The 55,933-nt window shown below is 66.5% G+C and carries 58 protein-coding genes (2 of these 58 only partly in view); 32 read left to right on the top strand and 26 right to left on the bottom strand.

The window, feature by feature from the left end:
* The 6 genes from K9B35_RS10620 to K9B35_RS10595 all read left to right on the top strand — a co-directional run.
* Positions 1-1,833, top strand: partial view of a TonB-dependent receptor gene (locus K9B35_RS10620; protein ID WP_224921815.1) — the 3' portion only. The gene continues 912 nt to the left of window position 1, outside the view; the window shows 1,833 of its 2,745 coding nt (coding positions 913-2,745); its start codon lies beyond the left edge, outside the window; its stop codon occupies positions 1,831-1,833.
* Between the two features lie 125 nt (positions 1,834-1,958).
* Positions 1,959-2,993, top strand: a complete 1,035-nt coding sequence (locus K9B35_RS10615; RefSeq protein ID WP_224921814.1) for a phosphatidylinositol-specific phospholipase C1-like protein — start codon at positions 1,959-1,961, stop codon at positions 2,991-2,993.
* Positions 2,994-3,017: 24 nt separating this feature from the next.
* Positions 3,018-4,424, top strand: coding sequence for an alkaline phosphatase (gene phoA / locus K9B35_RS10610; protein ID WP_224921813.1), 1,407 nt, complete (start codon positions 3,018-3,020; stop codon positions 4,422-4,424).
* Positions 4,425-4,577: 153 nt separating this feature from the next.
* On the top strand, positions 4,578-5,684 hold the full coding sequence (locus K9B35_RS10605; protein WP_224921812.1) for a phospholipase A: 1,107 nt from the start codon (positions 4,578-4,580) through the stop codon (positions 5,682-5,684).
* Between the two features lie 20 nt (positions 5,685-5,704).
* The gene (locus K9B35_RS10600; RefSeq protein ID WP_224921811.1) at positions 5,705-6,250 is read left to right on the top strand and encodes a peroxiredoxin; all 546 of its coding nucleotides are present in this window, start codon (positions 5,705-5,707) and stop codon (positions 6,248-6,250) included.
* A 113-nt stretch (positions 6,251-6,363) separates the two neighbouring features.
* Positions 6,364-7,389 (top strand): GGDEF domain-containing protein, encoded by a 1,026-nt coding sequence (locus K9B35_RS10595; RefSeq protein ID WP_224921810.1) that lies wholly within the window; start codon positions 6,364-6,366, stop codon positions 7,387-7,389.
* A gap of 427 nt (positions 7,390-7,816) precedes the next feature.
* Here the strand turns inward: K9B35_RS10595 and K9B35_RS10590 are convergent, their stop codons facing one another.
* On the bottom strand, positions 7,817-8,296 hold the full coding sequence (locus K9B35_RS10590; RefSeq protein ID WP_224921809.1) for a DUF421 domain-containing protein: 480 nt from the start codon (positions 8,294-8,296) through the stop codon (positions 7,817-7,819).
* A complete protein-coding gene (locus K9B35_RS10585; protein WP_224921808.1) occupies positions 8,296-8,826 on the bottom strand; it encodes a hypothetical protein in 531 nt (176 codons plus the stop codon). The genes K9B35_RS10590 and K9B35_RS10585 overlap by 1 nt, the downstream gene beginning before the upstream one ends.
* A 97-nt stretch (positions 8,827-8,923) precedes the next feature.
* Here K9B35_RS10585 and K9B35_RS10580 point away from each other — a divergent pair, with 97 nt between their 5' ends.
* From K9B35_RS10580 to K9B35_RS10570, 3 genes are read left to right on the top strand one after another with little or no spacing between them, the layout of a single operon-like run.
* Complete coding sequence (locus tag K9B35_RS10580; protein ID WP_224921807.1) at positions 8,924-9,775, top strand: SDR family oxidoreductase; 852 nt, start codon at positions 8,924-8,926, stop codon at positions 9,773-9,775.
* 49 nt (positions 9,776-9,824) lie between these two features.
* Positions 9,825-10,826 carry a threonine aldolase family protein gene (locus K9B35_RS10575; protein ID WP_224921806.1) on the top strand — a complete coding sequence of 334 codons (1,002 nt, stop codon included), beginning with the start codon at positions 9,825-9,827 and terminating at the stop codon, positions 10,824-10,826.
* On the top strand, positions 10,823-11,752 hold the full coding sequence (locus K9B35_RS10570) for a DMT family transporter (RefSeq protein ID WP_224921805.1): 930 nt from the start codon (positions 10,823-10,825) through the stop codon (positions 11,750-11,752). Before K9B35_RS10575 ends, K9B35_RS10570 begins: the two co-directional genes overlap by 4 nt.
* On the opposite strand, the gene K9B35_RS10565 is transcribed toward K9B35_RS10570, so the two are convergent.
* Positions 11,662-12,486 carry an NAD(P)-dependent oxidoreductase gene (locus K9B35_RS10565; protein ID WP_224921804.1) on the bottom strand — a complete coding sequence of 275 codons (825 nt, stop codon included), beginning with the start codon at positions 12,484-12,486 and terminating at the stop codon, positions 11,662-11,664. The two genes, K9B35_RS10570 and K9B35_RS10565, sit on opposite strands and share 91 nt — an antisense overlap.
* Positions 12,487-12,510: 24 nt before the next feature.
* Positions 12,511-14,175 carry a M28 family metallopeptidase gene (locus K9B35_RS10560; RefSeq protein ID WP_224921803.1) on the bottom strand — a complete coding sequence of 555 codons (1,665 nt, stop codon included), beginning with the start codon at positions 14,173-14,175 and terminating at the stop codon, positions 12,511-12,513.
* Positions 14,176-14,304: 129 nt separating this feature from the next.
* Between K9B35_RS10560 and pepN the strand changes: the two genes are divergently transcribed.
* On the top strand, positions 14,305-16,917 hold the full coding sequence (gene pepN / locus K9B35_RS10555; protein ID WP_224921802.1) for an aminopeptidase N: 2,613 nt from the start codon (positions 14,305-14,307) through the stop codon (positions 16,915-16,917).
* A gap of 129 nt (positions 16,918-17,046) precedes the next feature.
* On the opposite strand, the gene K9B35_RS10550 is transcribed toward pepN, so the two are convergent.
* Entirely contained in the window at positions 17,047-18,669 is a 1,623-nt protein-coding gene (locus tag K9B35_RS10550) for an alkaline phosphatase D family protein (protein WP_224921801.1), read from the bottom strand.
* A 110-nt stretch (positions 18,670-18,779) separates the two neighbouring features.
* Between K9B35_RS10550 and K9B35_RS10545 the strand changes: the two genes are divergently transcribed.
* Both K9B35_RS10545 and K9B35_RS10540 read left to right on the top strand, forming a co-directional pair.
* Entirely contained in the window at positions 18,780-20,435 is a 1,656-nt protein-coding gene (locus tag K9B35_RS10545; RefSeq protein WP_224921800.1) for a dipeptidyl-peptidase 3 family protein, read from the top strand.
* An 87-nt stretch (positions 20,436-20,522) separates the two neighbouring features.
* Complete coding sequence (locus K9B35_RS10540) at positions 20,523-22,067, top strand: ArnT family glycosyltransferase (RefSeq protein ID WP_224921799.1); 1,545 nt, start codon at positions 20,523-20,525, stop codon at positions 22,065-22,067.
* Here K9B35_RS10540 and K9B35_RS10535 read toward each other — a convergent pair.
* From K9B35_RS10535 to K9B35_RS10525, 3 genes are read right to left on the bottom strand one after another with little or no spacing between them, the layout of a single operon-like run.
* Positions 22,057-23,238 carry a glycosyltransferase gene (locus tag K9B35_RS10535; protein ID WP_224921798.1) on the bottom strand — a complete coding sequence of 394 codons (1,182 nt, stop codon included), beginning with the start codon at positions 23,236-23,238 and terminating at the stop codon, positions 22,057-22,059. The two genes, K9B35_RS10540 and K9B35_RS10535, sit on opposite strands and share 11 nt — an antisense overlap.
* Positions 23,239-23,244: 6 nt before the next feature.
* Positions 23,245-23,781 (bottom strand): DUF2141 domain-containing protein, encoded by a 537-nt coding sequence (locus tag K9B35_RS10530; protein ID WP_224921797.1) that lies wholly within the window; start codon positions 23,779-23,781, stop codon positions 23,245-23,247.
* Positions 23,778-24,707 (bottom strand): hypothetical protein, encoded by a 930-nt coding sequence (locus K9B35_RS10525; protein ID WP_224921796.1) that lies wholly within the window; start codon positions 24,705-24,707, stop codon positions 23,778-23,780. Before K9B35_RS10525 ends, K9B35_RS10530 begins: the two co-directional genes overlap by 4 nt.
* 241 nt (positions 24,708-24,948) lie before the next feature.
* On the opposite strand from K9B35_RS10525, the gene K9B35_RS10520 reads away from it, so the two are divergent.
* A complete protein-coding gene (locus K9B35_RS10520; protein ID WP_318245968.1) occupies positions 24,949-25,968 on the top strand; it encodes a glycosyltransferase in 1,020 nt (339 codons plus the stop codon).
* Between the two features lie 109 nt (positions 25,969-26,077).
* Here K9B35_RS10520 and K9B35_RS10515 read toward each other — a convergent pair whose 3' ends face one another.
* Genes K9B35_RS10515 through pyrE form a run of 8 tightly spaced genes read right to left on the bottom strand, consistent with a single transcriptional unit; the run spans position 26,078 to position 33,539 of the window.
* On the bottom strand, positions 26,078-28,117 hold the full coding sequence (locus K9B35_RS10515) for a TonB-dependent receptor (protein ID WP_224921794.1): 2,040 nt from the start codon (positions 28,115-28,117) through the stop codon (positions 26,078-26,080).
* Positions 28,114-28,758, bottom strand: a complete 645-nt coding sequence (maiA, locus tag K9B35_RS10510; RefSeq protein ID WP_224922232.1) for a maleylacetoacetate isomerase — start codon at positions 28,756-28,758, stop codon at positions 28,114-28,116. The genes K9B35_RS10515 and maiA overlap by 4 nt, the downstream gene beginning before the upstream one ends.
* Positions 28,749-29,855, bottom strand: coding sequence for an AI-2E family transporter (locus K9B35_RS10505; protein ID WP_224921793.1), 1,107 nt, complete (start codon positions 29,853-29,855; stop codon positions 28,749-28,751). The genes maiA and K9B35_RS10505 overlap by 10 nt, the downstream gene beginning before the upstream one ends.
* Positions 29,856-29,858: 3 nt before the next feature.
* On the bottom strand, positions 29,859-30,707 hold the full coding sequence (lepB, locus tag K9B35_RS10500; protein ID WP_224921792.1) for a signal peptidase I: 849 nt from the start codon (positions 30,705-30,707) through the stop codon (positions 29,859-29,861).
* A gap of 10 nt (positions 30,708-30,717) precedes the next feature.
* Entirely contained in the window at positions 30,718-31,128 is a 411-nt protein-coding gene (acpS, locus tag K9B35_RS10495) for a holo-ACP synthase (protein ID WP_224921791.1), read from the bottom strand.
* A gap of 28 nt (positions 31,129-31,156) precedes the next feature.
* Positions 31,157-31,885 (bottom strand): pyridoxine 5'-phosphate synthase, encoded by a 729-nt coding sequence (locus K9B35_RS10490; RefSeq protein ID WP_224921790.1) that lies wholly within the window; start codon positions 31,883-31,885, stop codon positions 31,157-31,159.
* Positions 31,882-32,958, bottom strand: a complete 1,077-nt coding sequence (locus K9B35_RS10485) for a serine hydrolase domain-containing protein (protein ID WP_224921789.1) — start codon at positions 32,956-32,958, stop codon at positions 31,882-31,884. The genes K9B35_RS10490 and K9B35_RS10485 overlap by 4 nt, the downstream gene beginning before the upstream one ends.
* Positions 32,955-33,539: an orotate phosphoribosyltransferase gene (pyrE, locus tag K9B35_RS10480; RefSeq protein WP_224921788.1), complete on the bottom strand. Its 585-nt coding sequence runs from the start codon at positions 33,537-33,539 to the stop codon at positions 32,955-32,957. Before pyrE ends, K9B35_RS10485 begins: the two co-directional genes overlap by 4 nt.
* Positions 33,540-33,750: 211 nt before the next feature.
* On the opposite strand from pyrE, the gene coxB reads away from it, so the two are divergent.
* From coxB to K9B35_RS10415, 13 genes are all read left to right on the top strand, one after another.
* Positions 33,751-34,899, top strand: a complete 1,149-nt coding sequence (gene coxB, locus K9B35_RS10475; protein ID WP_224922231.1) for a cytochrome c oxidase subunit II — start codon at positions 33,751-33,753, stop codon at positions 34,897-34,899.
* Between the two features lie 3 nt (positions 34,900-34,902).
* Positions 34,903-36,579 (top strand): cytochrome c oxidase subunit I, encoded by a 1,677-nt coding sequence (gene ctaD / locus K9B35_RS10470; protein WP_224921787.1) that lies wholly within the window; start codon positions 34,903-34,905, stop codon positions 36,577-36,579.
* Positions 36,580-36,680: 101 nt separating this feature from the next.
* Positions 36,681-37,319, top strand: coding sequence for a hypothetical protein (locus K9B35_RS10465; RefSeq protein ID WP_224921786.1), 639 nt, complete (start codon positions 36,681-36,683; stop codon positions 37,317-37,319).
* Between the two features lie 50 nt (positions 37,320-37,369).
* Positions 37,370-38,272 (top strand): heme o synthase, encoded by a 903-nt coding sequence (locus tag K9B35_RS10460; RefSeq protein WP_224921785.1) that lies wholly within the window; start codon positions 37,370-37,372, stop codon positions 38,270-38,272.
* The gene (locus K9B35_RS10455) at positions 38,269-38,415 is read left to right on the top strand and encodes a hypothetical protein (protein ID WP_224921784.1); all 147 of its coding nucleotides are present in this window, start codon (positions 38,269-38,271) and stop codon (positions 38,413-38,415) included. Before K9B35_RS10460 ends, K9B35_RS10455 begins: the two co-directional genes overlap by 4 nt.
* The gene (locus K9B35_RS10450; RefSeq protein WP_224921783.1) at positions 38,412-38,963 is read left to right on the top strand and encodes a cytochrome c oxidase assembly protein; all 552 of its coding nucleotides are present in this window, start codon (positions 38,412-38,414) and stop codon (positions 38,961-38,963) included. The genes K9B35_RS10455 and K9B35_RS10450 overlap by 4 nt, the downstream gene beginning before the upstream one ends.
* 41 nt (positions 38,964-39,004) lie before the next feature.
* A complete protein-coding gene (locus K9B35_RS10445; protein ID WP_224921782.1) occupies positions 39,005-39,910 on the top strand; it encodes a cytochrome c oxidase subunit 3 in 906 nt (301 codons plus the stop codon).
* Positions 39,911-39,912: 2 nt separating this feature from the next.
* Complete coding sequence (locus tag K9B35_RS10440) at positions 39,913-40,287, top strand: DUF983 domain-containing protein (protein WP_224921781.1); 375 nt, start codon at positions 39,913-39,915, stop codon at positions 40,285-40,287.
* A 47-nt stretch (positions 40,288-40,334) separates the two neighbouring features.
* Positions 40,335-40,904 (top strand): SURF1 family protein, encoded by a 570-nt coding sequence (locus tag K9B35_RS10435; RefSeq protein ID WP_224922230.1) that lies wholly within the window; start codon positions 40,335-40,337, stop codon positions 40,902-40,904.
* A 1-nt stretch (position 40,905) separates the two neighbouring features.
* Positions 40,906-41,508: an NIF family HAD-type phosphatase gene (locus K9B35_RS10430; protein ID WP_224921780.1), complete on the top strand. Its 603-nt coding sequence runs from the start codon at positions 40,906-40,908 to the stop codon at positions 41,506-41,508.
* Positions 41,509-41,551: 43 nt separating this feature from the next.
* Positions 41,552-42,955: a threonine synthase gene (gene thrC / locus K9B35_RS10425; RefSeq protein WP_224921779.1), complete on the top strand. Its 1,404-nt coding sequence runs from the start codon at positions 41,552-41,554 to the stop codon at positions 42,953-42,955.
* A gap of 79 nt (positions 42,956-43,034) precedes the next feature.
* Positions 43,035-43,904: a class I SAM-dependent methyltransferase gene (locus K9B35_RS10420; protein WP_224921778.1), complete on the top strand. Its 870-nt coding sequence runs from the start codon at positions 43,035-43,037 to the stop codon at positions 43,902-43,904.
* Between the two features lie 9 nt (positions 43,905-43,913).
* A complete protein-coding gene (locus tag K9B35_RS10415; RefSeq protein WP_224921777.1) occupies positions 43,914-44,177 on the top strand; it encodes a hypothetical protein in 264 nt (87 codons plus the stop codon).
* Positions 44,178-44,212: 35 nt separating this feature from the next.
* Here K9B35_RS10415 and K9B35_RS10410 read toward each other — a convergent pair whose 3' ends face one another.
* The 3 genes from K9B35_RS10410 to K9B35_RS10400 all read right to left on the bottom strand — a co-directional run bounded on the left by K9B35_RS10410 (position 44,213) and on the right by K9B35_RS10400 (position 45,979).
* Positions 44,213-44,857: a heme exporter protein CcmB gene (locus K9B35_RS10410; protein WP_224921776.1), complete on the bottom strand. Its 645-nt coding sequence runs from the start codon at positions 44,855-44,857 to the stop codon at positions 44,213-44,215.
* Between the two features lie 130 nt (positions 44,858-44,987).
* Positions 44,988-45,572, bottom strand: a complete 585-nt coding sequence (gene ccmA / locus K9B35_RS10405; protein WP_224921775.1) for a heme ABC exporter ATP-binding protein CcmA — start codon at positions 45,570-45,572, stop codon at positions 44,988-44,990.
* Positions 45,569-45,979 (bottom strand): metallopeptidase family protein, encoded by a 411-nt coding sequence (locus K9B35_RS10400; RefSeq protein WP_224921774.1) that lies wholly within the window; start codon positions 45,977-45,979, stop codon positions 45,569-45,571. Before K9B35_RS10400 ends, ccmA begins: the two co-directional genes overlap by 4 nt.
* A gap of 39 nt (positions 45,980-46,018) precedes the next feature.
* On the opposite strand from K9B35_RS10400, the gene K9B35_RS10395 reads away from it, so the two are divergent.
* Positions 46,019-46,309 carry a 4a-hydroxytetrahydrobiopterin dehydratase gene (locus tag K9B35_RS10395; RefSeq protein WP_066660334.1) on the top strand — a complete coding sequence of 97 codons (291 nt, stop codon included), beginning with the start codon at positions 46,019-46,021 and terminating at the stop codon, positions 46,307-46,309.
* Here the strand turns inward: K9B35_RS10395 and K9B35_RS10390 are convergent.
* On the bottom strand, positions 46,306-47,832 hold the full coding sequence (locus K9B35_RS10390) for an ABC transporter permease/substrate-binding protein (RefSeq protein WP_224921773.1): 1,527 nt from the start codon (positions 47,830-47,832) through the stop codon (positions 46,306-46,308). The two genes, K9B35_RS10395 and K9B35_RS10390, sit on opposite strands and share 4 nt — an antisense overlap.
* Positions 47,829-48,596, bottom strand: coding sequence for an ATP-binding cassette domain-containing protein (locus K9B35_RS10385; protein ID WP_224921772.1), 768 nt, complete (start codon positions 48,594-48,596; stop codon positions 47,829-47,831). The genes K9B35_RS10390 and K9B35_RS10385 overlap by 4 nt, the downstream gene beginning before the upstream one ends.
* Positions 48,597-48,607: 11 nt before the next feature.
* Here K9B35_RS10385 and K9B35_RS10380 point away from each other — a divergent pair, with 11 nt between their 5' ends.
* Positions 48,608-49,426 carry an SDR family oxidoreductase gene (locus K9B35_RS10380; protein ID WP_224921771.1) on the top strand — a complete coding sequence of 273 codons (819 nt, stop codon included), beginning with the start codon at positions 48,608-48,610 and terminating at the stop codon, positions 49,424-49,426.
* Complete coding sequence (locus K9B35_RS10375; RefSeq protein ID WP_224921770.1) at positions 49,423-50,004, top strand: hypothetical protein; 582 nt, start codon at positions 49,423-49,425, stop codon at positions 50,002-50,004. Before K9B35_RS10380 ends, K9B35_RS10375 begins: the two co-directional genes overlap by 4 nt.
* On the opposite strand, the gene K9B35_RS10370 is transcribed toward K9B35_RS10375, so the two are convergent.
* From K9B35_RS10370 to K9B35_RS10355, 4 genes are all read right to left on the bottom strand, one after another.
* Positions 50,001-50,555 (bottom strand): hypothetical protein, encoded by a 555-nt coding sequence (locus K9B35_RS10370; RefSeq protein WP_224921769.1) that lies wholly within the window; start codon positions 50,553-50,555, stop codon positions 50,001-50,003. The two genes, K9B35_RS10375 and K9B35_RS10370, sit on opposite strands and share 4 nt — an antisense overlap.
* Positions 50,556-50,626: 71 nt before the next feature.
* Positions 50,627-51,247 carry a class I SAM-dependent methyltransferase gene (locus tag K9B35_RS10365; protein ID WP_224921768.1) on the bottom strand — a complete coding sequence of 207 codons (621 nt, stop codon included), beginning with the start codon at positions 51,245-51,247 and terminating at the stop codon, positions 50,627-50,629.
* A 26-nt stretch (positions 51,248-51,273) separates the two neighbouring features.
* Positions 51,274-52,509: a DUF3419 family protein gene (locus K9B35_RS10360; RefSeq protein ID WP_224921767.1), complete on the bottom strand. Its 1,236-nt coding sequence runs from the start codon at positions 52,507-52,509 to the stop codon at positions 51,274-51,276.
* 97 nt (positions 52,510-52,606) lie between these two features.
* A complete protein-coding gene (locus K9B35_RS10355) occupies positions 52,607-53,056 on the bottom strand; it encodes a hypothetical protein (protein ID WP_412103469.1) in 450 nt (149 codons plus the stop codon).
* A gap of 112 nt (positions 53,057-53,168) precedes the next feature.
* Here K9B35_RS10355 and rpiB point away from each other — a divergent pair, with 112 nt between their 5' ends.
* Positions 53,169-53,606 (top strand): ribose 5-phosphate isomerase B, encoded by a 438-nt coding sequence (gene rpiB / locus K9B35_RS10350; RefSeq protein ID WP_224921765.1) that lies wholly within the window; start codon positions 53,169-53,171, stop codon positions 53,604-53,606.
* Here rpiB and K9B35_RS10345 read toward each other — a convergent pair.
* The gene (locus tag K9B35_RS10345) at positions 53,603-54,073 is read right to left on the bottom strand and encodes a DUF3429 domain-containing protein (RefSeq protein WP_224921764.1); all 471 of its coding nucleotides are present in this window, start codon (positions 54,071-54,073) and stop codon (positions 53,603-53,605) included. The genes rpiB and K9B35_RS10345 overlap by 4 nt on opposite strands.
* Positions 54,074-54,207: 134 nt before the next feature.
* Between K9B35_RS10345 and glyA the strand changes: the two genes are divergently transcribed.
* Together glyA and nrdR are read left to right on the top strand one after the other, a co-directional pair.
* Positions 54,208-55,521 (top strand): serine hydroxymethyltransferase, encoded by a 1,314-nt coding sequence (gene glyA / locus K9B35_RS10340; RefSeq protein WP_224921763.1) that lies wholly within the window; start codon positions 54,208-54,210, stop codon positions 55,519-55,521.
* A 112-nt stretch (positions 55,522-55,633) separates the two neighbouring features.
* Positions 55,634-55,933: the 5' portion of a transcriptional regulator NrdR gene (nrdR, locus tag K9B35_RS10335; RefSeq protein WP_224921762.1), read on the top strand. Its footprint extends 162 nt past the window's final position; 300 of the gene's 462 nt are visible here — the first part of the coding sequence; the start codon lies at positions 55,634-55,636; its stop codon lies beyond the right edge, outside the window.

The following is a 55,933-nucleotide window of genomic DNA, read 5'->3' as shown; positions in this document are numbered from 1 at the left end:
AGCCTCGCGCTCGACGCGTTCATCGGCTCCTACGACACGGTCGAGGACGAATATGACGCTGCGGGCTATTCGGCGTCGAGCAATTCGACGCTCGAAACGATCCATGCGTTCGACGCCACCACGCTCAGCGACAGCGGCATCGTCGTGCTGCGCGACGTGTCCTACACCAACACCCAGCATGAGTTCCTGAGCAAGGAATATCTCACCGAGACCGATTACCGCCAGTTCGGCGGCGAGATGAACTGGGAAGCCGGGAACTGGAAGATCACCGCGCTCGGCGGCTATTCGGGGGCCACGCGGACGCTCGATTACGCCAACCTCAAACATGTCGCCTACGCGCCGTCTCGCACGCGCTTTACCGAGACCGGCGGCGAGACGATCCCCAGCGCCAATCCCAACACGATCGACATGTATAACGCGCCCACGCGCTACCTGTTCGAGGCGTATGAAACGACCCGCGAAGAGGTCAAGGACGACAAATATGCCGCTCAGCTCGATGTGAGCTACGGCTTTGACGACCTGTTCATCAAGCGCATCAATGTCGGCGGTCGCTACACGAACAAGACCAATCAGCGTCAATATGGCGAGGAGAAGATCCAGGGCCCGACGCGCGGCAGCACCGCCTATGTCAACGTCCGCCGCCTTGGCGACAGCCCGCTGACCAACGTCATCGATCTGGTCGGCGGCAGCGAATATCAGGCGCGGAACCTCAGCTGGTCGCAGGTTTCCAACGACTATGCGCGCAGCTTCTTCCGCCCGGACGGGTTCGTCACGCCGTTCGCCAATGCGAACTACGCCAAGGTGAAGGAAGCGACGTTCGCTGGCTATGCGATGGTCGATCTTGAATTCGAGCTTGGTGTGCCGGTGTTCGTCAACCTCGGCGGCCGCTATCTGCGCACCGACATCCATTCGGAAGGGTTCCATCAGATCCAGAATCCGAACGGAACGACCGGCCTGACTTCGGCACCGGTGGCGAGCGAGGGGAGCTATGAGAAGTTCCTGCCGTCGTTCAACATCCATGCCGAACTGACCGACAGCCTGATCCTGCGCGCCGCCGCATCGCAAACGCTGATCCGCCCGGCGCTTGGCGATCTCGCCTATAAGCGCACCGCCAGCTACAATAATTTCCGCTTCACCGACGGCAACCCCGGCCTCAAGCCGACCTATGCCGATCAGTGGGAAGTGGGCGTCGAGAAGTATCTCGGCGGTGGCGGCATCCTGTCGGCGTCCTACTTCTGGAAGAAGATCAAGGGCGTGGTGCAGAACCAGCTGACCGGCGAGGTCAAGGGCGTGACCGTCTACAACGCCAATGGCACGGTCAACGGCATCTATGACTTCGACGTCTACCAGCCGGTCAATGCCGAGGGTTCGTACAAGGTCAGCGGATTTGAGCTGAACGCGGTCGTTCCGTTCGGCATGTTCGCCGACTGGGCCGATGGCTTCGGAGTCAACGCCAACGCGACCTTCCTCGACAGCTCGCTGACCGGCCAGTCGTCGCTTGGCATCCCGACCGCACCGATCGGCCTGGCCGACAAGAGCTACAATGCGACCGTCTTCTACGACAAGGGGCCGCTCTCGGTCCGCGTCTCGTACAACCGCAAGGGCGCCTATGTGGAGCGGATCGAGCGGAACATGTATCCGGTCTATCGCGACGCCTATGGCCAGTTCGACGTCGCCGCCAGCTATCAGCTGACGCGCAACTTCCGCGTCGAGCTTCAGGGCATCAACATCGGCAATGCCAAGACTACCGGCTACACGATGGATCCGTCCTTCCCGACCACCTATGAGTTTTCGGGCAGCCGGATCAGCCTGGGCGTGCGCGCCCAGTTCTGATCGCTATTGGGCCCCGTCGCTTCGGCGGCGGGGCCGCCTTGGCGCAAGACTGTCATATTCCACTGATAGCGCGCGGACTGGCGGCCTTTTCGGCACGCCGGTCCGCCTGCTTTCCGGAGTCCGCCATGTTCTGGCTGTTCGCCCTGCCGATGATCGTCGCGACCGAAGTGCCGCTTCGCATGAACGACCTGACGATGGTCGGCACGCACAACAGCTACAAGCTGGCGATGCCGGCCGAGCGGATGGCGCAAGTGCGTGCGGTCGATCCGGCGAGCGCCGATGCGCTCGACTATGCCCATCGCCCGATCCTGGAGCAGCTGAACGCGGGTGCGCGCCAGCTTGAGCTGGACATCTGGTACGATCCGCGCGGTGGCCTCTATGCCGACGGGTCGGACGATCCGGCGATGCAGCAGCCGGGGTTCAAGGTTCAGCATATGGCCGGGTTCGACAATCGCTCGAACTGTCTTACGCTGGTCGCCTGCCTGACGATCATTCGGAACTGGTCGGACGCCAATTCGGGTCATGTGCCGATCCTGCTGATGTTCAATACCAACGACAATGGCCGGTTCGTGAAGGGCGAGCCTTACAGCGAAACCGCCTATGACGCGCTTGATGCCGAAGTGCGCTCGGTGCTGTCGCCCGACAAGCTGATCGTGCCGGATGATGTGCAGGGCGATCATCCGACGCTGCGCGATGCGGTGCTGGCGAATAACTGGCCGACGCTTGCCGCGTCGCGCGGCAAGTTCATGTTCGCGCTCGACGAAGGTCCGGCCAAGGTCGCGCTCTATCGCGGCGCGCGCCGCTCGCTCGAAGGGCGGGTGTTCTTCGTCAATACCGACGAGCAATCGCCCGCAGCCGCCTATCTGACGCTCAACGATCCCATCGGGCAGGCCGATCGCATCGCCGCCGCGGTGAAGGCGAACTTCATCGTGCGCACCCGCGCGGATGTCGCCACCCGCGAAGCGCGCACCAACGATACCCGCCCGCGTGACGCTGCCCTGCGCAGCGGGGCGCAGTACATCTCGACCGACTATCTCTGGCCCGACCCCCGCTTTGCCGGCGACTATCGCGTGGCCCTGCCCGATCGCGCCGTCGCATTGTGCAACCCAGTGCGCCGACCACTGGGGTGCCGCACGATTACCGAACCTGCTAACCGCTGACCGACAGTACCGGAGCTTCAATCGATGATCTCACGCCTTGCCCTTGTCGCCCTGCTCGCCCTCACCGCGCCGACCGCGCTGGCGCAGGACGCTGCACCCGTTCCGGCACAGGGCGCGCAGGCAGATGCGCGCGCGCCAGGTGGCGCGCGCCGCGTGGAGGAAGACAGGAGCGACGCCTATCGCAAGCTTCTCGCCAAGGGTGAGGTGCGCAACGTTATCCTGCTGATCGGCGATGGCATGGGCGATTCCGAAATCACCATCGCGCGCAACTATGCGCAAGGGGCAGGGGGCTATTTCAAGGGCATCGACGCGCTGCCCTTTACCGGCCAGATGACCCATTATTCGCTCGACCGTGAAACGGGGAAACCCAACTACGTCGCCGACAGCGCCGCGACCGCGACTGCCTGGGCGTCGGGCGTCAAAAGCTATAACGGCGCAATCGGCGTCGACATCCACGGCAAGCCGCACCGCACGCTGATCCAGATTGCCAAGGCTGCCGGACTCGCCACCGGCAATGTCTCGACCGCCGAAATTCAGGACGCGACCCCCGCGGCGTTGGTGGCGCATGTTACCCAGCGCAAATGCTATGGGCCGGAAGCGACCAGCAAGACCTGCCCGACCAATGCGCTTGAAAATGGCGGGCTGGGATCGATCACCGAACAGCTGCTCGACACGCGGCCCGACCTGATCCTGGGCGGCGGCGCGGCGAGCTTTGCCGAGAGTGCCAAGGCAGGGCCGTACGCCGGGCGCACGCTGATGGATCAGGCACAGGCACGCGGCTTCCACATCGTGCGCGATGCTGCGGAGCTCGACGCAGTGACGCAGGCCGATACCCGCCAGCCGCTGATCGGCGTGTTCGCGCCGGGCAACATGCCGGTGCGCTGGATCGGCCCGCGCGCGAGCGCTCGTGGCAATATCGACAAGCCCGCTATCACCTGCCAGCCCAACCCCCAGCGGACCGCCGAATTTCCGACACTCGCGGCGATGACGCGCAAGGCGATCGGGTTACTCAAGGGCAACCGCAAGGGCTTTTTCCTCCAGGTCGAGGGCGCGTCGATCGACAAGCAGGATCATGCCGCCAATCCGTGCGGCCAGATCGGCGAGACGGTCGATCTTGACGAGGCGGTCCAGGCCGCGCTGGAATTCGCGCGCGCCGATGGCAACACGCTGGTGATCGTCACCGCCGATCATGCCCACACCAGCCTGATCGTCGGCAACGGCACCCGCGCGCCCGGCCTGACCGCTGCGCTCAACACCCGCGAAGGCGGCGTGATGACGGTGCATTACGGGACGGCGGAGGAAGGGTCGCAGGGCCACACCGGAGGCCAGCTGCGCGTCGCCGCCTATGGCCCGCGCGCGGTGAATGTCAGCGGCCTGCTCGACCAGACCGACCTCCATTATATCATCCGCGACGCCCTCGGGCTGGACTGACTCGTTCGGTCCCAAAGATCGTTCCGGAGCGAATGATCCGGTTGCGGATCGTCGCCGGTTGCATGGGTGTCATCAAAATCGCCAGGCGCGATGTGAGGGCAGAGTCGGGAATTCCGACTCGCAAACGTCATCGTGCGCTGGCATCCCGAAACCATGCGAAGCCTGATCCTTGTCGCCGCCGCCACGCTGGCGCTTCCCGCTGCGGCGCAGGTCCGCGCCGTGCCGACCCAGCCCGACTCGGAAGCTGGCGCGCTACGCGGGGTCGAAGTGATCCTGATCAATGAGGGTTCCACTGCAGTCGCCGCAGAAGGTCCGCGCACGATCGAGGTGACCGCCGCCGACGGGACGCGCCTGATCCTCGAGCGCCTGCCTGCTCCCGCTGCGACGATTCAGCCGGGGAGCTTTGCCAAGGCGCGCTACGTCCCGACAGGCTATGCCGCGCGCCCCGCGTACAAGCCGCTGCCCGGAGCGCCGCTGCCCGAGGGCGTGGGAACAGCGTGGACTGGCGACTCACCCGCCACCGCGCCGCGCACCCCCGATACGGGCGAGCGCGAAACACCGACCGCATCCGGCACCGCATCGGGCTTCCTCGACCGCTTCACCCCGCACGAGCCAGTCTATGGCGCATTTGGCCTGGGCGACTCGGGCGGCAAGCTACAGGTCAGCTTCGCGTTCCAGCCAATCGGCGGGGAGGGCGCGTTCAGCCATTTGCGCTTTGCCTATACCCAGACGATGTTCTGGCGGCTCGACCTGCCGTCCGGCCCGTTCACCCACACCACCTATTCGCCTGAAGTTTATGTCGAGCGCGCGATCGATCCGAGCGCGACGATCGGCATCGGCTGGCGGCATGATTCGAATGGTGAGGGGGAGGCGACCTCGATCGATTCGAACCGCATCTTCATGCGCGCGACCAAGGCATTCGACCTTGGCGACGGCTGGCGCGCGGAGGTGACGCCGCAGGCGTGGGTCTATGTCGGCAAGCAGGGGGTCGCGCCCGATCTCGACCGCTATTGGGGCAATGGCTCACTCGGCCTCGCACTGGTCAAGCCCGACAGCCTCAAGCTAGCGGTCACGCTGCGCGGCAGTCCCGACAGCGGGCGCGGCGCGGCCGAGTTGTTCGCATCCTACCCACTCGCGCGGATCGACGACGATCTCGGCTTCTATCTCTTCGCCCAAGGCTTTACAGGCTATGGCGAAGCACTCGACGATCATCGCCGCCGCGATACCCATGCGCGGATCGGGATCGCCCTGACCCGCTAAACGATGCCGAGGAGAGACCCATGCGCCTGAAACTCGCTCTTGCCGCCCTGATACTGCCGCTGACCATGCCGGCCACCGCCGCGCTTGCGCCGGGGGCCAAGGCACCCAATTTCACGGCAAAGGGTGCGATCGCCGGGCGCGACTTCACCGTGAACCTCGCCACTCAGCTCAAGAAGGGGCCGGTCGTGCTCTATTTCTTCCCGGCGGCCTTCACCCCCGGGTGCAGCGCCGAGGCGGCGGCATTCGCTGCGGCGGTCGATGATTTCAAGGCGGCGGGCGCGACGGTGATCGGCATGTCGGCGGACCCGGTGGACAAGCTGCGCGATTTTTCGGCGAAGGATTGCGCCGGCAAGTTCGCGGTGGCGAGCGCCAGCCCCGAAGTGGTGCGCGGCTATGACGTCGCGCTGGGCCGTCAGGTGCAGGGCCGTGAGGTCACCAACCGCACCAGCTATGTGATCGCGCCGGATGGCAAGATCATCTACGCGCACAGCAATCTCAGCCCGGCCGATCATGTGCGGAACACGCTCGCCGCCGTGCGCAGCTGGCATGCCGCCAAGAAGCGCTGACTCGTTACGGGCGTAACCCGTTTCACCGGATATTAGCAGTTTCGGGTTTAGGTCCGGTCACGAACGGGTCGGCGCGCATCGGGCGTGCACCTTGAGAATCGGAGGACGAATTGGTGAGGCTGGCGAGGGCGTCACGTACGGACGAGGCCGCTGATCCGGCGCGCCAGCTGTACGAACGCATCGGCACATTCCTGTTCGACCAGCGGCTTGACCCGAGCCCCGCCAACTTCGCCTTTGCCTGGCATTTGCTGCACGATCCCGAGGGTCCGCTTGCCCAGGCGGTGGAAAACCTGACCGAGGGCGGCGTCCGGCTGACTCAGCGCGACATCGAATCGCTCGGCTGCGAACCGCCGGCCAACGCTGCCAAGGCGCGCGAAAAGGTCGATGGCCTCGTCGCCAAGACGCAGATGCAGGTCGAAGGCTTCCAGGACATGGTCCAGGCGATGCGCGCCGAGACCGCCGGCTTCGGCCGCGACCTTGCCGCCAGCGCCGATGCGATCCGCCGGTCGAGCGAAGGGCCGCATGGCGGCGTGCTCGAAGAGGTGTCGCGGATTACCGGCGCGATGCTCGAGCGCGTCCATCGCGCCGAGTCGCAGCTTGAAAGCGCGACGCGTGAGGCGACCGAATTGCGCAGCGCGCTTGAGGAAGCGCGTGACAATGCCCGGCGCGACGCGCTGACCCAATTGCCCAACCGGCGTGCGTTCGAGGAAGCGTTCAGCGCGCAACAGGCATCGGGCGCGCGGCTGTGCATCGCGGTATGCGATGTCGACCACTTCAAATCGGTCAATGATCGCTTCGGCCATGCCGTTGGCGATCGCGTGTTGCGCACCATCGCGCAGGCGCTGAGCGAAGTCTGTGTCGGCCATCTCGTCGCCCGCCATGGCGGCGAGGAGTTCGCGATCCTGTTTTCCGGCATCGGCATCGCCAAGGCGCGCGACATCATGGAAAATGCGCGGTCGATGGTCGCGTCGAAACGCTACCGGCTGCGGGAATCCGATATGCCGATCGGTGAGATCACCTTCTCCGCTGGCCTGACCCGCGTCCATATCGGCGAATCGCTCGTCGACAGCTTCGACCGTGCGGATACGAAGCTCTATGAGGCGAAGAATGCGGGCCGCAATCGGGTTATCGGCGGCTGAACGTTGGTAAAATATCCCAGATTGCCTGGTGTATTTTCCCACAATCCCACACAACAAAATTACAAATGCTGCTAAATCAATGATTTAGTGAAGTTGGCACGCTCCCTGCAATCTATTTGGCATCCCGGCGGAACGGTCCGACGGGAGGTCAAAGAGGGAGAATTTCCATGGCTATCCGTTTCGAATCGCTCGCCCGTTCCGCCGTCGCGCTGGTCGGCGCTGCTGCTTTCACCCTGATGATGGTCGCCAACACCGTCAGCCTCGGCCCGATCGCCTGATCCAGCCGCATCCAACAGGGAGATAGATGATGATCCGTCAGCTTTTCGTCGCGCTCGTGTCGCTCGGCCTCACCGCCGCCATGGTCGCCAGCACCATCGCACCCCAGTCGGCAGGCTTCATCGCCTGACCGGCGGGGTGCGCCCCCGCCTTATGCGGGCCGCGCATCCTCTGCTTTTGCGGGCTCACCGTCCCCGCGCTTGATGAAGCTGATCCGCCCCTCGGGCTCCAGGATCGCCCAGGCGACATCGCGGACACACGCAATCCCCGCCAGCCGCATTTCCGATTCCAGTTCGCGCCGCGTCAGCCGGTCGCGTTTCATATTGGCCTCGATCCACGCTCCATCGCGGATCAGCACGCGTGGCTCACCCTCAATCGCCCGCTCGGCCCGCGGCCAGCGATAGCTGACCCAGCCGAGCACGGTCGCCCAGAACGCAAAAGTCGCGATCGCCAGCGTCGCCCCGGTCAGGCTGAAATCATTATGGGTGATGCCCTGCTGGATCAGGTCGCCCAGCACCACCAGCATCACCAGTTCGAACGGGGTCATCTGCCCCAGCTCCCGCTTGCCCATCAGGCGCAGCAGCCCGAACAGCAAGGCGAACATCACGCTCGCGCGGATCACGATATCCATCAGGGCAGCACCGTGATGCTGATCGGCGCCGCGACCAGCTCGCGCTCCCCGTCCAGCAGGGCGATCCGACCCTTGGTCGCCGCGAACAGGGGCGGATTGATCTGGCCGTCGATCTTGATCGCGAGCGTCTCGCCGGTGGCGAGCGGGCCATAGTCGAAGGTAAAGGCGTCATCCTTGACCGCCTCCTCGCTGGCGGCCGGGATCATCGTGTTGATCGTCATGTCGCGCCACAGCGAGCGGCTGACGCTGACCACCGCCTTGTCGATCGGCTCGCGGGCCGTGATCTGCACGCGCGTTTCGAAAAACATGCCGTTGCGGATCACCCGCGGCGTCGCAACCTCCAGCCGCGCTGCGGGCGCGTCAGCCACGATCGGCCGCACCTTGCCGCCACCGAATACCCCGAGCAGCGCGGCGAGCATCACCGTCGCGAGCAGCATGATCGCGATCCAGCGTCGCCACTGCCCGCTGCGCGGCGCGACATGGGCCGGATCGATCCCGTCGGGGAAGGGGGTGGAAGGAGATCCGGTCATCGCGGCGGTGAAACGAGCGGCATGGCCACTGGTTGCGCCGGAACCGCAACGCGCGCGTCCTGTTCTTGTCGCAGCGGGGGCGCAACTGGAGCAGAATATGACCGACACCGCCGCGATGATCCACGAAGACGCGCTGCCCGGGGAGGAGCGGACGCTCGACCCCCAACCGCAATGGCAGCCGCGCTATCCCGGTTCGGGTCGCCTCGATGGCAAGGTCGCGCTGATAACCGGCGCCGACAGCGGCATCGGCCGCGCCGTCGCCGCGCTGTTCGCACGCGAAGGCGCCGATATCGGCATCCTCTATTTGCTCGAGGACGCCGATGCCGAGGAAACCAAGCGGATCGTCGAGGCCGAAGGGCGGCGCGCGATCCTGATCAAGGCCGATGTCGGATCAAAGAAGATGTGCGACCGCGCGGTGGCGCAGGTGATCGACGCTTTTGGTCGGCTCGACATCCTGATCAACAATGCCGGCGAACAGCATCCCGACAAGGACATTCGCGACATTACCGAGGAGCAATTGCTCCGCACGTTCCAGACCAACATCTTCGGCATGTTCTACATGGTCCAGGCCGCGCTCCCGCATCTGAACAAGGGCGCCGCGATCGTGAACTGTACCTCGGTCACCATGTACCAGGGGTCGGCGGAGCTGCTCGACTATTCGAGCACCAAGGGCGCGATCACCGCATTCACCCGGTCGCTGTCGGAAAATCTGGTCGGGAAGGGTATCCGCGTCAACGCGGTCGCGCCCGGGCCGATCTGGACCCCGCTCAACCCGTGTGGCGGCGCATCGCCCGAGAAGCTCGAAACCTTTGGCGAGGATACCCCGATGGGCCGTCCGGGCCAGCCCAACGAGGTCGCCCCCGCCTTCCTGTTCCTCGCCTGCGCCGATGCGAGCTACATGTCGGGACAAGTCCTCCACCCCAATGGCGGGATCATCGTCAACGGATGACACACGGGGCTGATTGACCGGGATCGCATGGCGGCGCATCTGGGCCGCCATGCGCTTCTTCTCCGACAACGCCGCCCCCGCCTGTTCCGAAGTCCTGGCGGCGTTGTCCGACGCCAATGTGCAGGACGCCGCCTATGACGGCGACCGCTGGAGCGCCGCGCTCGATGCGCGCTTTTCGGAGTTGTTCGGGACTGAGGTCGTGGTGCTGTGGGTGCCGACCGGCACGGCGGCCAACTGCCTCGCGCTCGCGTCGCTCTGCCCGCCCTATGGCGGCGTGGTGTGCCACCGCGAGGCGCATATCCAGATGGATGAGGGCGGGGCGCCCGAATTCTACACCCATGGCGCCAAGCTCATGCTGGCCGAGGGGCCGGGCGCGAAGCTGATCCCCGATGCGATCCGCGCCGTCCTCGACTCAGTAAAGTCCGGTGTGCACTGGGTGCAGCCGCACGCGATTTCGATTACCAACGCCACCGAATATGGGCTGGCCTACAGCCCGGCTGAGGTCGCGGCGATCGGCGACCTGGCGCGCAGCCGCAATCTGGCCCTGCATATGGACGGCGCGCGCTTTGCCAATGCGCTGGTGCATCATGGCTGCGATCCGGCGGATGTGACCTGGCGCGCCGGGGTCGATGCGCTGAGCTTTGGCTTCATCAAGAATGGCGGCATGGGCGCGGAGGCGCTGGTGTTCTTCCGCCCCGATCTTGCCGAGACGTGCAAGATGCGCCGCAAGCGCGCGGGGCATCTTCAGTCCAAGGGCCGCTATCTCGCCGCGCAGTTGATTGCGATGCTCGATGACGATGTCTGGCTGCGCAACGCTCGCGCCGCCAACACGGGTGCCGCACTGCTGGGTCAGGCCGCGCCGCACCGGCTCGTCCATCCCGTCGAATCCAACGCCGTGTTCGTGCGCCTGACCCCCGCCGAAGCGGCATCGCTGCGCGCGCAAGGCTTCGACTTTTACGACTGGAACGAGGGCGAGGCGCGCTTCGTCGTCGCCTGGGATCAGGACGCGGCGGCGGTTGCCCCGCTCGCCGCAGCGCTCGCCGCGCTGTGAGCGATCCCGCGCCAACGGGTCCACGGCCCAATTCGACCAAGCTCGCGGTGCTGATCCCGTTCGGCATCGTCACGCTGATCTGGGGATCGACCTGGCTGGTAATCACCGGCCAGCTTGGCGTCGTGCCGCCGACCTGGTCGGTCACCTATCGCTTCCTCGTGGGCGGGATCGCGATGCTCGCCTGGGCAGCATGGTCGCGCCAGCCGCTGTGGCTCGACGCGCGCGGCATGGCGTTCGCGGTGTTGCTCGGGCTGATGCAGTTCGTGCTTAATTTCAACTTCGTCTACCGCGCGGAGATGCACGTCACGTCGGGGCTGGTCGCGGTGGTGTTTGCGCTACTGCTGGTGCCCAACGCAATTCTGTCGCGCCTCTTCCTTGGCCAGCGCATGGGGCGGCAGCTGCTGGTGGGCTCTGCCGTGGCGATGACGGGCGTGGCGCTGTTGTTCACCCATGAGATCCGCCGCGATCCGTCGGCTGCGGACGAAGTCTATTACGGCATCGGCATCACCCTGCTCGGCGTGATCTGCGCGTCGGTCGCCAATGTCATGCAGGCGACGGAGACGTCGAAGCGCTATCCGATGGCGACGATGATCGCGTGGGCGATGCTGGCGGGCGCCACGATGGACGGCGCCTTCGCCTGGGTCACCACCGGCCCGCCGGTGTTCGAATGGACCGCAACCTATATCGCCGGAGTCCTGTATCTCGGCATCGTCGCGTCGGCCGTGGCCTTCCCGCTCTATTTCGGCATCATCCGCGTCATCGGCCCGGCCAAGGCGGCCTATTCCAGCGTGTTGATCCCGGTGATCGCGATGCTGCTCTCGACGCTGTTCGAAGGCTATCGCTGGTCGCTCCTCGCAGGGGCGGGGGCGGCGCTGGCGGGGGTCGGGCTGGTCATGGCGCTCAAGGCGCGCAGGCCGGCACGATAATCGGGAAAGCGCGGCGACCAGTTCAGCACGCGCTTCGCCTTGCCGTTCGCGACCCGGCGGTTCTCGGCATAAAATGCGCGCGCCTGCGGGGACAGCTGCGCCTCAGCCAGCGGAACGAGCGGCGGGACGGGTAGTCCCAGCACGCGGCATCCGAACGCGATCACGTCCGACTGCGGCGCGGGCGCGTCATCCGACAGGTTATAGGCCCCCGGCGGCGCGTCGAACGCCGCGATGACCCCGGCGGCGAGGTCGGTGACATGGATGCGGCTGAACACCTGTCCCGGCACGTCGATCCGCCGCGCCTCGCCTGCGCGGATGCGGTCGAGCGGCGAGCGGCCCGGGCCGTAGATGCCGGGCAGGCGGAACAGCCGCGCGCCCAGGTCCAGCCACGCTGCATCCGCCGCCGTGCGCGCAGTGCGTCGCCCGGTCCCTGTCGGCGCGCTCTCATCCACCCAGCCACCCTGCGCGTCGCCATAGACCCCGGTCGAGGACAGATAGCCGAGCCACGCTCCGCTATCCGCCAGCGCTGCGCCATAGGTCGCCAGCACGGGATCGGCCTCACCCGGCGGCACCGAGGAGAGGATATGCGTCGCCTGTGCGATCTCGAACCGCACCCGGTCGGACTCGTCAAAGGCGAGGTTGCCTGCGCTTCCCGTCGCCATGACGCGCGCGGCGGGCAGCGCCGCGGCGACATGCCGCGCGCTGTAACCGAGGCCAAAGATCAGGAGGCGCATCGCGCCTCCCCGATCCGGTTCAGCTCACTTCGCGCCATATCCGTTGTACAATGTTCCGAAGAAATCGCCCTTCTTCCAAGCCGGACGCGCATCTGCATCGGCGATTTCGCGTGCGATCACGTAATTCGCCTCGATGAAGCGGACGCCCTGATCCCACAGGATTTCGGGGTTGGTGATTTCGTCCGATGCGCGGTGGTAGCGGGTCGTCAGGAAACGGTCGAACGCCTCACGGCCCACGCCTGCCATGCCCGGCCACAGGAACACCGACGGCACGCCCTGCTGGACGAAGCGATAATGGTCGGAGCGGACGAAGAAGCCCTGCTCCGGCATCGGGTCGGTACCGACGCCGACGCCGACCGTGGCGGTCGCGCGGGCGACGATGTCACCCAGCGTCGAACGCGCCGCGCCGAACGCAATCATATCCTCGAACTTGTAGGTGATGACCGGCATGTCGAGATTGACGTTGGCGACAATCTTGTCCTTCGGCACGGTCGGGTTGTGCGCAAAGTAATCTGCTCCGATCAGCCCCTTTTCCTCCGCCGTCACCGCGAGGAACATCACCGAGCGGCGCGGCGCCTTGCCCGAATCGCGGAAGCGCTTGGCTTCCTCGATCAGCGAGGCGATGCCCATCGCATTGTCCATCGCGCCGTTATAGATGGTGTCGCCCTTCGCATCGGGGCGGCCGACGCCGACATGGTCGAGATGCGCGGTCAGCACGACCACCTCGTCCTTCAGCGCGGGGTCGCTGCCCGGGATGATCCCGGCGACGTTGGAGCTCATCACCATCTTGCGCTCGGTCTTGAGCGCTGCGGCGAGCGTTGCGCGCGTCGCGAAGGACTTGAGCACGGGCTTGCCGTCGGCAACCGCCTTGGTCGCTGCGGCCCAGCCCTTGTCATTGCCAAACAGCTTGGCCGCGCCCGCCGTGCTCAGCGATGCCAGCGTCGGCGTCCCCTTGGCGGGGAGATGGCCATTGCCCTGCGCATCGGCCCAAGTCATCCGCCACTCGTTCCAGAAATCGACCATCTGCGCGAACGGGCGACGCGAACCCGGCGTTTCGATCAGGATCACGCCCGCCGCACCCTTGCTCGCCGCGATCGCCGCCTTGTTGGCGTTGCTGCCGAAATGCGCGCGTTCCTCGCCGTCGAAGGTGCCGGGGGCGCCGCCAAAGATCGCGACGATCTTCCCCTTCACATCGACGCCCTTGTAATCGTCGCGCTTATACTGCGGCGCGACGATGCCGTACCCGGCGAACACCACGCCCGCATCGATCAGCGTGCTCAACTTTTCGGGATCGCCGCCGGGGATGTAATCCTTGCCGAACTCCAGCGTCACCGGCGTGCCACCGCGCGTCACGGTCAGCGTGCCCTTGTCCGCCGGGCGATAGCTCAGCAGCGGGACGGCCTGGAGGTAGCTGCCCTTGTCGCCAGCCGGACGCAGCCCCGCCGCATAATATTGCGACGCGACATACTCTGCGGCGATGTCATATTCGGGCGAACCCGCGTCGCGGCCCTTCATCGCGTTGGAGGCGAGGAACATGACATGCGCCTTCATCGCCGCCTCGGCGGGCGGGAGTGGCGCGTTGACGCGGGCATTATCCTCAGCCGTGGTGTCGGCGGGTGCCTTGGCGTCCTGCGCGAATACGGCGGGGGACAAAGAGATCAGCGAGAAGGCGATCGTCGAGCGCAGCAAGCGGGATTTGAACAAGGCTGAGAACTTCCGGTTGAACCAAAGATGGGGTGAGGCGTAGCATTCCGGCGATACACCGCAATCGAATTTCTTCGCGTGCCGCATCGCGCGCTCGCGCGTAAAGGCTCTGACATGATCGACGCTCTCGACGCCACGCCCGCCCTGCAACCCCGCGTGATCCGCCGTGCGGACTATGCCCAGCCCGACTGGCTGGTGCCCGATATCGCGCTCGATTTCGACCTGGCACCGGGCGGTACTCGCGTTCGCGCAACCCTGTCGGTCACGCGCAACGGCGCGCATGATCGCCCGTTGCGGCTCGACGGTGATGCGCTGACCGTACTGGCCGTGCGGGTCGATGGCGGTGAAGCCGTTTGGCGGATGGATGGCTCCGCGCTGGTGATCGACCTGTCCGGCGACGCGCATGTGATCGAGACCGAGGTCGAGATCGTCCCCGATCGCAACAGCCAGCTGATGGGGCTCTACGCCTCGGGCGGCAATCTCTGCACCCAGTGCGAGGCGGAGGGCTTCCGCCGCATCACCTTCTTCCCCGACCGGCCCGATGTGCTGTCGCGCTACCGGGTGAAGATGACCGCCGACAAGGCGCGCTACCCCGTGCTGCTCGCCAATGGCGATCCGGTTGCTTCGGGCGAGGGCGAAGGCGGCAAGCATTGGGCCGAATGGCACGATCCCTTCCCCAAGCCGAGCTACCTCTTCGCTTTGGTCGCCGGCGACCTCGCCGCCAACCGCGCGACTTTTACCACCGCCAGCGGACGCGACGTTCAGCTTGGCATCTGGGTCCGCGAGAAGGATCTGGCGAAGACCGATCACGCGCTCCACGCGCTCAAGCTCAGCATGGCATGGGACGAGCGCGTATATGGCCGCGAATATGACCTCGACGTTTTCAACATCGTCGCGGTCGATGATTTCAACTTCGGCGCGATGGAGAATAAGGGGCTGAACATCTTCAACAGCCGCTACATCCTCGCCGACCCCGATACCGCGACCGATTACGACTATGACGCGGTCGCCGCGGTGGTCGCGCACGAATATTTCCACAACTGGTCGGGCAACCGCGTCACCTGTCGCGACTGGTTTCAGCTGAGCCTCAAGGAAGGCTTCACCGTCTATCGCGACCAGTGTTTCTCGGCCGATCAGGGCTCGGCTGCGGTCAAGCGGATCGAGGATGTCCGCGGCCTGCGCGCCGCGCAATTCCCGGAGGATGCCGGGCCGCTCGCGCACCCCGTCCGCCCGGATGACTATATCGAGATCAGCAACTTCTACACCGCGACCATCTACAACAAGGGCGCGGAGGTGATCCGCATGATCGCCACGATCCTCGGGCCGCAGAAGTTTCGCGCCGGCAGCGACCTGTATTTCGAGCGGTTCGATGGCACCGCCGCGACCTGCGAGGATTTCGTCGCGTGCATGGAGGAGGCGAGCGGCGTCGACCTGACCCAGTTCCGCCTGTGGTATTCGCAGGCCGGCACCCCGCGCATCTCGGCAACGCTGGAGCATGAAGCGGACGGCGCGCGCGCCACGCTGACGCTGCGCCAGACCGTGCCGCCCACCCCGGGCCAGTCGCGCAAGGACGCGATGCTGCTCCCGCTGCGGATCAAGCTGTTCGGCAGCGAGACCGCCGCGCCAATCGCCGATGAGCGGCTGGTGATGCTCGGCGATCCCGAGGCGAGGATCGTATTCGACGGCGTCACCGAACGCCCGGTCCTGTCGGTCAATCGCGGCTTCTCCGCCCCCGTCATCGTAGACACCAACCGCAGCGCCGCCGATCTCGCCTTCCTGTCGGCACATGATGACGATCCCTTCGCCCGCTATGAGGCGATGCAGCAGCTGATGCTCGACACGCTGGTCGGCGCGGTGACCAAGGGCCATGTCGACCATGCCCCGGTGATCGCGGCGGTGGCGAATACGCTCGCCGATCCCGCGCTCGACCCTGCCTTCGTCGCCGAAGCGGTGCTGCTGCCCTCGGACAGCTTCATCGGCGACCAGCTGGCGGTGGTCGATCCCGAGCTGATCTTCCAGAAGCGCGAGGCGCTGCGCCGCGACCTTGGCCGCGCGCTCGAACAGCAATGGCGCACGCTCTATGAAGGCGTCCGCGCCAACCGCTTCGAATATTCCCCGGCGGGCAAGGGCGCGCGACGGATCAAGTCGGTCGCGCTCGGCTATATCAACGCCAGCGGCGCGGCGGACGGGCCGGAGCTGGCGTTCGCGCAGTTCGAGAGCGCCGATAACATGACTGACCGTCAGGGCGGGCTGATGGCGCTCGCCAACATCGCGTCGGACACCGCCGATGCGCGGCGCGTCGCGGCGCTCGACATCTTCTACCACCGCTACAGCGACAATGCGCTCGTCCTCGACAAATGGTTCCAGACCCAGGCGCTGTCGAGCCGCCCGGACACGCTGGCGGCGGTGCAGGAACTGGCGCGGCACCCCGATTTCAGCCTCGCCAACCCCAATCGCGCGCGCGCTTTGGTAGGCGCCTTCGCGGTCAACCAGCGCGCGTTCCATGGCGCCGATGGCGGCGGCTATCGCTTCGTCGCCGACCAGTTGATCGCGCTCGACAAGCTCAACCCGCAAACTGCGGCGAAGCTCGTCCCCCCGCTCGGCCGCTGGCGCCGGTTCGACGCGGTGCGTGCGGCAAAGATGCGCGCCGAGCTGGAACGCATCCTCGCCCAGCCGGGGCTGAGCAAGGACATGACCGAACAGGTGAGCAAGAGCCTGGAGGGGTAGGGGGCTGATTTGATTTGTGTTCAGCTACGCTGAACGCGGCACCGGCCCGCTCCCCCACCCGGCCACCCATAGAATACACTGGCGTTGGGTGGCCGGGTGGGGGAGCGGGCCGGTGCCGCCACTACGACACTACGCCATCACATTCCGTCCCCGTGCCACCGTCGCACTGTGCCCGATCCGTGCGGTCTTGCTGGGCTTGAGCACCGTATCGACGAACAACCAGTCGTTGCGAACGCTGTCGGGCGTGACGGTCACCGCCATGTAACCACGGTTCGACGTGTCGCACCATTTGAGCTCAGGATTGGTCTCGACCAGCGACCGCGCGACCAGCTTGGGATCGACCTTGATCGACCCTTCATAGCCGGGTGAGCTGACCGAATGGCCGGCGAACTCGACGCCGGCGGGCTTGCCGTCCTGTGCCAGATCATAGGCCCAGGCATTGTGGCTGTCCCCGGCGAGCACGACGAGGTTGGCGTCCATCGCCTGTGCCGATGACAGAAACCGCGCGCGGGCGGCGGGATAGCCGCCCCAATTGTCGAAATTCATCGGTAGCCCGGCGGCGGCCATCGCGACCCCCGCCTTGACGTAACGCTGCGCCCGCTCCGGCGCATCGGGGGAGATCCACTCGGTCGCCTGACGCGGCGTCACGGTCTTGCCCATAATCGTGCCAAATCCGACCATCTGCCAGCGCGTCCCCGCCTTGACCGATCGCGCCATTTCGGCGGCGAGCCAGGCTTCCTGTTCCCAGCCCATCATCGTCATTGCCTTGTCTTGCCACGGCCCGTCGCGGAACGCGGCGATGGCGGCGGCGGAATCGGGGGCGGCGATCAGCGCGGCGGCTTCATACGGCTTGGTGCGCCCGATCACCCGGGTTTCGGTGCGGAACAGGGTGGCGAGCGAACCGATCGCATAGGCTTTCCACGGCTCGTCGGAGACCGGCATCCATTCGCGCCATGCCTGGAAGGCCGCTGCCTTGCGGATGCTCCACTCGCCCTCGTTCGGCTGGTGGTTCTGCGCGCCGCCTTCCCAGCTGTCGTTGGTCGATTCATGGTCATCCCACTGGACGATCATCGGCTTGCTGGCATGCAGCGCCGCAAGGTCCGGGTCGGCGCGATAGCTGGCATAGCGCAGGCGATAATCGGCGAGGTGGATGATCTCGCCATCGGGCAGCGGCCAGCGCCCATCGACTGCACCGGTGGCGGGGGCATAACCGCCCTTCTGATATTCATAGATATAGTCGCCGAGATGGACGGCGAGATCGATGTCCTCGCGCGCCGCGGCATGGCCATAGGCGTTGAAATAGCCATAGGGCAGGTTGGAGCATGAGAAGACCGCGATGCCGAAGCGCGCGGCGTTGCCCAGCGGCAGCGTCTTGGTCCGTCCGACTGGTGAGAAGCTCCCGTCCGGAGCAACGAAGCGGTAGAAATAGCGCGTGCCGGGGGTCAGGCCGGTCACCGTGATCTTGCTGGTCCAGTCGCGCCACGGGCCGGTGATCGCCTCACCGCCCGCGATCACCTTGGCGAAGTCCGCGCTGGCCGACACCTCGACCCGCAGCTTTGCGGAGTCGCCCTTGGCGACATAGCGCGTCCACAGCAGCATCGACGTCGCCGACGGCTCCCCGCTCGCGACATTGTGGGTGAAGCCATCGACGATCCAGTTCGGCCCCTGCGCGGCGAAGCCGGGGATCGCATAGGCGCCGAGGCCCAAAGTGCCGGTGAGGATGAGCGAGCGGCGGTCGATGCGAAACGTCATGGCGGTCTCCCTTGGATGTTCGCCCCTTGGCGCGCGCGCATGTCCGGTTCGTGACAGTTCATCTTCGCCGGGCTAGACCTGACCCACCCGATCGCATCTGGAGTGACCCTATGCGCACACTCGCGCTTGCCGCCCTGCTTCTCGCCACCACCGCTTGTGGCGGCACGCCCGAGGGCAATCAGAGTGTTGCACAGGGCGAAGGCTATGACCTCGCCGCGCAAAAGGCCAAGCTCGCGGTCATCCAGATGCAGACCGATACCAGCTTTCTCACCGCCGAGGAGCGGCAGGTGGTCAATCTGCTGATCCGGGCGTCGAACGTCATGTCCGACATCTACCGCGCCCAGCGCGAAGTGAACTGGCGCGAAACCCGCGCTGCGGTCGCCAAGGAGGGCGATGCGCTGAAGCTCGAGATGGTCGACCGTTACTTCGGGCCGTGGGACGAACTCGCCGACAAGCGCGCCTTCTGGGGCAGCGGATCGATGCCCGAGGGGGCAGGCTTCTACCCCACCGATCTGACGCGCGAGGCGTTCGACGCCTATCTCGCCGCCAATCCGGGGGAGAAGGCGGCGCTGACCAGCCCCTACACGGTTGTGGTGCGCGACGGCGCGAAGCTGAAGGCGGTCCCCTATTCGGTCGCCTACAAGCCCGAGCTGACCAAGGCGGCAAGACTGCTCAACGAAGCGGCGGCGATCACCACCAATCCCAGCCTCAAGAAATTCCTGTCGCTGCGCGCCAAGGCGTTCCTGACCGACGATTATTACGAGTCGGAACTGGCGTGGATGGACCTCAAGGATACCCCGATCGAGGTCGCGATCGGGCCGTATGAGGTCTATACCGATCGCCTCCACGGCCAGAAGACCGCATTCGAGAGCTTCGTGACGCTCAAGGACCCCAGGGAGTCCGCCGCGCTCGACAAGTACAAGCGCTATCTGCGCGACATGGAGGCGAACCTTCCGGTCGAAGAGGGGCTGAAGAACTTCCAGCGCGGCTTTGAATCGCCGATCGCGGTGGCGGAGCAGATCCGCGGCGGCGGCGACAATGTCCCCGGCGTCCAGACGATCGCCTTCAATCTGCCCAATGATGAGCGGGTGCGTGAGGCGAAGGGCGCGAAGAAGGTGATCCTGTCGAACGTGCTCGGCGCGAAATATGACCGCATCCTTGCGCCGATGGCGCCACTGGTGCTGGTCCCCGACCAGTCGAAGCTGGTGGTGAAGAAGTATATGCAGCTCGGCACGCTGTTCCACGAACTGTCGCACAGCCTGGGGCCGGGGACGATCACCGTGGCGGGCAAGAAGACGACGGTGAGCGAAGCGCTGAAGGATCAGGCATCGGCGATCGAAGAGGCCAAGGCCGATGTCATGGGCGCGTGGAACATCCTGTTCATGATGGACAAGGGCGAGATTCCGGCCGCCGAGAAGTCGCAGCTGTTCGCCACCTATCTCGCCGGCACCTTCCGCTCGATGCGCTTCGGGGTCGAGGAGGCACACGGGCGCGGCGCGGCGATGCAATATGGCTATATGAAAGCGAAGGGCGCGTTCGTCTGGGACGAGAGCGCCGGCCGCTACCGCATCGACAATGCCAGGTTCGAAGCGGCGCTGCGCGACCTGTTGCGCGAGATGATCGTGCTTCAGCATAATGGCGATTATGCCGGGACCAAGGCGTTCATGGCCGAATGGGCCGTGCTCGATGATCCGGCGAAGCGCGTGATCGCGTCGATGTCCGCAATCCCGGTCGACATCCGCCCGGTCTATCCGGACAGGGTGTAACGCGGAGCCGCGCTGCGCTTGCCAGGCGGGGGCCAATGGGGGCAGGGCGGCGCGCTTGCCGCATGGCATAGTCTGGAAAGGGGTTCAGTGGCGGTCAGCCAGGTTTCGCGCGCGGCGACCGCGCCAGGTGGGTTTCAGGGATTCTTGGCATCGGACCGGATGGTGCTGGCGTTGCTCGCGATCCTTGCGGTCGCGGTGCGCTTCGTCACCTATGGCAATCCCGCGCTGGGCTTTGACGAGCAATTCTACCTGCTGGTCGGCGACCGCATGCTCCAAGGCGAGCTGCCCTATGTCGACATTTTCGACCGCAAGCCGATCGGAATCTTCCTGATCTATGCCGGCGCCCGCCTGCTCGGCGGGGAAGGATTCGTTCAGTACAAGCTGGTCGCGACGCTGTTCGTGATCGCGACGGCGTGGCTGATCTATCTGCTCGGGCGCCAGCGCGCCGAGCGCTGGGGCGCCGGGCTTGCCGCCGCGCTTTACATCCTCTGGCTCAACCTGATGGAGGGTGAGGGCGGGCAGACCCCGGTCTTCTACAATCTGCTGGTGGTCGGCGCGGCGTGGCAGCTGTTCGCGGCGATGCGCGCGCCCGATCGGCTGGTCCCGCGCGGTGCGCTCGCGCTGCTGCTGATCGGCATGGCGCTCCAGATCAAATATACCGTCGTGTTCGAAGGGATGTTCTTCGGCCTCGCCTTTCTGTGGCTTGCTTGGCAGCAGCGCATGGCGTGGAGCCGGCTCGTCGCCTTTGCCGCCGCCATGGTCGCGCTGGCGCTGTTCCCGACGGCGCTCGTCCTCCTCTATTTCTGGGCGGTGGGGGAGGCCGAGGCGTTTATCTTCGCCAATTTCCTGTCGATTTTCGGCCAGGGCAAGGGGTCGATGGCGGTGCAGTTGCCCAAGCTGGCAGAGGTCAGCGCGCTGTTCCTGCCGCTCGGCGTGATTGCCTGGTTCGGGCGGGCGGCGTTGCGGGCAGACATGCGCCGGGCGGATTCGCGGATGCTCCGGCTATGGGTGGTGACCGCGGCGTTCGGCGTCCTGATCTACTGGCGCTTCAACAGCCCGCATTACGCGCTTCCGCTACTGCTGCCCTTCTGCCTGCTGCTCGCTCCGGCGCTTGACGCGCGCCGCCGGCTGGGCGCCGCGATTGCGGTGATGGTGTTGCTCGCCGGACAGATTGTTCAGCTCCACCTGATCGCGATCAAGGGCGGCAACGACGCGATGCGTGCGGTCGCTGCGGCGGCCAAGCCTAAGGACAGCTTCATCTTCGTCTATAACGGCTATCCCGGCCTCTATATGATGGCCGGATCGCCGATGCCGTCGCGCTGGCCGTTTCCGGGGCATTTCAACGCGCAGGATGAGAATAATCCGCGCGCGTTGGGTGTCGATCCGCTTGCCGAAACGCAGCGGATTCTTGACGCCAGCCCCGACGCGATCATCGACACCTTCCCACCCTATTCGCTCGGCAATCGTGAAACCCGCGCCCTGCTGCATCGCGTCGTGGCGGAGCGCTATCGCCCGGTCCTGTGCGTGGCGACGCGCGATCGGACGCGCGTGATCTATCGCCTGAAGCGCGAACCCTGGCCCGTCGATCTGAGCGCATGTCGTCCCGAGGTGTTCGCGCCGGTCAGGCCATGACGGCGCGCGGCGCATCCGTCAGCCAGCGGGAATAGAGTTCGACCAGCGCGATCGCATGGTCGCGGTCGGACAGAACCTCGCCCGCCGCCCGTCGCGCGGCGGCACGCAGCGCCACCGAATCACGTGCAAACATCCGCCGGATCGCATCGGCACAGGACCGGGTGTCGCGCGCGGCATAGGTCTCGGCATAGAGCGGGTCGGCCACCTCGGCGCATCCGCCCTCGTCCGGCACGATCAGCGGCAGGCCGCTCGCCAGCGCCTCGCACGCGACCAGCCCGAACGGCTCCTGATCCGATCCGTGGATCAGCGCATCGGCGCTGGCGAGGATGCGGCTGAACCGCTCGCGGTCATAAACCGGCTTGAACAGGCGGATATGCGTGTTGCCGGCGATCTGCCGCTCGAGCGCTTCGCTCTGTGGCCCCTGACCCAGCAGCATCAGCCCGACCGGAACGTCCGCGCCCGCCGCCTGCACCGCGTCGATCACCAGCGGCCAGCGCTTTTCCTTGTGATGGCGGCCCAGCCCGATCAGCAAATGCCCCTCGGGCGGCAAGTCGAGCTGCGCCAGCATCGACGCGCGCAGCTCTTCGTCGCGCAGATCGGGCGAGAAATGGTTGCGGTCGATCCCCAGCGGCATCGCCGCATCGACGCGCAGCCCGCGCGCGCGGTACCGCTTGGCCAGCGCCGGCCCGTTGGTCACGAACGCGTCGTACTTGCCCAGGAACTTGTCCATATAGCGGGTGTACCAGCCGAAGATCCGCTCGATCCGCGCGGGGCTGGCGACGCCCTCCAGCCAGCGATGCGGATAGGCGCCCATATTGTCGTTATGCGCGAAGAACACCTTGAGCGCGTCGCCCTGCCAGTCGCCGATGAACCAGGCCGGCCGCCAGGGCGAGCTGTTCTCGACCACATCGGGCCTGATCTCGTCGAGCAGCCGCGTGACCGCGCCGGGATCGTTGAACAGCCAGTAATTGCGATCGAGGATCAGCGGCGGCGACTTGACCCAATGCACCCGCCCGCCATCGGGCCGGTCCTCAACCCGATCCTCATGGAACGGGGCGATGACGATCAGCTCATGGCCGAGTTCCGCCATGATCCGCATCTTGCGGTCCAGATAGGTGCGCACGCCACCGCCGGTCGGCGAGTAATACTCGTTGACGTCGACGATGCGCATGGCGGGTCAGCGACCCTGTGGCGAAAAGCCGGACAGACCGCGCAGATACTGCATCTGGATGGTGATCGTCGTGGCGTTTGGCCCGACCGTGACGATCCCGTCACTCAGCTTCGGCCGGCTGCGCCCGAGCTTGCGATTGCTCGGGACGCCCGCGCCGTCCTTCCAGAAATTGAACTTGTTCGCACCGTCGCGGTCATGGGTCAGGAACAGCGCATAGCGGCCCGGGCGGGGCGCCTTGATGCACAGCACGATGTTTCCCGACCGCGGCGTTGGGGCAAAGCTGCGATGGAACAGCTTGCCTTCCTTCACCAGAGCATGGTCGTCGCGCAGGAAATCGCCCTCGACAGCTGGGTAAAGTTCGAGCTTGAGCCGCCCGATGCGATCCTTGATCCCCGCGACATTGACGCGCAGCGCGGGGACGTTGCCGGCCGCGCAGGCCGCCGCATCGTCGCCGATGGCGGCCTGCGCCGATGCGGACGCGGGCACTGCCAGAAGGGCGAGCGCGACCGGCGCGGCGATACGGGCGATGGCTGGAATCGTCATAGGTCCTTCCTAAAGATGCCAAGCAGGCTGAAGCCCGCGATCAGGATAGCATGGAGCAACAAAGTGAGCGCTGCCATGAACGACAGCATCTCGCTCAGCGCCTCGCCCTGACCGATCAGGATGATCGCGAAGCCGGCGAACAACAGGTCCTTGCTCGGCACGAACGGCAGGCGTGACACCAGCATGCGCGCGGCGGCGAGCAGGATCCAGGTGCCGAACCCGACGCCCGGCAGCGCGAACGCCCAGGCAAAGGCGACCAGCAGCGAATCGGAGAACAGGCGACCGATATGGATGCCGAACACCGCCCACAGCTCCTTGCGGCTCAACGAAAAGACGCGGCGCGACAGCAGCAGGAAGGGGAGCGACATGCCCAGGATGACTGCGGCGGAGATCAGCCCGGTCTTGAACTGCGCCGGCGTCAGCATCTCGCTCGCGAGCGGCAGCGCCATGGCGAGCAGCAGCAAGGTGATCGCGTTGCCCGCCAGCGCGGACAGGATCGATACATCCTTGATCGCGCCGAACGGGGCCGCGATCATCTTGGTCCGCTGGCGTGCCCAGGCATAGAAATAGGCTTCGCCCGAATAGCCGAGGATCACGTCGTTCGCGATCCGCTTGCGGTGTAGCGCGATCATGCCGGACCAGGGGATGTTCCACAGCCGGCGATAGATGATGAAGTCGAAGGTCGGCCCGACCATATATTTGAGGACGAACACCAGATAGAAAATCCAGCTCGCCGGGGCCGTGCGGCTCAGCCCCGCCAGCCCTTCACCCAGCAGCTCATGCCCGATCCCGGCGACCATCAGGATCGACAGGATCGCGCCCAGCCAGGTCGGCCAGCGACGCCGGATCTTTGCGATCGGTTCCAGTTCGGAAAGCTCGGCGATCCCCGGTTTGGGGGCCGCACCCGCCAGCGTGTTGGTACTCAAGGATTGCGCTCCCGGCGGTTCGACATCAGCCAATCAGGCAACCCCTATCAGCAGCCAGTACCAGCACGCACATGATTTCGAAAAGGCGGCCACGATACAAGTCCGGGCGCGATGGCCACAGATTATGGTTTCAACGGGGGGTGATTTGGGCTTTAACAAGGCAAGCTACAAGCCCATGCCAGACCCCCAGCGATCCGCAGCCCATATCCTGAGTTTTGCCCAGACCCTCAAGGGGGGGGGTGTGGAGCGTGCGCTGATGCGCATGGCGCATGGCTGGGCCGATGCAGGGCGGCGCGTCACGCTGGTGATCGGCGATGCGCGCGGGGCGCTGGCGCATGAGATCCCGCCCAATGTCGAGGTGCGCGAACTGGGCGACCCGCGCTACCGGGCGATGTTCGGGATCGCCGATATCGTGCGCAAGGTGCAGCCCGACGCGATCTTCTGCCCCGGCAATCACTATACGGCGGCGGCCTATTGGCTGAAGCGGCGATTGGGCAAGGCGTGCCCGCCGATGGCGGCGCAGGTGTCCAATACGCTGATCCGTCCCGATCTGCCGCGTGCGGTGGGCGTTGGCTATGCGCTGTGGCTGCGGATGCACCCGTCCTTCCTCGACGCGGTGGTCGCAATGACTCCGGCGACGGGGGCAGAGGCGGTGCGTGAGATGCGGATCGACCCCAAGCGCGTCGTCGTCATCCCCAACCCGCCGGCCGTGCCGATCCCCGGCGCACCGCTGCCGCCACTGCCTGAGGGGCGTTTCATCCTTGGCGTCGGGCGGCTTGCCCCGCAGAAAAAGTGGGAACGGCTGATCGCCGCGATGCCACGCCTGTCCGACCCGGACGTGAAGCTGCTGATCCTGGGTGAAGGGGAGGAGCGGGGACAGCTCGAACGGCTGGTCGAACGGCTCGGCCTGTCGGATCGCGTGTCGATGCCCGGCCATGCCCCCGACCCGCTACCGGTGATCGCGCGTGCCGATGTCGTCGCGCTGACGTCCGAATTCGAAGGCGTGCCGGGCGTGGTGCGGGAGGCGCTGGCCGCCGGAACACCGGTGGTGGCGACTGATTCGAGTGTCGCGATCCATGAGCTGATCGACTGTGCGTCGCGCGGATCGGTGGTCCCGCCGGGTGATCGCGCGCGGCTGGTCGGCGCGCTCAACCACTGGCTGATGCCCGGTCGCGTAAGGCCCGAGCCGCTGGTCGAGGACGGGCCGGAGCCGATCGGGGCGTATCTCGAGCTGTTCGATCGTCTCGTCGCTCAGCATTGAAATAGCTGCGGCACCGGCCCGCTCCCCCACCCGGCCACCCATAGACGATACCTTGTGGGTGGCCGGGTGGGGGAGCGGGCCGGTGCCGCTTCAGCGCAGCTGAACAAAGCTAACCCGGACGGTAGCTGAAGCCGATCCACAGGGTGCGGGGGCTGGCGCGCTCGACCACGCCGGTGCCGCTCACTCCCGTTTCGATGCGCGCATCGGTCAGATTCTCGCCGCGCGCCTCGATCGCGAACCCCTTCGTCACCGGCACGCGCAGCACCGCATCGAAGGTTAGCGCGTCGGCCAGCGCACGCGCGTTGAGGTCATCCTCGAACTGCGCCGCGACGTAGCGCACGGTCCCTGCAAGGCTCAGCCGCTCGCCGCTATAGCCAAGATGCGCGGACACCTGGTGCGGCGCGGTCTGTGCCGGGCGCAGTCCGTTCAGCGGCGCGGCGGCGCCCGACGCCTTCACCCGGGCGTCGGTATAGGCCCAGGAGGCTCCGGCGCGCCACGGTCCGCTCTGCCAACCAAGGTCCACTTCCACCCCGCGCGAGTCGATCGCGTCGAAATTCTGCCGCGCGCGATAGGCGCCGCCCGCCGCGACGAAGCCCACGCCGGGGAACGTGCCCGGCCCGCTGCCCAACGTGACATTGCCAATCGCATCGTCGAGTCGATTGAGAAACCCGGTCGCGCGCAGGCTGAAGCCGGACGCGGGGGTCAGATCGACCCCGATCTCCGCGCCGCGCAGCCGTTCGGGCGACAGCAGCGGGTTGGCCGCTGTCGCATCGGCGCCCGCGCGGAACGGACGGTAAAGCTCGTTCAGCGTCGGCAGCCGCAACCCGCTATAGGCTGCGGCACGCAGCGTGACGCCGTCGATCGCGCGCGCCGCTGCGCCGATCCGGGCACTGCCCTCCCAGCCCGAACGGTCGGCGTAGCGCACATCGCTGAGCGGCACGCCGCCTGCCAGTGGCACCTCGAACAGCGCGCCATTGCGGATCGTCCAGCGATCGGCACGTCCGCCAGCGGTGAGGGTGAGGGTGCCGCGCTCAAGGCTCAAATCCGCGAACAGCCCGGCGGTGCTGCTCTCGCCACCCGCGATGCGGCGGCGCGTCGGGGTGCCCGCGACGAAGCTGTACAGTTCATTGGTGCGTCCGCTGACCATGCGCAGGTCGCCGCCCGTGCGCAGGGTCCATCCGCTGCCCAGCGGCGGCTCGATCTCGATCCGCAGCCCGCTCCCGGTGGCCGGCACGTGCTGGTCGAGCGTCGGGCTGGCCGCGCTGCGTGTCGCATTGACGCTGGCGAAACCGCTGGCGAAATCGCGATGCTGGAGCCAGCCGGTCGCCGCCCAGCGCAACGTACCCGTGCCGACAAGGCGCAGGCTGGCGTCCGCCCCGCGGCTGTTCACCGGGGTGAAATCCGTTCCACGATCGCGCTGGTCGGAAAAGGCCGACAGGTTCGCCTGCAACTCGATCCCCGCCGCCAGTGGTGCGACTCCGCGCAGGGCGATCCCTGCTTGTTCATAGGGGGCGGCGCGATCCGCCGCGCCGCGCTGGCCTTCGACGATCGGCACGAACCCGTCGCCCCGCGCGAACTGCACCGCTGCTGTCACCTCGCCCGCGCCCACCGTCGCACCGCCGGTCGCAACCAGATCGACCGACTCGCGGCTGCCGTAAAAGCCGGTGAGCGCCACCGGCCCGAGCGTGCGCGCATCGGCGCTGAACAGCTCGACCGTTCCGGCGAGTGCGCCCGCGCCATGGTAGCCGCTCCCGCCGCCACGCGTTACGCGCACCCGCGCCAGCCGCTGCGGCAGCGTGGCGGGGAAGGGAACCCAGCCGCCGAACGGATCCGCCTGCGGCACGCCGTCGAGTAGCAGCAGCGCACGGCTCGACGCATTGCCGCCGAGGCCACGCAGGCTAATCCCCTGCGCCGTGGGGTGCGACGATCGCGAATCGGCGCGGCGAAACTGCGCTACCCCGGCGACATCGCGCAGCACATCCTCAAGGCGACCGCTCGCACTGTCGGTCAGCCGGTCGCGGTCGATCTCGACCGTCGCCAGCGCCGCCTCACCCGGCGGCGAATCGAGTCCGGTGCCGGTGATCACGATCTCCTGCGCGGCGGCCGGGAAGGGCAGGGCAAGGAGGAGCAGCGGGGCCACGCCCCTCATACCGGCTTCGCCCGCTCGGGGCTCGCGGCCGCAAATGCGTCGAGCGCGGACGCGGCAGCATCGGCGGCGAGCAGCGTCGGAAAGGCATCGAGCGGCGTGTCAAACCGCCGCGCATTGTACATTTGCGGTACCAGCATCACGTCGGCGATCCCCGGCGCGGCCCCACCGAGGAACGGTCCGGCGCCCGCCTTTGCCACCGCCATCGCCTCCAGCGCGGTGAACCCCTCGACGATCCAGTGACGATACCAGTCGCCCTTCACCGCCTCATCCACACCGAAGCGCGACTCGAGCGCGCACAGCACGCGCAGATTGTTGAGCGGATGGATGTCGGCGGCGATCACTAGCGCCTGCGCCATCGCGTCGGCGCGCGCGATCGGATCGGTCGGGATCAGCTTCGGCTCGGGATAGGTCGCATCGAGCCAGTCGATGATCGCCAGGCTCTGCGTGAGGATCCGCCCGTCGCCGATATCGAGCGCGGGCACGAATCCCTGCGGGTTGCGCGCGAGATGCGCGTCGCTGCGCTGCGCCCCTTCGACCAGATGCACCTCGCGCCGCTCATGCGGCACCGCTTTCAGGTTGAGCGCGATGCGCACGCGATAGGCGGCGCTGGACCGAAAATAATCATACAGAATCACGTCAATTCACCCTGAGTCCCGGTCGCATCGTCCGCACTATAGCCCGCTTCGATTGCCTGTTCCGAGCGCCGCTCCAGCGCCACCTTGATCATCGCCACGATCGGATCGGCGAGCGCAAGCCCGAGAAAGCCGAACAGGGTGCTCATCAGGATCTGCGACGACACGGTCAGCGCCGGCGGCATGTCCACCGTCCGCTTGGCCACCAGCGGCAACAGCACATAGCCATCGAAGGTCTGCACCCCGAAATAGATCGCAATCGCCCACAGCCCCTCGCTGGGCCCGGCGCTGAACCCCACGGCGACCATCAACACGCCCGAGATGAACGCGCCGACATTGGGGATGAAGGCGAGCATTCCGGTCAGGATGCCGAGCAGCAATGCCATCGGCACGCCCGCGATCGACAGCAGGATCCAGGTGACGACCCCCTCAAACACCATGCCGAGCAGTCGCCCGGCGAGCAGGATTCGCATCGTCCGCGCCATCCGCGCCAGCGTGATCGCGAACTGGTCGCGCGACGCCATCGGCACCATCCATTGCAACCCGCGCTCATAGAGCCGCGGCTCCATCGCCACGAACAGCCCGATGACGAGGACCAGGACGAAGCTGGCAATCGCGCCGATCGCGCCGCCAATGAACGAGGTCAGCCGCCCGACCGATCCGAGTGCCTGCTGGGCAAGGCCGGTCAGGTCGGACGCGGCGGGAACTACTCCGAGCTCGCTCAGCCACGCGCTAATCCGCACCGCCTGTGCCTCAAGCGTGGCGCGCAGCTGTTCGGCCTGCGCGGCAATCTCGACCCCGGTCAGGTAGATGACCCCGCCGATGAACGCGACCACGCCGATCACCACGATGGTCAGCGCCAGCCCGCGCGGGATCGGGACGGCACGCCGGATCAGCCGCACCCCGCCATCCAGCATCGATGCGACGACCAGCCCGGCAAAGATCAGCAGCAGCGGCTGGATCAGCAGCACGACCAAGGCCGCGGCGGCAGCGAGGCCGAACCAGACCGATGCCCGGCGCAATTCGGCGCGCATCACCGGATCGCGCATCTCATTTGGGCCGGGGGCCTGGGTGACCGAGACGGATTCGTCGGCGGGGCTGGCCATCGCCTATTCGCCGGCGCGGTCGGGATGCAGCGAATCGCCCGCGCGGCCCGACCGGAACGAGCCCGCCCAGCTCAGCGGGTTCCAGCTTGCGCTGCCGTCGAGGCTGAAGGTGATGAACTCCGCGCGCCCACCGATATTCTCGATCGGCACCGGCCCGCCCAGCCCCTGCTGTTCCTGCGTCATGCGGCTGTCGGCGCTGTTGTCGCGATTGTCGCCCATCAGGAAGACATGGCCGGCCGGAATACGCAGCGGCGGGAAATTGTCGGCACGCATCGACCCGATATCGATCGTGTCATAGCTTTTGCCATTGGGCAGGGTCTCGCGGATGATCTGGACGTTGCAGACCAGCTCACCCGCCGCGTTGCGCCCCAGCGCGCCGGGATAATGGTTTTTGTCACAGGTCAGATTGCCATCGACCTTCAGCGCGCGATTGCCCAGCCGCTCGCGCTGCACCGCGCGGCCATTCAGATAGACGATGCCGCCATGCATCTCGATCGTCTCGCCGGGCAGGCCGATCACCCGCTTGATGTAATCGGTGCGCTGATCGGTCGGGGTGACGATGACGATGTCGCCACGCTCGGGCAGGCTGCCGAACAACCGCCCCTCGATGAACGGCAGCATGTGGAAGGTCGGGGTAACATAGCTGTATCCGTAGGGATATTTGGTCACCACCAGCCGGTCGCCGACCAGCAAGGTCGGCATCATCGACTCGGACGGAATGTAGAATGGTTTGGCGATCAGGCTGTGAAAGCCGAGCACCGCGAGCACCAGCCAGAAGATGCCGCGCGCCTCGCCCCACCAATCGGTGCCGCTGCGCTCCTGCTCCTGCTCGCCCGTCAACGCCTTGGCCATCCCGTCTCTCTTACTCGCCCGCCACGGGCAGCGCCTCGATCACCACCAGCGCCTGTGCCCAGGGATGGTCGTCGGTCAGCGTCAGGTGCACTTTCGCGACGTGACCGGCAGGCGTCATCGCGTCAAGCCGCGCCTTGGCACCCCCAGTCAGCGCCAGCGTCGGCGCACCCGACGGCGCGTTGACCACGCCGATATCGCGCATGAACACGCCAGCTTTGAAACCGGTCCCGACCGCCTTCGAAAAAGCCTCTTTGGCAGCAAAACGTTTCGCGAGCGTTGCGGCATAGCCCATCGGCCGCCGCGCCGCCTTGCGCAGCTCGACATCGGTGAACACGCGCTGCTCGAACCGCATGCCGAACCGGTCGAGCGACGACTGAATCCGTTCGATGTTGCACAGGTCGGATCCGATGCCGATGATCACGATATCGTCGCCGCGATGAACGACCCACTCACCGCGCCGCGTCCATCAGTGCGCGCATCCGCTTCACCACCGGCGCGAGTCCCTCGAAAATCGCCTCGCCGATCAGGAAATGCCCGATATTCAGCTCGGCCAGCTGCGGAATGGCGGCAATCGGCACGACATTGTCGAAGGTCAGGCCGTGACCTGCATGCACCTCAATCCCGTTCTTCGCCGCCAGCGCCGCCGCGTCGGCGATGCGGCGCAGCTCGGCGGTCTGTGCCTCGCCCTCCAGCTCGCAATAGCGCCCGGTGTGCAGCTCGATCACCGGTGCGCCCAGCCGGATCGCCGCTTCGATCTGCGCCGGATCGGGCTCGACGAACAACGACACGCGGATATTCGCGCCCTTGAGGTCGCTGACCATCGGCGCGAGCAGGTTATGCAGCCCCGCCGCGTCCAGCCCGCCCTCGGTGGTCCGTTCCTCGCGCCGCTCGGGCACGATGCACGCGGCGTGCGGGCGGTGGCGCAGCGCGATGGCGAGCATCTCGTCGGTCGCCGCCATCTCCAGATTGAGCGGGATGGTCAGCTCTGCCGCGAGCCTGGCGATATCGTCATCTGTGATGTGCCGCCGGTCCTCGCGCAGATGCGCGGTGATCCCGTCCGCCCCGGCCTCCGCCGCGACCAGCGCTGCGCGCACCGGATCGGGATAGCCGCTCCCGCGCGCATTCCGCACGGTCGCGACATGGTCGATATTCACGCCTAGGCGCAGATGGCCGGTCATTGCTTGGTCCCCTTGCCGCACGCGGCGGCGCTCAACAGGTCGTGCGCGAATCCGGAGCCCTGCCACACCTCGCCAAAGGCAAAGGGCGCGCGGTCCGAAAAGGCGATCACCGCCCGGCCAATCGCGGGCAGGATGAAGTTGCGCACCTCGACCCCGCCCACGCTGCCGCGACGCTCGACAATGCGCACCGGATTGGCACAGCCCTTGAGCGGCGCCTCGAATACCCATTGGCCGAGCGCCATATAGCCAAGCGCCGGATCGCCCTTCCACATGGTCGCGAGTGCATCTGCGGGCAGCAATTTTCCGGTCATCAGCGCGATATCGAACTTCACCAGCGCGTCGGTCGAGCCATACAGCCCGGCGGCGGCGCCATAGCTGGCCAGATCGATCTCCGCCTCAGGTTTGCCATCGATCATCCCCATCCGGGTGAAGTCCTCGCCCGGATAGGCGCCGAGAAAGTTCAGCTCCAGTGGCTTGGCGATCCGCTCATCCACCAGCGTCGCCCAGGACTTGCCGCTCACCGCCTCAAGCAATGCGCCCAGCACGAGATAGTCGCAATTGTTATAGGCCCAGTCGCCGCCTGGCGCCCCCTTGACCGGCCCCGCGCAATAACCGGTCAGCGGATCACGACTGCCGGTGTAGCCGGACTGATAATAAGACGGGAAACCGCCTTTGCCCCCCGGACTGTCATCGGGATTGGGCAGGCCGGAGCGGTGCTGGAGCAGTTGGCGCACCGTCACCACACCCGCATTCGCGCTGCGAAACTTCGGCAGATAGGTCGCGACCGGGCGGTCGAGATCGACTCGTCCGCTCGCCACTTCCTGCATTACCAGCACGGCGACGACCTGCTTCGTCACCGACGCCCAGCGCCAGGTCGCACCATCGTCGCCGCCGCGATAGGGCTGGGGGAGCAAGCCGACCCAGCCCCAGCCGCCGCCTTTGGCATCGGCGATCCGGATGTCGCCGCTGAACTGCGATTCCTCGATTAATGTGCCAAGGGCGCGCGCGTCGATCGGCGGTGCGGCCTGCGCCGCCGTCGCCTGCATCAGCAGAGCTGCGAGCGCAGCGTTCACGCCGCTGCCCGGCTGCCGGGCTTGATCGCGGGGATCGCCGCCAGTTCGGGCGGGAGTGCGTCGGCGGCATAGCTTGGCACGTCGAGTCGGATCAGCGGGAAGAACGGGACGCCGAGGTCGGCGGTGCCGTTCGACCGGTCGACCAGCGACGCGGCGGCGATCACCTCGCCGCCGGCCTCCGCAATCGCCTTCATCGCCTCGCGGCTCGACAAGCCGGTAGTGACGACATCTTCCATCATCAGCACCTGTTGTCCCGGTTCCAGCCGGAAGCCGCGACGCAGTTCGAAGGTGCCGGTGGGCCGCTCGACGAACATCGCATCGACGTTCAGCGCGCGGGCGACCTCCTGCCCGGCGATCACCCCGCCCATTGCGGGGGAAACGACGGCGGTGATCCGCGCGCGCAGCTCGGCCGGGATGTTCGCCGCCACTGCCTGTGCCAGCCGCGCGGCGCGTGCCGGGCTCATCAACACGCGCGCGCATTGCAAGTAACGAGAGCTGCGCAGCCCCGATGACAGGATGAAATGCCCCTCCAGCAACGCCTCTGCCGCCCGGAATTCGCCCAGCACCTCGTCTTCTGTCACGCGTCCACCCCGCTCTTGTCGTTGGCCGAGCATCTAGGGTTCGGGCGGTCCCCCCGCAACACTACGGGTAAAAAGAGCAGTCGACACGCTTGAGGCCGACGCGCGAGGTGCTATAGGCCAGCCTCGAAGGGCGGATTGCGTCCGCGCGACCGGAACAGCCGGCGCCCCCGGACAGGGGCAAGAAGGACAGGGGTTGATTGAGACGATGCGCATGCATGGATTGAAGGCGATCGTGCTGGCTGCGGGCCTCGTGCTCGCCGGGGGCATGGCCCAAGCACAGACCGCGCCCGCCGCGCCAGAGGCCGTGGCCGCGACTCCCGCGGATGCACCCGCTGCAACGGCGCCCGCCGATGCGGCGGCGCCTGCCGCTGCTCCGGCTGCGGCGACGCCCGCCGATCCGACGCTCAACGCCGACGGCACGCCCAAGACCGCGCCGGTTCCAGGCATCGGCATGCCGGTGGACAAGAAGATGGGCGTTCAGCCGCAGGTGACGGCACTCGGCGCCAGCGCCGCGCGCTTCCACGACTACATCCTGCTGCCGATCATCACCGCGATCTCGATCTTCGTGCTGATCCTGCTGGGCTGGACGATCGTCCGCTATCGCCGCAAGGCGAACCCGGTGCCGTCGAAGACCAGCCACAACACGATGATCGAAATCGTGTGGACCGCGGTCCCGGTGCTGATCCTCGCCTTCATCGCCTGGCCGTCGATCGCGCTGCTCGCCAAGCAGTTCAAGCCCGCGCCCGACAATGCCATCACGATCAAGGCGATCGGCAACCAGTGGTACTGGTCGTACGAATATCCCGACCATGGCGGCATTTCGATCACCGCCAACATGCTCAAGGAAAAGAGCGAGGTTCAGGCCGGACAGCGCTTCCGCACCGACGCCGATGGTCCCCGCCTGCTCGCGGTCGACAACCGCATTGTCGTGCCGGTTGGCGTGCCGGTCCGCCTGATCGCCACCGCCAATGACGTGATTCACAGCTGGGCGGTCCCGGCGTTCTGGATCAAGATGGATGCGATCCCGGGTCGCCTCAACGAAACCAGCTTCACCGTCGAAAAGCCCGGCGTCTATTTCGGCCAGTGCAGCGAACTGTGCGGCGCGCGTCACGCCTACATGCCGATCGTGGTTGAGGCGGTTGAGCCTGCCGTGTTCGCGCAGTGGATCGCGGCCAAGGGCGGCACCATGCCGGCGGCGAACAAGCCGTCCTCCGCCGCTCCGGCCCAGCCGGGCAGCGACGCCGCCGACGACACCGCGACTCCGGCGAACGGCACCGTCCCCGCTGGCAACGACACCGTCGACGCGACCGCAGCGGGCGCGACCACCAATCAAGCCGCCACCGGCAACACGGACCAGTAAGCCATGACCGACGCAGCACGCGACGCCCACGCCTTTATGGGCCATGACGACCATGCCCATGATGCCGATCACAAGATCGGCTTCTTTGCGCGCTGGTTCCTGTCGACCAACCACAAGGACATCGGCACGCTGTACCTGATCTTCGCGATCATCGCTGGGATCATCGGCGGCGCCATTTCGGGCGTGATGCGCCTCGAACTGGCCGAGCCGGGCATCCAGCATCTCGGCTGGATCGCGGAAATCGTCCATGGCGGCCCGCAGACCTTTGACCAGTCGCTCCACTTCTGGAACGTGCTGATCACCGCGCACGGCCTGATCATGGTGTTCTTCATGGTCATGCCGGCGATGATCGGCGGGTTCGGCAACTGGTTTGTTCCGATCATGATCGGTGCGCCGGACATGGCGTTCCCGCGCATGAACAACCTGTCGTTCTGGCTGCTCGTCCCGGCGTTTGTGCTGCTGCTCGCCTCGCCGTTCTTCGGCGGTGGCGCAGGCACGGGCTGGACCGTCTATGCCCCGCTCTCGACCTATGGCGAGCCGGGGCCGGCGGTCGACATGGCGATCCTGTCGCTGCACCTTGCCGGTGCCAGCTCGATCCTGGGCGCGATCAACTTCATCACAACCATCTTCAACATGCGCGCGCCGGGCATGACCCTGCACAAGATGCCGCTGTTCGTATGGTCGGTGCTGATCACCGCCTTCCTGCTGCTGCTCGCGCTGCCAGTTCTGGCTGCGGCGATCACCATGCTGCTGACCGACCGTAACTTCGGCACCACCTTCTACGATCCCGCCGGTGGCGGCGATCCGGTGCTGTACCAGCATCTGTTCTGGTTCTTCGGCCACCCCGAAGTGTACATCATGATCCTGCCGGGCTTCGGCATCGTCAGCCAGATTGTCTCGACCTTCAGCCGCAAGCCAGTGTTCGGCTATCTCGGCATGGCCTATGCCATGGTCGCGATCGGCGTGGTCGGCTTCGTCGTGTGGGCACACCACATGTTCACGACCGGCATGAGCGTGAACGTGAAGATGTACTTCACCGCCGCGACCATGATCATCGCGGTGCCGACCGGCATCAAGATCTTCTCCTGGATCGCGACGATGTGGGGCGGGTCGATGAGCTTCAAGACCCCGATGGTCTGGGCGATCGGCTTCATCTTCCTGTTCACCGTGGGCGGCGTCACCGGCGTCGTGCTGGCGAATGGCGGCGTCGACGATTACATGCACGACACCTATTATGTGGTCGCGCACTTCCACTATGTGCTCTCGCTGGGCGCAGTGTTCGGCCTGTTCGCGGGCTTCTACTACTGGTTCCCGAAGATGTTCGGGAAGATGTACAGCGAGTTCCTCGGCCAGCTGCACTTCTGGGTGTTCTTCGTTGGCGTGAACGTGCTGTTCTTCCCGCAGCACTTCCTGGGCCTTCAGGGCATGCCGCGCCGCTATCCGGACTATCCGGACGCCTATGCATATTGGAACGAGATTTCGAGCTGGGGCTATGTGATCATGCTGGCGGGTATGGCGATCTTCTTCGTCAACCTGTTCTGGTCGCTCGCCGCCGGTAAGAAGGCGCCCGACAATCCCTGGGGCGAAGGCGCAACGACGCTGGAATGGACCCTGTCCAGCCCGCCGCCGTTCCACCAGTTCGAAACCCTGCCGATCATCGATGACGACAAGCATCACTAAGGTCGGCAACAACTGAAATGCGAAACGCCCCGGGAGGAGACTTCCGGGGCGTTTTGCTGTGGGTCGGTTGCCAAATTGGATCATCAATCTAAGCTATTACAGTGCTTCAAACGCCGCCAACCTGCGTCGCGCGCCGTTCGTTAGCGGATGAGCCGGCGCTGCTTCGCTTCGTCGACGGTTTTCACTTCACGCGGTGGGCCGATCTCGACGTGGGTCCGCTACTCCGCCGGTACGAGCTCTTCTGCATCCCATATGTCGAATGGCGCTTCGATGGCGCCGACATCGCGCGGATGTTCCTTCTCTCGCGCACGGCGGGGGCGGCTTCAGGTTGGGCTGTTCCGCTCTATCAGCCGATCAAACCTGAAACCGAGGTGCTCGCGTTCGCGCTCGCGGACGAGGTGGCCAATTGGTTGGCCGACGACCATATCCCCTACGAACCTACGATGTTGGTCGATGACAAGTTCGGTTTCGCACTACTGACCTGGCATACTGATGATGCATTTCTCTGCATGCGCCATGAGTTGTTTGAGCGTTATCTCACAAGCGATCCCACGGCGTTTGACCTTGATGGTAGGGGACCGGCAGTGAGCGGATTGGTCGAAGCGCTGAAGGCCGCATTCGAACGCCTCGATGAGTGGCGCGTGAGGTGGAACGACCCGGCTCTGGCGCGAGAGCCGCTCAAGCCACTGCCCGCAGCGATCGACAGACTCAGGCATCAACGCCCCAGCCGGGCTGGCTGATCCACCACACCCTTCCCCCCAGCCCCAACCACGCCTATAGCCCCCCACAAATGTCCGTCGCCAACCACGCCCTGACCATCCCCGCCGACTGGCGCGATTTCCTTGCGCTGACCAAGCCGCGCGTGATGAGCCTCGTCGTGTTCACCGGCCTGTGCGGCATGCTCGCGGCAACCGAGTCGATCCATCCGGTGATCGGCTTCACCGCGATTCTGTGCATTGCACTCGGGGCAGGCGCGGCCGGTGCGCTCAACCAATGGTATGAGGCGGACCTCGACGGCAAGATGAAGCGGACGCAGGGCCGCCCGCTCCCCGCCGGACGCATGGATCGCCAGTCGGCGCTGCATTTCGGCGTCGGCGTCGCGGCGCTGTCGGTCATCCTGATGGGCCTAGCGGTCAATTATGTCGCGGCGGGCATCCTGCTGCTGTCGATCCTGTTCTACGTGCTGGTCTATACCGTCTGGCTCAAGCGCCGCACGCCGCAGAATATCGTGATCGGCGGCGCGGCCGGGGCGTTCCCGCCGCTGATCGGCTGGGCCGCGGCGACCGGCGATGTCGCGCTGTTGCCCGTGCTGCTGTTCGGCCTCGTGTTCCTGTGGACTCCGCCGCATTTCTGGGCGCTCGCGCTGTTCGTGAAGACCGATTATGCCAATGCCGGCGTGCCGATGCTGCCCGTGGTGGCGGGAGAGAAAGCAACGCGGATTCAGATCGGGCTGTACACCATCCCGATGGCGGTCGCGGCGATCGCGCCCTGGCCGCTCGGCCTGACCGGCAGCCTCTATGGCATCATCTCGGTCGCCACGACCGCGCTGTTCGCCCTGCTCGCCCTGCACGTCGCGACCCGGATGGCTGTCGAGAACGACGCAATGAAGCCTGAAAAGCGCCTCTTCGCCTATTCGATCTCCTATCTGTTCATATTGTTCGGCGCGGTTGCCGCCGATAGGATGATGGCATGACCCCCGAAGACCAAGAACTGATCCAAGCCCGCCAGAAATCGCGCGCGCGCATCCTCGCGATCCTGTTGTTCGCCTTCGTGATCCTCGTCTTCGCGATCAGCATCGTGAAGATCCAGGCCGGCATGCCGCTGAGGGCGGCATGATCGCCGCGCTGCCGCAGGACCGCAAGCTGCGCACCGCGATGCTCGCCGTGCTTGGCGTGCTCGTCATGACCGGCATCGCCTTTGCCAGCGTGCCGCTCTACCGCCTGTTCTGTCAGGTCACCGGCTTTGGTGGCACGACGATGCGCGCGGAGGCGGCTCCCGGCGCGGTCGATGGCAAGATCACCGTGGCGTTCGACAGCAATGTCAGCCCCGCGCTTACCTGGAAGTTCAAGCCCGAACTCGCATCGGACAAAATCTCCATCGGTGCGCGCGACATGGCCTTTTACACCGCGACGAACACCGGCACCGTGCCGATCACCGGCACCGCGACCTACAACGTCACGCCCGAGGCGGCGGGGAAGTATTTCAGCAAGATCCAGTGCTTCTGCTTCACCGAACAGACGCTTCAGCCGGGTGAGACGGTGCGCATGCCGGTGATCTATTTCGTCGATCCGAAGATCATGACCGATCCGGATACGAAGGACATTGCGAAGATCACGCTCTCCTACACATTTTACCCAGTGGATTCCGCCAAGCCCAAGGGCTAGGGAAGCCGACGAACAACGCCAGAAACGAACAGGGACGGACGATGGCAGGCGCCAAGAACCACGATTTCCACATTCTCCCGCCCAGCCCGTGGCCGATGCTCACGTCGCTCGCCGCCCTGTGGCTGGCCGTTGGCGGGCTGATGTACATGAAGGAAGCCGCGCATGGCGGTTGGGTGATGCTTTCGGGCCTCGCCGCTGTCCTGTTCTGCATGGCGTCGTGGTGGGTCGAAGTGGTTCGCGAGGCGAAGGCCGGCGACCATACCCCCGTCGTCCAGCTCCACCTGCGCTATGGCATGATCCTGTTCATCGCGTCGGAAGTCATGTTCTTCGTCGGCTGGTTCTGGGCATGGTTCAACTATGCGCTGTTCCCCGCCGCGATCGCGGTCAGCGGCGAAAATGCCAGCGTGGTCGAGGTTGCGCAGAACATCGCCGCACAATTCCCGCCCGTCGGCATGGAAGTGCTCGACGCGTTCCAGCTGCCGTTGCTGAATACCTTCATTCTGCTGCTCTCCGGCACCACCATCACCTGGGCGCATCACGGCCTGATCTACAACCAGCGTGGCGGTGCGATGCGCGGCCTGTGGGGCGCGATCGGCGTGGGCGAGAATGACGTGGTCAAGAAGGGCCTGTGGCTGACCATCATCCTTGGCCTGATCTTCAGCTACATTCAGTATTACGAATATGCCCACGCGCCGTTCGTGTTCGGCAAGTCGAACTATTCCTCGGCCTTCTACATGGCGACCGGGTTCCACGGCTTCCACGTGATCGTCGGCACCATCTTCCTGATGGTCTGCCTGCTGCGCACCTATCAGGGCGATTTCACCCCGCGTCAGCATTTCGGCTTCGAAGCGGCGGCATGGTACTGGCACTTCGTCGACGTGGTGTGGCTGTTCCTCTTCGTCACCGTCTATGTGTGGGGCGGCTGGGGCGCGCCGGTCCACGGCTGACCATGGACCACACCGCACCTCCGGTCACGGAGTCGGCATTCAAGGGGGCGTGTCCGCAATGCGGCGCGCCCTCTCTGTTTGCGGGCTGGATCAAGTTTGCCGATCGCTGCCCGAAGTGCGGGCTCGATTATGCCGCGTTCAACGTAGGCGATGGCCCGGCGGCGTTCCTGACCCTGATCGTCGGAACGATCATCGTCGTCCTGTCGGTCTGGCTCGAACTCGCAGCGTCGCCGCCGCTCTGGCTGCACCTGCTGATCTGGCCCCCGCTCACATTGCTGCTGGTGATCTTCAGCCTGCGCTGGGCCAAGGGCGCGCTGCTCGCGCTCGAATATCGCAACGCCGCACGTGAGGGGCGGCTGAAGGACCCTGAGGCGTGAAGCTCCCCCTGTTCCCTACGATATTGGTCGGCCTCGCCGTCGCGGCGATGATCGGCCTCGGCATCTGGCAGCTCGACCGGCGCGGCGAGAAGGAGGCGCTGATCGCCCGCCTCGCCACCAACCGCACGCTCGGCGCGATGACCTTCCCCAGTCCGCCGGTCGGCGACGAATACCTCTTCCGCCGCGCCGGGCTGATGTGCCTCGAAGTCGCCGGCTGGAGCGAACAGGCGGGGCGCGACGCCAGCGGCACGAGCGGCTGGCGCCACCTCGCCGACTGCCGCACCGGAGCGGAGGGGATGAGCGTCAAGGTCGACATGGGCGTCAGCAGCGCGCCCGGAATCACCCCGGCGTGGAAGGGCGGCCCGGTCACCGGCACCATCACCCACGCCCCCGATTCGACGCCGCTGCTCGCCTCGCTGTTCGGCAAGCGCCCACCCCGCAACCTGATGCTCGTCGCCGACACCCCCGCTGCGGGCCTTTCGGCCAGCGCCCCGCCCGACCCGTCGAGTGTGCCGAACAACCACCTTGCCTATGCGGTGCAGTGGTTCCTGTTCGCGGGGATTGCGGTGGTGATCTACCTTCTCGCGCTGCGGCGGCGGGGCCGGAAGAAGGACTGACGTGAGTCGCGAACGTGACCGGATCCTGCTTGTTCTGGATCTGGACGAGACCTTGGTTCACGCGAGCGAGGCACCGCTGGACCGGCCGGCAGATTTCACGGTGTGCGGCTATCATGTCTACCGGCGTCCGCATCTGGACGCGTTTCTGGCGTCTGTCGCTCAGTCCTACGACCTGGCAGTTTGGTCCTCAGCATCTGACGATTATGTCGAGCTGATCGTCGGCGAGATTTTCGGCTCTGACGCCCTGCACTTCGTTTGGGGCCGTTCGCGGGCGACACTCCCCCGCATCATCCACTCTGACGACTATCTCTATTGGCCGACGGACCACCGGCACTATGTCAAGCCGCTGGCCAAGGCCAAGAAGCTCGGATGGCCGCTCGACCGAATCCTGATCGTTGATGACACGCCGGAAAAGTGCGTGCGCAACTACGGCAATGCGATCTACGCCCACCCGTTCGAAGGTGATCCAGCCGATGTCGAGCTGCCACTGCTTGCGGCCTATCTGGACACGCTGAAAGACTGCGAAAATGTGAGGGGCGTGGAAAAGAGGCGGTGGCGATCAACCGCGCGCGCGCTGCTGGGATTGTCGCCCCCGCAAAGCTAGTCTTTCTTGCCGCCTGCCGATGCGGGGGCTAGTTCCCCCTCCCATGCGCTACCAGAGCACGCGCGGCACCGCGCCCGAACTCGATTTCCGTGAAGTCACCCTCGCCGGACTGGCGAGCGACGGCGGGCTGTACATCCCGGTCGAATGGCCGCGCTTCACCACCGACCAGATCGCCGATATGGCCGGCCTGTCCTATGTCGAAACCGCCGTGCGCGTCATGGCCCCGTTCGTCGCGGGTAGTCTGACGCAAGACGAGCTGCGCGACCTGTGCACCCGCGCCTATGGCCGGTTCAGCCATGACGCCGTGACCCCGCTGGTCCAGCTCGACCACCGCCATTTCCTGCTCGAACTCTTCCACGGGCCCACGCTCGCGTTCAAGGATGTCGCGCTCCAGCTGCTCGGGCTGTTGTTCGAAAAGTTCCTGACCGGCACCACCCGGCACCTGACCATCGTCGGCGCGACCAGCGGCGACACCGGCTCCGCGGCGATCGACGCGGTGGCCGGGCGTGAGGGCATCGACATCTTCATGCTCCACCCCAAGGGGCGGGTGAGCGACGTTCAGCGCCGCCAGATGACCACGGTGCTTGCGCCGAACGTGCACAATATCGCGATCGAGGGCAGCTTCGACGACGGCCAGCGCCTCGTGAAGGCGATGTTCAACGATCCCGGTTTCTCGGGCCGCTTCCACGTCACCGCGGTCAATTCGATCAACTGGGCGCGGCTGATGGCGCAGGTGGTCTATTATTTCTACGCCGCCGTCCGCCTCGGTGCCCCGCAACGCGAAGTGGCGTTCAGCGTCCCCACCGGCAATTTCGGCGATGTGTTCGCAGGGTACGTCGCGGCCAAGATGGGACTGCCGGTCGCCAAGCTGATCGTCGCGACCAACGTCAACGACATCCTCCACCGCGCATTGTCGAGCGGCGACTATTCCGCCGGCACGGTCACCCCGACCGCCGCGCCGAGCATGGACATTCAGGTCAGCTCGAACTTTGAACGCCTGTTGTTCGACCTTGCCGGGCGCGACGGCCCCGCGCTCGCGGCGCAAATGGCCGGATTCGAATCGAGCAAGGCGATGCGCCTGACCAACGCCCAGCAACAGGGCGCGGCATCCTTGTTCGCGAGCGACCGGATCGAGGCGGACGACATGTCGCGCGCCATGGCCTGGGCGCATGCCCGCGCCGATGAGGTCCTCGACCCCCACACCGCCATCGGCCTCGCCGCCGCGCAGCGCGTCGCGCTCCCGCCGCACGTGCCGATCGTGACCCTCGCCACCGCGCACCCGGCCAAGTTCGACGACGCGGTCGAGCGCGCCACCGGCATCCGCCCGACTTTGCCCGCACGAGTCGGCGACCTGTTCGACCGAGAAGAGCGCTACGACGTGCTGCCCGCGACGTTCGAGGCAATCACCAGCTATGTGGCGGAGCGGGCGACGCCCAAACGCGACTAACCCCCGTTCGCCCTGAGCCTATCGAAGGGCCGCAGACCGCCCTTCGACAAGCTCAGGGCAAACGGGTTATGGGACCCTCATGAACCTCATCACCCTCACCGGCGAGCCCTGGGCCGACTACGGCCTCGTCGACTCCGGCCATGGCCGCAAGCTCGAACGCTATGGCGACTACCGCTTCATCCGCCCCGAGCCGCAGGCGATGTGGGCGCCCGCGTCGCCCGACTGGGACGCGCATGGCGAATTCATGCCCGCCCCCGATGACGAAGGCGGCGGCCGCTGGGTGTTCACCAAACCCGTGCCGCGTGAAGGCTGGCCGCTGGCGTGGAACGAGGCGAAGTTCACCGCCCAAACCACCCCCTTCCGCCATCTCGGCTTCTTCCCCGACATGGCGCCGGTGTGGAGCTGGATGCGCGAGCAGACCGCCGGGGTCGATGCGCCCGAGGTCATGAACCTGTTCGGCTATACCGGCGTCGGCACGCTGGCGATGGCGGCAACGGGCGCCAAACTCGTCCATGTCGATGCGTCCAAGAAATCGGTCGAGGCGGCCAAGGGCAACGCCGCGCTGTCGGGGATGAACGACAAGCCGGTCCGCTGGATCATCGACGACGCCGCCAAGTTCGTCGCGCGCGAGGTGCGTCGCGGCCGCCGCTATGACGGCATCCTGCTCGACCCGCCCAAATATGGCCGCGGCCCGACCGGCGAAGTCTGGCAACTCGAACGCGACCTTCCCGGCCTGATCGCCGATTGCCGCCAGCTGCTCGACGCCGACTCGCGCTTCCTCTTCCTCACCGTCTACGCGATCCGCATGTCCGCGCTGGCGATCGGCGAGTTGCTCAACCAGCATTTCGCCGACTTGGGCGGCAAGGTCGAATGCGGCGAACTCGGCGTGCGGGAGGAGGCCAGGGGACTGGTGCTGCCGACCGCGATCTTTGCGCGGTGGAGTCGTTAGGAGAGGCAGATGACCCGTTTGAAACAGGTGTTCAAGAACAACGGTGAACGATCGTTGATCCTCTTTTTGGAGCTTTCGACCGCCAGGTATCGTCTTGCTCCCGGTCAGGAAGTCACACTCTATTACGAAGATAGCTCCGAAGCTGATGGTGCTGGTGCGCCGCTTCGTATCGAATATGAGACTGACCAGGGCGATCCTCAACTTACGATCTACACCGACGAGGACACAATGTTTCTCGCGGACGGGGCTGAGGCGGAAACAGATTACTCCTAGTTAGTGCGTCATCAGCCAAAGTTGTGTGGAGCCGCTTACCCCCGGCCCATCCGCATAGCCGCCCCCGCCACAAACGGGCACCCGGCCACCAGCAGCAAGCTTACCGCGCCCAGCAGCTTCACCGCGCTCGGATCATTCCCCATCGCCCCCGCGCCAAAGATCAGCAGCGGCACCGCGAAGGGGAGCATCACCAGCCCCGCCACCGCGCCCGCGCCGCGCAGCCCTGCCGTCAGCGCGGCGGTCGCGACGCCGAGTGCGGCCAGCCCCGGAGTGCCGATCAACAGGCTCAACCCCGCCGCCAGCGCCTGTTCCAGCGACAGGTTCAGCAACCCGCTCGCCACCACGCACGCCAGCAGCAAGGCGGGCGCAAAGCCCAGCCAATGCCCGACGATCTTCGCCGCCGCGACGCTCGCATCGTTCCAGCCGCGCACTGCCAGCTGATCGAGCACCCCGCTCTCCAGATCGGGCGCAACCAGCCGCTCGACCGGCAGCAGCGCGGCGAGCAACGCCGCCGCCCAGATCACCCCGCCGCCGATCCGCGCCAGCAATTTCGGCTCCGGCCCCACCGCAAACGGGAACAACACGGCCACCAGCAGGAAGAAGGCGATGGGCAGCGTCAGCCCGCCCGCCGCCCATGCCCGCCGCAGTTCGCGGGCAACGAGGGAGGTAAAGCCGCTCATGTGAGACAGCCCTGATGTTCCCCTGCGAAAGCAGGGGTCCAGAGCCAAAAAGCGATCGCCCTCATAAACTCTGGACTCCTGCTTTCGCAGGAGAACATGCCGCTCTTCAGAGCTTGGGGTTGAGAACCGCTCATACGCTGCCCCCGATCACGATCTCGCCCGCGCCCTGCATCCGGATCGGCAGATGCGTCGCCACCACCGCAATCCCGCCCGCGGCGCGGTGCGCCGCGACCAGTCCGCCCAGCACGCCGATCGCACCATGGTCCAGCCCATTGGCCGGCTCGTCGAGCAACCAGATCGGCGCCCCGCTCGCCACCACCCGCGCAATCCCGACGCGCCGCCGCTGCCCGGTCGACAACATCCGCACCGGCACCGGATACAAATGCATCAACCCGACCGCCTCCAGCGCCCCCGCGACCGCATCGCGCCGCCGGTCCAGCCCGGCCCAGAACCGCAACGCCTCGCCCACCGGCAATTCCGGATCCAGCCCCGCCGCCTCGGCCAGCAAGGCGCGTTCACCGCGAACCGAAACCCGCCCCGCACTCGCCCGCAACAGCCCCGCAACGATACGGATCAAACTCGACTTCCCCGCGCCATTTGGCCCGGTCACCAGCACCCCACCACCCGGCTCCAGCGCCAGATCAAGCCCCTCGAACAGCATCCGCCCGCCGCGCGCACACGCCACGCCCTCCAGCCGAATTGCCGCATCGCTCACGCGACGCTGTCTTCCAGCGCGTGCATATCCTCGTCGGACAGCCCGAAATGATGCCCGACCTCATGCACCACGACATGCGTAACCAGCGCCTCCAGGCTCACCCCGGTCTCGACCCATTCGGCGAGCAGCGGGACGCGGTAGAGGTGGATCGTGTCGGGCTGCGGAATCTCGCCGATCGCGAACCCCTCCTTCTCACCCACCGGCCGCCCGGAATAGAGGCCGGTCAGTTCGAACGGATCCTCCATCCCCATCTCGCGCAGCGTGTCCTCATCGGCAAAATCTTCCACGATCAGCACGATGTCGGGCAAATGGCTCGCAAACGGCTCGGGAATCCGCGCCAGCGCCGCGCGCGCGAGCGTTTCCATCTGTTCCGCACTCGGCGCGAAAGTCTCGGTTTTGTCTGCCATCAACCCGCGCTATGCCGCACCCAGCAACGGAGGGGAAGAATGGTCGAACAACTGAGCCAGGCGGAACGCGACGACGCGCTCGAAGGCCTGCCCGAATGGGATCACGACACGGGCCGCGACGCGATCACGCGCAGCTTCACCTTCGACGATTTCAGCCAGGCCTTCGCGTTCATGACCCAGGTCGCGCTGCTCGCGGAAAAGGCCGACCATCACCCCGAATGGTCGAACGTATGGAACCGGGTCGACATCCTCCTGACCACCCACGACGCCGGCGGCCTGTCGGGCCGCGACATCGACATGGCCCGCGCGATCGACGCGCTGGTGGACTAAAGACCCAGCTTCGCCGCCAGCCACCGCGCCGCGTCGTCCGGCGTCCGCTTGTCCACGTCCCGGTCCACCATCAAATTCGCCTCGCGCATCGCGGCGACCGGGATCTTGCCGACCAGCGGACGCAGCGCCGCCTGGAACCGCGCATCCTCCGCCCGCTCCGGCGCGACCAGCAGGATCGCGTCATAGCCGGGAATCGCCCGCTTGGGATCGTCCAGCACCACCAGTTTATCCGCCGCGATCCGCCCGTCGGAGGAAAAGGCCGGAATCACATCCGCCGTCCCGCTCGCCAGCGCACGGTACATGAAGGTCGGCTGATACGGCCGCGCCGATTTGAAGCGCAGGCCATAGGCATCGCGCACCGCCCGCCATTCGGGCCGCTCCAGAAACTCGACATCGGTGGCCAGGTTCAGCCCCGGTGCCTGCGCCGCCAGATCGGCCAACGTCACAATCCCGCGCCGCCGCGCATCCTCGCCGCGCATCGCAAATGCATAGGCATTTTCGAACCCCAGCGATCCCAACATGCCGACGCCATGTTCGGCCCGCGCCCAGTCGCCCACGCCGGTGACGATCGCCTCACGCGGCGGCACATCGCTGCGCTGCATCTGGTTGGTCCAGATCGTCCCCGAATAATCGACATAGACATCGACATCGCCCCCGGCGAGCGCCCCGAACGCCACCGCCGACCCCAGCCCCTCGCGATATTCGACGCGATAGCCCGCCGCCTCCATCCGCTGGCCGATCAGGCGGGCGAGGATGAATTGCTCCGAAAAGCCCTTCGCGCCGACCACCACCGTCTGCCCGCCCGCCACCGGGGCGAGCGCAAATGCGGCGGCGCAGATCGCGGCGAGCAGCGTCCCCGCGCTCATCCGCACCAGCATCGGCATGCGGTTGCGGATGCCGCCCTCGGCCACGCTCAGGATCAAATCGACCCCCAGCGCCAGCGCCGCCGCGCCGATGCACCCGGCCAGCACCAGCGCCCAATTCTGCGTCTGCAATCCCGCAAAGATCAGGTCGCCCAGGCTCGGCTGCCCGACCGTGGTGGATAAGGTCGCCGCGCCGATCGTCCACACCGCCGCCGTGCGGATGCCCGCCATCACCACCGGCGCGGCGATCGGCGCCTCGACCAGCCATAGCTTCTGCCGCGCGGTCATCCCCACGCCATCTGCCGCCTCACGCAGCGCCGGATCGAGTGTCACCAGCGCCGTCGTCGCATTCCGCAGCACCGGCAGGATCGCATAGAGCGTCAGCGCGAGCAGGGCGGGCAAAAAGCCAAGTGCAGGCACCCAATCGCCCACCACGCCGCGCAAGGCCAGCAACACCGGGTAGAACAAGGCGAGCAGCGCCAGCGACGGGATCGTCTGGATCAGGCTCGCCGCGCCCAGCACCACGCGCCCCAGTCGCGGATGCCGCGCCGCCGCGACCGCCAGCGGCAGGCTGATCGCGATCCCGAGCGCGAGCGCCGCCATCGCCAGCAGCAAATGGCTCGCCATCAATTCGGGCACGCGGGCAAAGGCGATGCTCATGCCTTCAGCGCCTCGAGCGCATCGGCTTGGCGCATCGGCACGGCGATCAACGCCTGTGCCTCCGCGCCACCCCCGCCACGTGCCAGCTCCACGGGAGTCGCATCGGCGACGATCCGCCCGTCCTGCATCACCAGCACCCGGTCGGCGATCAACAGCGCCTCGGCCATGTCATGCGTGACCATCAGCGTGGTCAGCCCCAGCCGGTCGTGCAGCGCGCGCACCGCCCGGCCCAGTTCGTCGCGCGTCACTGGATCAAGCGCACCGAACGGCTCGTCCATCAACAGGCACCCCGGCTGCGTTGCCAGCGCGCGCGCCACGCCGACGCGCTGCCGCTGCCCGCCCGACAGCTGATCCGGCATCCGCGCCGCGACATCGCCCGGCAGATCGACCAGCGCCAGCAACTCCGCCACCCGCGCGCCATTGTCACGCGCGCCGGCGATACGCAGCCCGATCGCGATATTTTCACCAACCGTCATGTGCGGAAACAGCCCGATCGACTGAAAGACATATCCGATATGGCGACGCACCAGATGCGTCGGCCGCGTCCGCACATCCGCGCCATTGATCGTCACCGCGCCGCTATGCGGCTCGACCAGCCGGTTGATCGTCTTGAGAAGCGTCGATTTTCCCGATCCGGACTGGCCGACCAGCGCGACAAAGCTGCCCGCCGCGATGGCCAGCGACACCGAATCGAGCGCGCGGACGGCCCCGAACGACTTGGACACGCCCTGCAGGGCGATCGACGGGCCGGTTTGCGCTGGCATCGGGGCGCATGATGGGGAATGATCCACCCAAGGTCAAAAACATAGGGGAGGGCGCCCTGCAGGCGATTTTCATCACCGGGGGCGGTTCCGGAATCGGACGCGCGGTCGCCCGCTACTTTTCCGCGCGCGGCTGGCGCGTCGGGCTTGCCGATATCAGCGAGGCGGGGATGGCGGAAACCGCCGCGCTGCTCGGCGATGCGCCGGTGACCTGCCACACGCTCGACGTGCGCGACCGCGCGGCGTGGGATGGCGCGCTGGCGGAGTTCACTGCGTCAAGCGGCGGGCGGCTCGACGTGCTGTTCAACAATGCCGGGATCGGCGTCGGCGGGGTGTTCGCCGCGACGCCGGTGGAGGAGCTGCAGCGCTGCGTCGGCATCAACCTGATGGGCGTGGTGTGGGGCGCGCATGCCGGGCACAAATATCTGAAAGCCAGCGGCGGCTGCCTGCTTAACACCGCGTCGGCGGCGGGCATCTATGGCACCGGCGGGGTCGCGATCTATTCGGCGACCAAGTTCGCGGTGCGAGGCTTCACCGAATCGCTCGACGGTGAATGGGTCGCCGACGGCATCCGCGTCCGCGCGCTGATGCCCAGCTTCATCGACACCGCGATCCTCGACGGCCTGCCCGTAGGCAGCAATTCGACGATGCGCGAACGGGTCAAGGCGGCGCGGCTGGAATTCACCCCGGTCGAAGAGGCGGCGCGCCTCGCCTGGGAAGCCGTGCATGGCGACCAGCTGCATACGTTGGTCGGCAAGACCGCGCGCCGCATGTGGTTCGCGGCGCGCTTCATGCGCGGGTCGATGCGCAAGCAGGCGCGGGGTGGGAAATGAGGGCCGCTCTCTTCGCCACCGCCGCGCTCGCGCTGACCGGCTGCACGGGGCAGGGACGTGCGCCCGATCCGCAGGACGGGTTCATGCGCGCGCTCGCCGCGCATTGCGGCAAGGCCTATGCCGGGCGCGTCGTCACCACCGACCCCGCCGACGCGGACTTCGCGGGGAAGCCGTTGGTGATGCACGTCGCGGCGTGCGAGTCCGACCGCGTCCGCGTCCCCTTCCATGTCGGCGAGGATCGCTCGCGCACCTGGGTGCTGACCCGCACCGCGACCGGCGTTCGGCTCAAGCACGACCACAGGCATCAGGACGGCACCAGCGACGTGCTGACGATGTATGGCGGCGACACCGCCACGCCCGGGACGGCGGAGCGGCAGGACTTCCCGGTCGACGCCGACTCGATCGCGCTGTTCCGCGCCAATGATCGCGCCGTATCGGTCACCAATGTCTGGGCGATGGAGGTGACGCCGACGCGCTTCGCCTATGAACTGCGCCGCCCCGGCCGCCATTTCCGGGTGGAGTTCGACCTGACCAAGCCGATCGCTACTCCGCCGTTACCTTGGGGTTGGGCAGATTAGCCGTAGCGCGTCATCCGCTCCCTTGCCGCAGCGCCAAAGCCGGTCGCGGCATGCCATCCATCGGGCCGCCGGATCATCACCAACGGGGTTCCGCGCAATCCCAGCGCGTGCAACGCCAGCAGCTTGTCGCGCACGCCCAGATACAGCGCATTGTCCGCCGCGGTCGGCGTGCCCGCCTGGGGCTCCAGCGTCCCGGCCATATAGGCCTGAAAATTGGCGACGGTCGGGTTCTTGAAGAGCGACAGCGCCACCGCCTTTTTGTCGGTGACAAAGGTACCGATTAGATAGCCATAGGTGCGCCCGCGCGACGGCTGGGGGAAGTCGCGATGGAGCGCGCGGCAAAAGCCGCAGCTTTTCAAGGTCAGGATGACGATGTCGGGCCGCTTGCCCGGCCCGTGCAGCACCATCGGCCAGCCGGCCAGCGCGGCATCGATCGCGCGGTTGGCTTCAGGCGTCTGGTTGGACTTGAGCGGCGCGCTCTGCCCGCGCGCCGGGGCCACGCCGCTTGCCGCCAGCGCCAGCGGCACGCTCAACATCGTTCGCCGGTCCATATCCTGCTCCCGCCGTTCGTCGCGCCGATGGTACAGCGCCGCGCGATCCGGACAAGACGCGTCAGACTATGTCAGGCGCGCACCATCGCTGCCCAGGCATAGCCGCGCAGCAGCGTCTCGAACCCGAAATCATAGCCATGATTGCGCGCGACATGCTTGACCGCGACCGGAAGCTCGCGGCGCGGGGCCACGTGGAACCGGGCGAGCCAGCCAAACAGCATCCGCCGCCACCAGTGCGGCATCCGCTCCTGCTGCCCAAAATCGACGATGTGCAGCACCCCGCCCGGCGCTAGCACCCGCGCACCCTGTGCGATCGCGCCGACCCAGTCGGGGATCATCGACAGCGTATAGCTCGCAAACACCCGGTCGAATGCGGCGGCCCCGAACAGCGCCTGCGGGTCGAACGCCGTGGCATCGCCCTGTGCCAGCACGATCCGGTCCGACAGCCCGGCCTTGGCGACCTTGGCCCGCGCCGTCTCCAGCATCGCTTCGGAAATATCGACGCCATAGAAACGCGCCTGCGGCCAGCGGCGCGCAGCGAGGATCAGGTTGCGCGCGGTGCCGCAGCCGACCTCCAGCACCGTGCCGCCCGGCGGTGGTGCCAGATGGTCGATCAGCCGGTCGCGCCCCAAGAGATAATATTTGCGCGTCGCGTCATAGATGTGCCGCTGCATCGCATAGACGGCGTCCATGCGCCCGGCATGACCGGATTCCGCTGTCACGGCTTAAGGCGGTAAAGGTGCACGCCGCCATAAATGGCCGAACGGTCGCGTGCGGTAAAGCCAAGCGACTCGGCCTCGGCATAGTCCCAGCGATCGAGAATCGCGTCGGGCACCCGCCCCGGCAACAGCGTCGGCGCTGCGGCGGTACGGAACAGCACCCGTGCACCTGGCTTGGCGGTCCGGGTGATCGCGGTCCACAACCGGGTCAGCTGCGCATCGGTCATCCAGTCCTGCGCGTCGAGCAGGATATAGCGGTCGAGCGACCCGTCGGGCATCGAATCGAGATACTCGACGAAATTCTGGTGCCGTACCTCGACCCGCTCGGCACGGTCGCGGACCAGCGCGTAGTTCGCGGCACGCAGGTACGGCGGCAGCGGCGCGTCGGCCCCCTCGCCATAGCCGCGCCCGAATGCCTGCCATGCGAAATAATTGTCCGACAGGTCGAAATCGCAGGCGAGCTTCTCCAGCCGCCCACGCAGAACCGCGCCGATCCCGCGCGGATCATCGCCCGCCAGCGCCTCATATTGCGCGGGCGGGATGCCGAGGCCGAACAACGACGCCGGCTGGTCGATCAGCCAGCGCACGAATTTCTTGTCGAACACCGGTGCAAGGCGGGTCTCAAAGATCGCGCGCTGCTCCTCCACGCTCTTCGCGGCGAGCAGTTCGCGCGGATCGATGCGATACAACTTGGCCAGCAGATGCGCTGCGCCGATGAACCCGCCGAGCAGGCCGCGCTTGTAGAAGCCCCCGGCAAAGCCCTTGATCCGCCGCCGCCCGGCCAGATCGCGCCCTTCCCAGTAGCGCCGCGTCGCGTCATCCAGATGCGGGCGCAGCCATTGCTCGTAGGCAGCGACATTCTCCGGCCGATTGGCCTGCGCGAAAAACCGGTGGAACGCCGCATGGTCGGGCAGATGCACCGCCGCCGCGCGCTTCAATTTGTTCAGCGCGATATGCGCGGTGTTGAGGTCGACCGCGGTGATCTTCGCCGGGTTGGCGGTCAGGTACGACAGCACGTTGCAGCCACCGCTCGCGATCGTCACGATATGGCAATCGGGCGTGATCGCCAGCGCCTCCATATCGACCTCGGGGTCTTCCCAGATCTGGGCATAGACCAGCCCCCGGAACGCGAAGGTAAAGGCGCGTTCGAGCAGCCCCTCCTTGCTCAGATGCTCATGGCGGTGGACGGCATTGCGCACGGCCCCGTTGCGCGGCTGGCTGGCGTTCGAACCCATCGGACTGGCTCCCCGGGGAAAGGTGCTTCCCTTCGGGCGCGCTTATGGCGGATGCGTGTCACCTGCGTGACCATGAGCGTCACGCAACCGTCATCGATCAGTCGCGGCAATATCCCTCGCCCGGCGTGGCGATCAGGCAATCCTTCTTGCCCGCCAGCCATTTGAGGCCCGTCGCATCGCCATCGCCTGCAACCAGTTCGACCCGAGACTCGCCGCGGCGAAACACGATGCCGTCCTCGCTCGCGCGGCCGTCGAACGTGCCGCTGTCGCCCGCGTCGACGCTCCAGGTGTTGGTGACGCGATAGCGTCCCGGCGCATCGCCCTTGGCGATCTCCAGCACCATGCCCTCGACCCCGATCCATTTGCCGACCCATGCGTCACGCACCGGCGCGCGCTCAGCCAGCCGGTCGCGTCGCGCCTCGCGCGTCACATTTTCGGCCACCGCCTCGGCATTGGCGATCGCGTTTTCGACCAGCGCCGCTTCCTGCGCATTGTCCAACTCCGCGCCGCACCCGGACAGCATTGCCGCCGCCCCAACCCACAGCATCAATCGCACGCTTTTACTCCACACCAGCCACGCTCGATCTATGGTGTAGCCATTACGCGGTGGCTGCAATAGGGAGCGCCATCACTTCGCCTCAACGCCGGAACCGCTCCTCATGCGCATTGCCATCGCCTCGGATCACGCCGCGATCGACCTCAAGGCGGCGCTCGCCGACTGGCTGCGCGACGCGGGCCATGATGTCGCCGATCTGGGACCCGACAGCGGCGCCAGCGTCGATTATCCCGATTATGGCTACAAGCTCGCCGCCGCGATCGCCGATGGCAGCGCGGAGCGCGGCATCGCGCTGTGCGGCAGCGGCATCGGCATCTCGATCGCGGTCAACCGCAACCCCGCCGCGCGCTGTGCCTTGGTCTCCGAACCGCTCTCCGCGACGCTCGCACGCGAGCATAATGACGCCAATGTCATCGCGATGGGCGCCCGCCTGATCGGGATCGAAATGGCCAAGGCGTGCGTCACCGCCTTCCTCGCGACGCAATTCGGCGGCGACCGCCACCAGCGCCGCGTAGACAAGCTCACGGCACCGCAGGTTTAATAAGGCGAAGGAATAAGGCCGAGCACCAGCGTCGTCAGGCCCAGCCCGACCGACAGCTGAACGCGCAGCCCCAGCCACCACTCCGGCGCCATCCCCGCCCGCGTCAGCGCACGGTCGACCAGCGGCGAGAGCAGGATCAGCGTGCCGATCAGCATCAGTGACGGCTGCGGCCACGGATCGCCGGTCATCCACGGCACCGCGCTCGCCAGCGCGATCAGCGAGGGCAGCACCGCCACGACATAGCACCAGCCCGGCGGCTGCGCGCTCCGCGCCGCCAGCCCCCACCAGGTGCCACCGAGAAAGCTGAAGATCAGCACCGCGTAGAGATAGGCGGTGGCCAGCGCCGGAAAGAACCACGCCTCCGGCCCGACCAGCGCTGCGCCCAGCGCGGCAAGCTGCGGCAGCAGTCCGGCCAGCCCCAAAAGACGGGCGGCGGGCGGTCGGGCGGAGGAGTCGGGATCGGGCATGACCGCTTTCAACAGCTTCTTGGGGCAGCATGCAACAATCGCATCTGGCCTAATCGCGGCCAAGCGCATAAGGGCGTGCGCGACAGGTCGCCCGCACCTGCCCGTCGGCGGCCACCAGACAAAGGATCCGCGCGATGAGCACCAATCCCCAGACGCTCGCTCAGGTTCAGCCAGACGGCTTTTTCACCCGCAATCTCGCCGATGCTGACCCGGCAGTCTTCGCCGGCGTCGCCGAAGAGCTGGAGCGCGAGCAGTATCAGATCGAACTGATCGCCTCGGAAAACATCGTGTCGAAGGCGGTGCTCGAAGCGCAGGGCAGCGTGTTCACCAACAAGTACGCTGAGGGTTATCCCGGCAAACGTTACTATCAGGGCTGCCACCCGTCCGACGCGGTCGAGACGCTGGCGATCGAGCGCGCCAAGCAGCTGTTCGGCTGTGGCTTCGCCAACGTCCAGCCGCACTCGGGCGCGCAGGCCAATGGCGCGGTGATGCTTGCGCTGGTCAAGCCGGGTGACACGATCCTGGGCATGAGCCTCGATGCCGGCGGCCACCTGACGCATGGTGCCAAGGCGGCGATGAGCGGCAAGTGGTTCAACGCGATCCAGTATGGCGTCGATCCGGTCACGCACCTAATCGACTATGACGCGGTCGAGGCGCTGGCACTGGAGCATAAGCCGCGCCTGATCATCGCGGGCGGCTCGGCCTATCCGCGCGTGATCGACTTCGCCCGCTTCCGCGCGATCGCGGACAAGGTCGACGCGCTGTTCATGGTCGACATGGCGCATTTCAGCGGCATCGTCGCCGCTGGCCAGCATCCCTCGCCCTTCCCGCACGCGCATGTCGCGACGACCACCACGCACAAGACGCTGCGCGGCCCGCGCGGCGGCATGATCCTCACCAATGACGAGGCGCTGGCCAAGAAGTTCAACTCGGCGGTGTTCCCCGGCATGCAGGGCGGCCCGCTGATGCACGTGATCGCGGCCAAGGCGGTTGCGTTCGGCGAAGCGCTGCGCCCGGATTATAAGGGCTATATCTCGGCAGTGGTCGAGAATGCGAAGGTGCTTGCCGCCACGCTCAAGGAGCGCGGCGCGGCGGTCGTCTCGGGCGGCACCGACACCCACCTCGCGCTGATCGACCTGACCCCGCTCGGCGTCACCGGCAAGGATGCCGACGAGGCGCTGGAGCGCGCGGGCATCACCTGCAACAAGAACGGCATCCCCAACGATCCGCTGCCTCCGACCAAGACCAGCGGCATCCGCGTCGGCTCGCCCGCCGGCACGACGCGCGGCTTTGGCGTCGCCGAGTTCCGTGAGATCGGCAACATGATCGCCGATGTGCTCGAAGGGCTGCGCACCAAGGGCGAAGCGGGCGACCCCGCAGTCGAAGCCGCGGTCAAGCTGCGCGTCCGCGCGCTGTGCGAACGCTTCCCGATCTACCCGGAGGCATAAGGTTGAACGGCACCAGCCCGCTCCCCCGCCCGGCCACCCACCGGGAGGGTATTCTATGGGTGGCCGGGTGGGGGAGCGGGCTGGTGCCGTGCGCCCGTGAGGGCGCCGAGTAATGCGCTGCCCGTTCTGCGGCCACGAGGCGAGTCAGGTAAAGGATAGCCGCCCCACCGAAGACGGCGCCGCGATTCGTCGCCGTCGCCAGTGCGAGGCCTGCGCCGCGCGCTTCACCACGTTCGAACGCATCCAGCTGCGCGAGCTGACCGTGCTCAAGAGTGAGGACAAGCGCGAGCCGTTCGACCGCGACAAGCTGATCCGCTCGGTCTCGCTCGCCTGCCGCAAGCGCCCGATCGACGCCAATCAGGTCGAAAAGCTCGTCTCGGGCATTCAGCGCCAGCTCGAAACGCTGGGCGAC

Origin of the sequence: Sphingomonas sp. R647 (assembly GCF_020177055.1) — a bacterium.
In the GTDB taxonomy this organism is placed as follows: Bacteria; Pseudomonadota; Alphaproteobacteria; order Sphingomonadales; family Sphingomonadaceae; genus Sphingomonas.
The sequence above is the reverse complement of the archived record's forward strand: the minus strand, read 5'-3'. Positions and strand labels throughout refer to the sequence as shown.

Bases quoted from the DNA above. Each gene is read 5' to 3' on its own strand.
- K9B35_RS10615 (WP_224921814.1), top strand. From the start codon at position 1,959: ATGTTCTGGCTGTTCGCCCTGCCGATGATCGTCGCGACCGAAGTGCCG.
- phoA (WP_224921813.1), top strand. From the start codon at position 3,018: ATGATCTCACGCCTTGCCCTTGTCGCCCTGCTCGCCCTCACCGCGCCG.
- K9B35_RS10605 (WP_224921812.1), top strand. From the start codon at position 4,578: ATGCGAAGCCTGATCCTTGTCGCCGCCGCCACGCTGGCGCTTCCCGCT.
- K9B35_RS10600 (WP_224921811.1), top strand. From the start codon at position 5,705: ATGCGCCTGAAACTCGCTCTTGCCGCCCTGATACTGCCGCTGACCATG.
- K9B35_RS10590 (WP_224921809.1), bottom strand. From the start codon at position 8,296: ATGGATATCGTGATCCGCGCGAGCGTGATGTTCGCCTTGCTGTTCGGG.
- K9B35_RS10585 (WP_224921808.1), bottom strand. From the start codon at position 8,826: ATGACCGGATCTCCTTCCACCCCCTTCCCCGACGGGATCGATCCGGCC.
- K9B35_RS10580 (WP_224921807.1), top strand. From the start codon at position 8,924: ATGACCGACACCGCCGCGATGATCCACGAAGACGCGCTGCCCGGGGAG.
- K9B35_RS10575 (WP_224921806.1), top strand. From the start codon at position 9,825: ATGCGCTTCTTCTCCGACAACGCCGCCCCCGCCTGTTCCGAAGTCCTG.
- K9B35_RS10565 (WP_224921804.1), bottom strand. From the start codon at position 12,486: ATGCGCCTCCTGATCTTTGGCCTCGGTTACAGCGCGCGGCATGTCGCC.
- pepN (WP_224921802.1), top strand. From the start codon at position 14,305: ATGATCGACGCTCTCGACGCCACGCCCGCCCTGCAACCCCGCGTGATC.
- K9B35_RS10550 (WP_224921801.1), bottom strand. From the start codon at position 18,669: ATGACGTTTCGCATCGACCGCCGCTCGCTCATCCTCACCGGCACTTTG.
- K9B35_RS10545 (WP_224921800.1), top strand. From the start codon at position 18,780: ATGCGCACACTCGCGCTTGCCGCCCTGCTTCTCGCCACCACCGCTTGT.
- K9B35_RS10535 (WP_224921798.1), bottom strand. From the start codon at position 23,238: ATGCGCATCGTCGACGTCAACGAGTATTACTCGCCGACCGGCGGTGGC.
- K9B35_RS10530 (WP_224921797.1), bottom strand. From the start codon at position 23,781: ATGACGATTCCAGCCATCGCCCGTATCGCCGCGCCGGTCGCGCTCGCC.
- K9B35_RS10515 (WP_224921794.1), bottom strand. From the start codon at position 28,117: ATGAGGGGCGTGGCCCCGCTGCTCCTCCTTGCCCTGCCCTTCCCGGCC.
- K9B35_RS10505 (WP_224921793.1), bottom strand. From the start codon at position 29,855: ATGGCCAGCCCCGCCGACGAATCCGTCTCGGTCACCCAGGCCCCCGGC.
- lepB (WP_224921792.1), bottom strand. From the start codon at position 30,707: ATGGCCAAGGCGTTGACGGGCGAGCAGGAGCAGGAGCGCAGCGGCACC.
- K9B35_RS10490 (WP_224921790.1), bottom strand. From the start codon at position 31,885: ATGACCGGCCATCTGCGCCTAGGCGTGAATATCGACCATGTCGCGACC.
- coxB (WP_224922231.1), top strand. From the start codon at position 33,751: ATGCATGGATTGAAGGCGATCGTGCTGGCTGCGGGCCTCGTGCTCGCC.
- ctaD (WP_224921787.1), top strand. From the start codon at position 34,903: ATGACCGACGCAGCACGCGACGCCCACGCCTTTATGGGCCATGACGAC.
- K9B35_RS10460 (WP_224921785.1), top strand. From the start codon at position 37,370: ATGTCCGTCGCCAACCACGCCCTGACCATCCCCGCCGACTGGCGCGAT.
- K9B35_RS10455 (WP_224921784.1), top strand. From the start codon at position 38,269: ATGACCCCCGAAGACCAAGAACTGATCCAAGCCCGCCAGAAATCGCGC.
- K9B35_RS10450 (WP_224921783.1), top strand. From the start codon at position 38,412: ATGATCGCCGCGCTGCCGCAGGACCGCAAGCTGCGCACCGCGATGCTC.
- K9B35_RS10445 (WP_224921782.1), top strand. From the start codon at position 39,005: ATGGCAGGCGCCAAGAACCACGATTTCCACATTCTCCCGCCCAGCCCG.
- K9B35_RS10440 (WP_224921781.1), top strand. From the start codon at position 39,913: ATGGACCACACCGCACCTCCGGTCACGGAGTCGGCATTCAAGGGGGCG.
- K9B35_RS10435 (WP_224922230.1), top strand. From the start codon at position 40,335: ATGATCGGCCTCGGCATCTGGCAGCTCGACCGGCGCGGCGAGAAGGAG.
- thrC (WP_224921779.1), top strand. From the start codon at position 41,552: ATGCGCTACCAGAGCACGCGCGGCACCGCGCCCGAACTCGATTTCCGT.
- K9B35_RS10420 (WP_224921778.1), top strand. From the start codon at position 43,035: ATGAACCTCATCACCCTCACCGGCGAGCCCTGGGCCGACTACGGCCTC.
- K9B35_RS10415 (WP_224921777.1), top strand. From the start codon at position 43,914: ATGACCCGTTTGAAACAGGTGTTCAAGAACAACGGTGAACGATCGTTG.
- K9B35_RS10410 (WP_224921776.1), bottom strand. From the start codon at position 44,857: ATGAGCGGCTTTACCTCCCTCGTTGCCCGCGAACTGCGGCGGGCATGG.
- K9B35_RS10400 (WP_224921774.1), bottom strand. From the start codon at position 45,979: ATGGCAGACAAAACCGAGACTTTCGCGCCGAGTGCGGAACAGATGGAA.
- K9B35_RS10395 (WP_066660334.1), top strand. From the start codon at position 46,019: ATGGTCGAACAACTGAGCCAGGCGGAACGCGACGACGCGCTCGAAGGC.
- K9B35_RS10390 (WP_224921773.1), bottom strand. From the start codon at position 47,832: ATGAGCATCGCCTTTGCCCGCGTGCCCGAATTGATGGCGAGCCATTTG.
- K9B35_RS10385 (WP_224921772.1), bottom strand. From the start codon at position 48,596: ATGCCAGCGCAAACCGGCCCGTCGATCGCCCTGCAGGGCGTGTCCAAG.
- K9B35_RS10380 (WP_224921771.1), top strand. From the start codon at position 48,608: ATGGGGAATGATCCACCCAAGGTCAAAAACATAGGGGAGGGCGCCCTG.
- K9B35_RS10375 (WP_224921770.1), top strand. From the start codon at position 49,423: ATGAGGGCCGCTCTCTTCGCCACCGCCGCGCTCGCGCTGACCGGCTGC.
- K9B35_RS10370 (WP_224921769.1), bottom strand. From the start codon at position 50,555: ATGGACCGGCGAACGATGTTGAGCGTGCCGCTGGCGCTGGCGGCAAGC.
- K9B35_RS10365 (WP_224921768.1), bottom strand. From the start codon at position 51,247: ATGGACGCCGTCTATGCGATGCAGCGGCACATCTATGACGCGACGCGC.
- K9B35_RS10360 (WP_224921767.1), bottom strand. From the start codon at position 52,509: ATGGGTTCGAACGCCAGCCAGCCGCGCAACGGGGCCGTGCGCAATGCC.
- K9B35_RS10355 (WP_412103469.1), bottom strand. From the start codon at position 53,056: ATGCTGTGGGTTGGGGCGGCGGCAATGCTGTCCGGGTGCGGCGCGGAG.
- rpiB (WP_224921765.1), top strand. From the start codon at position 53,169: ATGCGCATTGCCATCGCCTCGGATCACGCCGCGATCGACCTCAAGGCG.
- K9B35_RS10345 (WP_224921764.1), bottom strand. From the start codon at position 54,073: ATGCCCGATCCCGACTCCTCCGCCCGACCGCCCGCCGCCCGTCTTTTG.
- glyA (WP_224921763.1), top strand. From the start codon at position 54,208: ATGAGCACCAATCCCCAGACGCTCGCTCAGGTTCAGCCAGACGGCTTT.